The organism is Scytonema sp. PCC 10023 (assembly GCF_963920835.1).
In the GTDB taxonomy this organism is placed as follows: domain Bacteria; phylum Cyanobacteriota; class Cyanobacteriia; order Cyanobacteriales; family Nostocaceae; genus Kalymmatonema.
This window is the reverse complement of record NZ_CAWUDP010000042.1, coordinates 1-57,671: the sequence shown is the minus strand read 5'-3', so window position 1 is coordinate 57,671 and position 57,671 is coordinate 1. Positions and strand designations below refer to the sequence as shown.

Annotated in this window: 51 protein-coding genes; 17 read left to right on the top strand and 34 right to left on the bottom strand. The window is 45.3% G+C overall.

Annotated elements, in window-relative coordinates:
* Window positions 1-18: 18 nt before the first annotated feature.
* Window positions 19-1,179 carry an AIPR family protein gene (locus ACM0OZ_RS24260; RefSeq protein ID WP_414585377.1) on the bottom strand — a complete coding sequence of 387 codons (1,161 nt, stop codon included), beginning with the start codon at window positions 1,177-1,179 and terminating at the stop codon, window positions 19-21.
* 293 nt (window positions 1,180-1,472) lie between these two features.
* A complete protein-coding gene (gene mobV / locus ACM0OZ_RS24255) occupies window positions 1,473-3,245 on the bottom strand; it encodes a MobV family relaxase (protein ID WP_414585376.1) in 1,773 nt (590 codons plus the stop codon).
* 611 nt (window positions 3,246-3,856) lie between these two features.
* On the opposite strand from mobV, the gene ACM0OZ_RS24250 reads away from it, so the two are divergent.
* Genes ACM0OZ_RS24250 through ACM0OZ_RS24230 form a run of 5 tightly spaced genes read left to right on the top strand, consistent with a single transcriptional unit; the run spans window position 3,857 to window position 8,239 of the window.
* Window positions 3,857-4,981, top strand: a complete 1,125-nt coding sequence (locus ACM0OZ_RS24250; RefSeq protein WP_414585375.1) for a ParM/StbA family protein — start codon at window positions 3,857-3,859, stop codon at window positions 4,979-4,981.
* Entirely contained in the window at window positions 4,978-5,427 is a 450-nt protein-coding gene (locus tag ACM0OZ_RS24245) for a hypothetical protein (protein ID WP_414585374.1), read from the top strand. The genes ACM0OZ_RS24250 and ACM0OZ_RS24245 overlap by 4 nt, the downstream gene beginning before the upstream one ends.
* Window positions 5,428-5,431: 4 nt before the next feature.
* Window positions 5,432-6,499, top strand: a complete 1,068-nt coding sequence (locus tag ACM0OZ_RS24240; protein WP_414585373.1) for a cobalamin biosynthesis protein CobQ — start codon at window positions 5,432-5,434, stop codon at window positions 6,497-6,499.
* Window positions 6,499-7,194, top strand: coding sequence for a DUF6753 family protein (locus ACM0OZ_RS24235; protein WP_414585405.1), 696 nt, complete (start codon window positions 6,499-6,501; stop codon window positions 7,192-7,194). Before ACM0OZ_RS24240 ends, ACM0OZ_RS24235 begins: the two co-directional genes overlap by 1 nt.
* A gap of 16 nt (window positions 7,195-7,210) precedes the next feature.
* A complete protein-coding gene (locus ACM0OZ_RS24230) occupies window positions 7,211-8,239 on the top strand; it encodes a hypothetical protein (RefSeq protein WP_414585372.1) in 1,029 nt (342 codons plus the stop codon).
* Window positions 8,240-8,331: 92 nt separating this feature from the next.
* Here the strand turns inward: ACM0OZ_RS24230 and ACM0OZ_RS24225 are convergent, their stop codons facing one another.
* On the bottom strand, window positions 8,332-10,914 hold the full coding sequence (locus ACM0OZ_RS24225; RefSeq protein WP_414585371.1) for a tetratricopeptide repeat protein: 2,583 nt from the start codon (window positions 10,912-10,914) through the stop codon (window positions 8,332-8,334).
* A 392-nt stretch (window positions 10,915-11,306) separates the two neighbouring features.
* Between ACM0OZ_RS24225 and ACM0OZ_RS24220 the strand changes: the two genes are divergently transcribed.
* Together ACM0OZ_RS24220 and ACM0OZ_RS24215 are read left to right on the top strand one after the other, a co-directional pair.
* Window positions 11,307-12,512, top strand: coding sequence for a CHAT domain-containing protein (locus ACM0OZ_RS24220; RefSeq protein WP_414585370.1), 1,206 nt, complete (start codon window positions 11,307-11,309; stop codon window positions 12,510-12,512).
* A 2-nt stretch (window positions 12,513-12,514) separates the two neighbouring features.
* Window positions 12,515-15,538 carry an NB-ARC domain-containing protein gene (locus tag ACM0OZ_RS24215; protein ID WP_414585369.1) on the top strand — a complete coding sequence of 1,008 codons (3,024 nt, stop codon included), beginning with the start codon at window positions 12,515-12,517 and terminating at the stop codon, window positions 15,536-15,538.
* A 605-nt stretch (window positions 15,539-16,143) separates the two neighbouring features.
* Here ACM0OZ_RS24215 and ACM0OZ_RS24210 read toward each other — a convergent pair.
* From ACM0OZ_RS24210 to ACM0OZ_RS24180, 7 genes are all read right to left on the bottom strand, one after another.
* Window positions 16,144-16,374, bottom strand: coding sequence for a hypothetical protein (locus ACM0OZ_RS24210; protein ID WP_414585368.1), 231 nt, complete (start codon window positions 16,372-16,374; stop codon window positions 16,144-16,146).
* On the bottom strand, window positions 16,371-17,417 hold the full coding sequence (locus tag ACM0OZ_RS24205) for a hypothetical protein (RefSeq protein ID WP_414585367.1): 1,047 nt from the start codon (window positions 17,415-17,417) through the stop codon (window positions 16,371-16,373). Before ACM0OZ_RS24205 ends, ACM0OZ_RS24210 begins: the two co-directional genes overlap by 4 nt.
* Before the next feature lie 48 nt (window positions 17,418-17,465).
* Window positions 17,466-17,831: a four helix bundle protein gene (locus ACM0OZ_RS24200; protein WP_414585366.1), complete on the bottom strand. Its 366-nt coding sequence runs from the start codon at window positions 17,829-17,831 to the stop codon at window positions 17,466-17,468.
* An 80-nt stretch (window positions 17,832-17,911) separates the two neighbouring features.
* Window positions 17,912-19,621 carry a DEAD/DEAH box helicase gene (locus ACM0OZ_RS24195; RefSeq protein WP_414585365.1) on the bottom strand — a complete coding sequence of 570 codons (1,710 nt, stop codon included), beginning with the start codon at window positions 19,619-19,621 and terminating at the stop codon, window positions 17,912-17,914.
* A 260-nt stretch (window positions 19,622-19,881) separates the two neighbouring features.
* Window positions 19,882-21,015: a ParB/RepB/Spo0J family partition protein gene (locus tag ACM0OZ_RS24190; protein WP_414585363.1), complete on the bottom strand. Its 1,134-nt coding sequence runs from the start codon at window positions 21,013-21,015 to the stop codon at window positions 19,882-19,884.
* 2 nt (window positions 21,016-21,017) lie between these two features.
* Window positions 21,018-21,842, bottom strand: a complete 825-nt coding sequence (locus tag ACM0OZ_RS24185; protein WP_414585362.1) for a ParA family protein — start codon at window positions 21,840-21,842, stop codon at window positions 21,018-21,020.
* A gap of 453 nt (window positions 21,843-22,295) precedes the next feature.
* Window positions 22,296-25,964 (bottom strand): hypothetical protein, encoded by a 3,669-nt coding sequence (locus ACM0OZ_RS24180; protein WP_414585361.1) that lies wholly within the window; start codon window positions 25,962-25,964, stop codon window positions 22,296-22,298.
* Window positions 25,965-26,104: 140 nt separating this feature from the next.
* Here ACM0OZ_RS24180 and ACM0OZ_RS24175 point away from each other — a divergent pair, with 140 nt between their 5' ends.
* Window positions 26,105-26,311 (top strand): hypothetical protein, encoded by a 207-nt coding sequence (locus ACM0OZ_RS24175; protein ID WP_414585360.1) that lies wholly within the window; start codon window positions 26,105-26,107, stop codon window positions 26,309-26,311.
* Window positions 26,312-26,364: 53 nt separating this feature from the next.
* Here the strand turns inward: ACM0OZ_RS24175 and ACM0OZ_RS24170 are convergent, their stop codons facing one another.
* The 8 genes from ACM0OZ_RS24170 to ACM0OZ_RS24135 all read right to left on the bottom strand — a co-directional run bounded on the left by ACM0OZ_RS24170 (window position 26,365) and on the right by ACM0OZ_RS24135 (window position 31,653).
* Window positions 26,365-26,973, bottom strand: a complete 609-nt coding sequence (locus ACM0OZ_RS24170; RefSeq protein ID WP_414585359.1) for a PIN domain-containing protein — start codon at window positions 26,971-26,973, stop codon at window positions 26,365-26,367.
* Window positions 26,970-27,443, bottom strand: coding sequence for a hypothetical protein (locus ACM0OZ_RS24165; RefSeq protein WP_414585358.1), 474 nt, complete (start codon window positions 27,441-27,443; stop codon window positions 26,970-26,972). Before ACM0OZ_RS24165 ends, ACM0OZ_RS24170 begins: the two co-directional genes overlap by 4 nt.
* A 215-nt stretch (window positions 27,444-27,658) precedes the next feature.
* Entirely contained in the window at window positions 27,659-27,895 is a 237-nt protein-coding gene (locus tag ACM0OZ_RS24160; RefSeq protein ID WP_414585357.1) for a hypothetical protein, read from the bottom strand.
* A gap of 113 nt (window positions 27,896-28,008) precedes the next feature.
* Window positions 28,009-28,926, bottom strand: a complete 918-nt coding sequence (locus ACM0OZ_RS24155; RefSeq protein ID WP_414585356.1) for a hypothetical protein — start codon at window positions 28,924-28,926, stop codon at window positions 28,009-28,011.
* Between the two features lie 306 nt (window positions 28,927-29,232).
* Window positions 29,233-29,544: a hypothetical protein gene (locus tag ACM0OZ_RS24150; RefSeq protein ID WP_414585355.1), complete on the bottom strand. Its 312-nt coding sequence runs from the start codon at window positions 29,542-29,544 to the stop codon at window positions 29,233-29,235.
* Between the two features lie 61 nt (window positions 29,545-29,605).
* Window positions 29,606-30,139, bottom strand: coding sequence for a hypothetical protein (locus ACM0OZ_RS24145; RefSeq protein WP_414585354.1), 534 nt, complete (start codon window positions 30,137-30,139; stop codon window positions 29,606-29,608).
* Between the two features lie 66 nt (window positions 30,140-30,205).
* Entirely contained in the window at window positions 30,206-30,400 is a 195-nt protein-coding gene (locus ACM0OZ_RS24140; protein ID WP_414585353.1) for a hypothetical protein, read from the bottom strand.
* Between the two features lie 152 nt (window positions 30,401-30,552).
* Window positions 30,553-31,653, bottom strand: a complete 1,101-nt coding sequence (locus ACM0OZ_RS24135) for a hypothetical protein (protein ID WP_414585352.1) — start codon at window positions 31,651-31,653, stop codon at window positions 30,553-30,555.
* Here ACM0OZ_RS24135 and ACM0OZ_RS24130 point away from each other — a divergent pair.
* A complete protein-coding gene (locus tag ACM0OZ_RS24130) occupies window positions 31,645-32,496 on the top strand; it encodes a DUF3387 domain-containing protein (protein ID WP_414585351.1) in 852 nt (283 codons plus the stop codon). The two genes, ACM0OZ_RS24135 and ACM0OZ_RS24130, sit on opposite strands and share 9 nt — an antisense overlap.
* Before the next feature lie 28 nt (window positions 32,497-32,524).
* Here ACM0OZ_RS24130 and ACM0OZ_RS24125 read toward each other — a convergent pair whose 3' ends face one another.
* Window positions 32,525-33,763 (bottom strand): WD40 repeat domain-containing protein, encoded by a 1,239-nt coding sequence (locus ACM0OZ_RS24125; protein WP_414585350.1) that lies wholly within the window; start codon window positions 33,761-33,763, stop codon window positions 32,525-32,527.
* A gap of 139 nt (window positions 33,764-33,902) precedes the next feature.
* Here ACM0OZ_RS24125 and ACM0OZ_RS24120 point away from each other — a divergent pair.
* Both ACM0OZ_RS24120 and ACM0OZ_RS24115 read left to right on the top strand, forming a co-directional pair.
* A protein-coding gene (locus tag ACM0OZ_RS24120; protein ID WP_414585349.1) for an ISKra4 family transposase occupies window positions 33,903-34,984 on the top strand; the annotation gives its coding sequence in 2 pieces (ribosomal slippage) (window positions 33,903-34,076 and window positions 34,079-34,984; 1,080 coding nt in all).
* 79 nt (window positions 34,985-35,063) lie between these two features.
* Entirely contained in the window at window positions 35,064-35,477 is a 414-nt protein-coding gene (locus ACM0OZ_RS24115; protein WP_414585348.1) for a transposase, read from the top strand.
* A 43-nt stretch (window positions 35,478-35,520) separates the two neighbouring features.
* On the opposite strand, the gene ACM0OZ_RS24110 is transcribed toward ACM0OZ_RS24115, so the two are convergent.
* From ACM0OZ_RS24110 to ACM0OZ_RS24045, 14 genes are all read right to left on the bottom strand, one after another.
* The gene (locus ACM0OZ_RS24110) at window positions 35,521-37,878 is read right to left on the bottom strand and encodes a WD40 repeat domain-containing protein (protein ID WP_414585347.1); all 2,358 of its coding nucleotides are present in this window, start codon (window positions 37,876-37,878) and stop codon (window positions 35,521-35,523) included.
* The gene (locus tag ACM0OZ_RS24105; protein WP_414585404.1) at window positions 37,827-38,714 is read right to left on the bottom strand and encodes a bifunctional DNA primase/polymerase; all 888 of its coding nucleotides are present in this window, start codon (window positions 38,712-38,714) and stop codon (window positions 37,827-37,829) included. The genes ACM0OZ_RS24110 and ACM0OZ_RS24105 overlap by 52 nt, the downstream gene beginning before the upstream one ends.
* Before the next feature lie 74 nt (window positions 38,715-38,788).
* A complete protein-coding gene (locus ACM0OZ_RS24100; protein WP_414585346.1) occupies window positions 38,789-39,145 on the bottom strand; it encodes a DUF6876 family protein in 357 nt (118 codons plus the stop codon).
* 109 nt (window positions 39,146-39,254) lie between these two features.
* The gene (locus ACM0OZ_RS24095; protein WP_414585345.1) at window positions 39,255-39,644 is read right to left on the bottom strand and encodes a hypothetical protein; all 390 of its coding nucleotides are present in this window, start codon (window positions 39,642-39,644) and stop codon (window positions 39,255-39,257) included.
* Window positions 39,645-39,820: 176 nt separating this feature from the next.
* Entirely contained in the window at window positions 39,821-42,289 is a 2,469-nt protein-coding gene (locus tag ACM0OZ_RS24090) for a DEAD/DEAH box helicase (RefSeq protein WP_414585344.1), read from the bottom strand.
* Between the two features lie 272 nt (window positions 42,290-42,561).
* Window positions 42,562-43,533, bottom strand: coding sequence for an AAA family ATPase (locus ACM0OZ_RS24085; protein ID WP_414585343.1), 972 nt, complete (start codon window positions 43,531-43,533; stop codon window positions 42,562-42,564).
* Window positions 43,523-45,157 carry an IS481 family transposase gene (locus ACM0OZ_RS24080; RefSeq protein ID WP_414585403.1) on the bottom strand — a complete coding sequence of 545 codons (1,635 nt, stop codon included), beginning with the start codon at window positions 45,155-45,157 and terminating at the stop codon, window positions 43,523-43,525. The genes ACM0OZ_RS24085 and ACM0OZ_RS24080 overlap by 11 nt, the downstream gene beginning before the upstream one ends.
* A gap of 23 nt (window positions 45,158-45,180) precedes the next feature.
* Window positions 45,181-45,801: a recombinase family protein gene (locus tag ACM0OZ_RS24075; RefSeq protein ID WP_414585342.1), complete on the bottom strand. Its 621-nt coding sequence runs from the start codon at window positions 45,799-45,801 to the stop codon at window positions 45,181-45,183.
* A gap of 286 nt (window positions 45,802-46,087) precedes the next feature.
* Window positions 46,088-46,297: a hypothetical protein gene (locus ACM0OZ_RS24070; protein ID WP_414585341.1), complete on the bottom strand. Its 210-nt coding sequence runs from the start codon at window positions 46,295-46,297 to the stop codon at window positions 46,088-46,090.
* A gap of 144 nt (window positions 46,298-46,441) precedes the next feature.
* Window positions 46,442-46,777, bottom strand: coding sequence for a hypothetical protein (locus tag ACM0OZ_RS24065; protein ID WP_414585340.1), 336 nt, complete (start codon window positions 46,775-46,777; stop codon window positions 46,442-46,444).
* 52 nt (window positions 46,778-46,829) lie between these two features.
* A complete protein-coding gene (locus ACM0OZ_RS24060; protein ID WP_414585339.1) occupies window positions 46,830-47,141 on the bottom strand; it encodes a single-stranded DNA-binding protein in 312 nt (103 codons plus the stop codon).
* 9 nt (window positions 47,142-47,150) lie between these two features.
* On the bottom strand, window positions 47,151-47,513 hold the full coding sequence (gene ssb / locus ACM0OZ_RS24055; protein ID WP_041039964.1) for a single-stranded DNA-binding protein: 363 nt from the start codon (window positions 47,511-47,513) through the stop codon (window positions 47,151-47,153).
* Between the two features lie 276 nt (window positions 47,514-47,789).
* Window positions 47,790-48,365: a hypothetical protein gene (locus ACM0OZ_RS24050; RefSeq protein ID WP_414585338.1), complete on the bottom strand. Its 576-nt coding sequence runs from the start codon at window positions 48,363-48,365 to the stop codon at window positions 47,790-47,792.
* A 215-nt stretch (window positions 48,366-48,580) separates the two neighbouring features.
* Window positions 48,581-48,772 carry a hypothetical protein gene (locus ACM0OZ_RS24045; protein WP_414585337.1) on the bottom strand — a complete coding sequence of 64 codons (192 nt, stop codon included), beginning with the start codon at window positions 48,770-48,772 and terminating at the stop codon, window positions 48,581-48,583.
* Between the two features lie 326 nt (window positions 48,773-49,098).
* Between ACM0OZ_RS24045 and ACM0OZ_RS24040 the strand changes: the two genes are divergently transcribed.
* A complete protein-coding gene (locus ACM0OZ_RS24040) occupies window positions 49,099-49,386 on the top strand; it encodes a hypothetical protein (protein ID WP_414585336.1) in 288 nt (95 codons plus the stop codon).
* Between the two features lie 210 nt (window positions 49,387-49,596).
* Complete coding sequence (locus ACM0OZ_RS24035; protein WP_414585335.1) at window positions 49,597-50,040, top strand: hypothetical protein; 444 nt, start codon at window positions 49,597-49,599, stop codon at window positions 50,038-50,040.
* Between the two features lie 139 nt (window positions 50,041-50,179).
* Here the strand turns inward: ACM0OZ_RS24035 and ACM0OZ_RS24030 are convergent, their stop codons facing one another.
* A complete protein-coding gene (locus ACM0OZ_RS24030) occupies window positions 50,180-51,259 on the bottom strand; it encodes a hypothetical protein (RefSeq protein ID WP_414585334.1) in 1,080 nt (359 codons plus the stop codon).
* A 540-nt stretch (window positions 51,260-51,799) separates the two neighbouring features.
* Here ACM0OZ_RS24030 and ACM0OZ_RS24025 point away from each other — a divergent pair.
* From ACM0OZ_RS24025 to ACM0OZ_RS24010, 4 genes are all read left to right on the top strand, one after another.
* Entirely contained in the window at window positions 51,800-51,991 is a 192-nt protein-coding gene (locus ACM0OZ_RS24025; RefSeq protein WP_414585333.1) for a hypothetical protein, read from the top strand.
* 212 nt (window positions 51,992-52,203) lie between these two features.
* Window positions 52,204-52,359, top strand: a complete 156-nt coding sequence (locus ACM0OZ_RS24020; RefSeq protein ID WP_414585332.1) for a hypothetical protein — start codon at window positions 52,204-52,206, stop codon at window positions 52,357-52,359.
* Window positions 52,360-52,361: 2 nt separating this feature from the next.
* The gene (locus ACM0OZ_RS24015; protein WP_414585331.1) at window positions 52,362-55,979 is read left to right on the top strand and encodes a DUF3987 domain-containing protein; all 3,618 of its coding nucleotides are present in this window, start codon (window positions 52,362-52,364) and stop codon (window positions 55,977-55,979) included.
* Between the two features lie 252 nt (window positions 55,980-56,231).
* A complete protein-coding gene (locus ACM0OZ_RS24010; protein ID WP_414585330.1) occupies window positions 56,232-57,236 on the top strand; it encodes a hypothetical protein in 1,005 nt (334 codons plus the stop codon).
* Window positions 57,237-57,671: the final 435 nt, after the last annotated feature.

The following is a 57,671-nucleotide window of genomic DNA, read 5'->3' as shown; positions in this document are numbered from 1 at the left end:
GACGGCTCAAGATTCTCGCTAAGGCACTAAATTCAAAACAGGTGGTGTGGTTTGTTTTCTCATTTCCTTAGTTATCCTTTCTAGAATTCTGTTTTTTTCTTCTAAAGACGTGTTACACAAACTACTCCAGAAGCTTACCTGACGGTACAAAGTAGTGCCAATCGCATTATTTCCTTTGCTTTTCTCATTTTTTAACTCACTTCTCAATCTCTCCCACAATTTATTAAGTACTACGGGCGCAAACTCATTAAATGGAAGTGTCCACTCATAGTTTTCATCTAAAAATACTCTAAAAGCAGCAATGACTGGCAAAGATAGTACTGCTGGAGCTTTGAAGCCAAAGGCACTGCCGTCTGCTAGCAGTGAATTGCCATTTACAGAAATTGATGCTAGGTTGCAGTTTCCTTTCACTGCGGGATTAGTGATGTATTTTTCTATGAATTTATACAGTTGTTTCTCTACCCATAATCCTTGAGGAAGTAAAGGCAATAACTTTTGTAGCTTTTCAATTTCTTTAGGAGAGAGAAATTGCGGGACACAGAGACTGGATGGATGCTGACTCTTGCCAGACTTGCTGTAGTCGTATTTTACCCTGTCTAAACAGATGAGAATTTTACATAAATGCTGCACAGAGCACCGTGGGTCTTTTGGAACTCCACTTTGGTTTTGATAATAGGCTACTTTATATTGAGTTTCTTCTGAATCTTCCAGTTGTTCTAGAAACTTTTTGATGAAATCATAGCCACCTCTAGCATTAATTCGAGAGCGTGTATCTACAGGTGATGATGTATTGGCTGTCAGGGCATTGACTGCGACTTCTTCTTCTGGAAGTCCACAAATTATTTCCACTTTGACTGAAGCTTTTTTTAAGTCTATGCCTAATGTTCTCGCGGTATTAAATGCTGCAATCGTGTGACCGCCATCGTAAATACCAAATTGAGTATATCCTTCTGAGTCTTCTAAACATTCTACGTGCAGTTCTTCTGTTGAAGACGTTTTCTGAATCTTTACCTTATAGGCAGAAATCTTAATCCCATTGTTTCTATCGAAGAATTTTTCGGGAGCAGAATTGAGAGTCTCCAAGATATCTTTGAAGGTCGCAGCCTTTTTGTTAGGCTCTCTGATATTTGGGGTAAGGGGTAGATCTGTGGGGAAGCTATCAACAAGAGCTGCTGCCACAAAAAACTTGTGGCTCCTGTGTGAATGAAGCTGGGCTACTGACTTTACAGGGATGATATATGTTTTGGGCATTGTGAAAAGCTGTTGAACACTAGCTGATGTAAGAAATGGTATCCTATCAATGATTTATCCATTCCTAGCAAAAAGCAGACGCTTTTGGCATTAGGGCAGACAATTTTGGGTTGAGTGGATTTTAACTTCATCAGGGCACGGTGACAATCGCAGTTCAACTCAATTTTCCTCGCTTAGTTAAAAATAAACGATGCAAGAATCTGCGGAAGGAACGCAGAGTGTCAAAGTTCTTGCTGCGGCTGTCGCCTCTGTGTCTCAAAGTAGAGACGCTTATCCAATTCCTCGTTCCAATCCTTGGCTTTTGGTTTGAGCCTGGTAGCTTGCGGCAAAAGCTGCTTGATAAGTCTTGCCGTTTCGTTTCCAGCGGTGTCATTATCGTAAGCAGCAACCACTGTTGGTATCTTTCTCAAAAACTCCACTGGTACGCTTCGAGCGCTATCGACTGCGAGGTACAGAGTTCTTTGGTGTTGCGGCGGCTCTAGCACAGATGCAGACAAAGCATCTATCGGGGATTTGGTTAGCACCGCTCTTTGAATCGCATCATCTTCGGTTCCACCACTGTGCACATAAAACCAACCAGCGTTCCGTTTTGTGCCAGCAGCAAAACCCATAAAGGTGTTATCCTGACCGACTGTTCCTCTCAAGAAAGCTCCTGTCACATCCCCGTCCAGAGAGCGCATGATGAACACAGCATTTTGTTTAGAGTCAGCATAAACCAATCCGCGTTCGTGCAGAGCCTGCACTAAGTTTTCACTTAGTTTGCGCTTCCTTGTCAGGTAGTGTTGCACTGCCTGCCACCCTTTCTCATCTGGCGCTGGGGGAGTAAATGTGGCAACTGGCTCTAGGAGCGCAATTTGTTGGGCTTCATTAAGTGCACGACTCGTTACAGCGCCTATCATCCCCGATTCCCCAAAGCAATCTCGTAGCCACGCCACAGCTTGTCGGAAGCTACATTCCTTAACGTGCATTACCAAGTCAATTGCGCCACCACCACCTTTGTGTTCACCTGAGAAGTCGTAGAACTTGGAGTCGGTAATGCTGATGATGCGACCGTGACCCTTCCACTTATGCTTATTCTTGTAGTCTGGATCTAGTCCCAAGTTGTAAGCAACATCTTCTAGGGGCAAGTCTCGCAGCGCTTGTAGTTCTTTCTTGTACTGAAAAACTTCTGCTTCTAATTCCTGTATGCGCTGCTCCAGCTTCTGCCTTTCTTTTTCAGACGCTCTTGCCTTCTGCTCCATGTCCTGATAACGTTTTAGTGCCGCAGCACGGTCTGAAAGCTGGTGGTTAATGATGTCGAGTGATGGTTGCAAAGTTTCCTTGACGCGCTCTTGGTAGGCGATCGCACTCTCAGTTTCTGTGGCAGTCGGTAGAGTTTGTTCCAAGTCCAAGTTAAGGGATTGGCGATTAACGGAAGCGTAATATTCTTTAACCTTGGTGTGTTTGGCAGTACTACCTTTAATGCCCCGTTCTATCCCCAGATGAGCAACAGCAGCTGCAAAACTATCTTGAAGCTCAGACAGTTTTTTGCGGGTTCCACCGAACAGCGCTCGACAGTTGAGCTTGCCTTTTTCATCCAGTGGCACCAGGTAGGCGTGAATGTGGGGAGTAGCCTCATCTAAGTGCAACTCAGAGCGGACAACGCGATCGCCCCATGATTGTTTAAGCCACTTTGTCGTTGCATCTACAAAGTCGTCCAAACGCTTTTGGTTATACGTTCCGGCGATGGATGGGTCATCGGGACGGAAGTATTCAGCACTGGCACTCAGGACAAATTCAACACCCAGTACTGCATTGGAGCGAATTTTCTGATTGCCAATTTTCGCTTTGAATATCGTCGCTAGGTCTGGATCTGACTTAGACCCAATGAGGCGAATGTTATGTATGGCTGGATCTGCATTGGGCGTATTCCGCTCTCTGGTGGTGTGTAGTTCACTACCAGCCAGAGTTCCCCAATCCTTAATCTTCTGAATGCGACAAACCGTGTAAGCCATAAGATACAGTCGTAGGCAATTCTTTTCTAACCTCTGTGTATCAAAGATGCAAGCCTACACTCCCGTAATAGCTCAAAGAGCGGTTGAATTTTGCGTTTGGTTTTGGGGTGGTTGGAAAGACGAAACGAACGGAACAATTTTAGCGGAGCGATGCCCGTGAGGGCAAAAATTGTGGAGTGAGTCCACAAACCCACAAGTCAGTCTAAGGCTACTCGAAAGCCAATGGCACTTTAGTTGATAATTGAGTGAAAAAAGTGACAAATATGTGTTTGGTAGATATCAAAAAGTCGATGTTGCAGTGTTGGTTAATTATGTGTGAGTGAATGATATGGGAATGAATTATGTACTGTCACAATCAAAGCACAATCAAGCTAATGAAAGGTCAATCTATAGACAGATTAAGAACAATATTATATCAATAATGACACACAATCAAAACACAATAGCAACACATTAAAACAAAAAATAACAACAGTAGCCATTGGACAAAAGTAAATTTAAATACAAAAAAACCTCCGTAGTGTACCTCTAACTTTGTTCTGAGGTAAAAGAAAAGTCATGCAAGTTATCAATGAGTAGTTGAGAATACACATAACAAACATGACAAACGGATGACGGACTTAACAATGAGCTTTGACCCTGGTGCTTCATTAAATAAAGTGGTGTACCAGGTTAGGGACGAAAAAACACCAAATCTGCTGGTGATGCAACCGGAAGTCATCTTAGTGACACATGAGGCAATGAAAAGCTATGTGTCAAACCGCATTGGTCATCCCCGCCCTGAAGCAGAAGCTTGGGGGGTAGTAGATAACAAGTGTTTTGTGGTGGGATGTCTTGCACGGGAGTTTCTGGCAGATGCGGGAATGCGGGAACTGAAGTACGAACGAGCGGTGTACAAGGTGCTGGCAGCAGTTGGAGCAATTAAGCAAATTTTGGGACTGCCAACAAAGTTTTCTGTGTCGTTGGCGGTGTTGTTGCCTTGGAATGAATATCCAGACAGAGAGCGCTTTGAAAGGCTGCTGCGGGCAAGTTTGAAGAATTACACATTTAGGGATGAGCGGTTACGAGTCAAGCTAGAACACTTTGAATGCCGTCCCGAAGGAAGTGGACTAGCGATGAGTCGGCTTAGTACCAAAGGGTTGGACTGGTTTCGTTCCCGGTCAATTGCCACGCTGATGTTTGGGCATCGGAACACAAGTGCTTTGGTATTTATAGAGGGCAAGCTGAACCACATTCATACCACGACAACAGATTTGGGCTTTCACCAAATGGTTGAGATGGTAGTGCGGCGAACAAGTGGACAAAATGCGGACACGCTCACGAAGGCAATTTTTAGTGCAGGTGCTGCGATTAGTGAAACCCAAAGCGCGATTGCAGCATTGGCACAAAGTCGAGATGAGCATCTCAAGGCTGAAGAAGTAAGGGTAATTACCAGTGCGATTGCGTCGTCGCGAACCCAATACTGGCGACGGCTCAGTGCATGGTTGGATACAACATTGCAACCGCAGTTGAATGTGGCAGAGGTCATTTTGTGTGGTGGTGCAGCACATTACTTCAAGAAGGAATTGCAAGAATATTTCTCTGGTACACCGACATATTGGGGGGATGAATTAATGAAGCAGGTACAAACCACAATATTCGCCGATCATCCCAATACAACGGCGCTGGCATTTCGACTGCTCGATGGATTCGGGTTGTTTCTTTATCTCCAAGAACGGGAGGCGGCAATTGTATGAGTGGGCAAACCAGAAAAAGGTTAAACCTGACTCTAAGATATACGCCTTATGCCGATAGTCCTGATGGGGTGGTTCTGAGTTATCTCAATTGTTCTCAAATGCGGGTGCTGAAGAAAACAGTGCTAGAAACTTTGTCAATGTGCTGGTTAGCGCTGGCTTACCAAGAGCGAGGGAATTTACCCCCAGAGGAATTGCGGTTAGTTGCACTCGGCTGTGTGGATGCTTTGGAGAAACACATCAGTTATCTGAGGGCTGCATTTCGGTTAGAGAGTCCAACCGTCCAAAATTCAACTTTTCGAGAAGTGATGGCTCCAGTGGTGTATGCTTCCACGCCACCAACTGTTAAGAATATCTCCACGAATGGTGAGAGTAGGGAAGAATCCGCGAGTTTCGAGGGCGGCTCGAAAAGGAATTTGTATTTAGATAGTCAAGAACTTTTTGGATAAGACGATGCCACGAACAAAAAAGACTGAACCAATAGATAAGCAAGTTGAGCAATTGAAACTAGAAAATCCGAAAACGTCGCAACCTTTAAATGAGAAAGTTGAAGGTAGCGAGCATCAGGAACATCAAGAGTTTAATGCTGCAACGAGCGCTATTCCCACAAGTGAACTGGATGCAGAAAATGGCTTAAACGAGCATCAGGAACATCAAGAGTCTAATGCTGGAACGAGCGTTATTCCTACAAGTGAACTAGATGCAGAAAATGGCTTAAACGAGCATCAGGAACATCAAGAATCTAGGGCTGGAACAAGCGCCATTCCTACAAGTGAACTGGATGCAGAAAATGGCTCAAAAGAAGCTTTGGTAAATCCCAAAACCCCGACTAAAATTCACCTTATCGATGGCGAGAAGGGAGGAGTTGGTAAGTCGTTGTTTGCCAGAACTTTGATGCAGTACGCTATAGATAAGCAAATGAAGCTAACGCTGGTAGATGCCGATCGCACAAATGCCGATGTAAGTGAAGTTTACCCGGATGGAGCCATAACTGCCTCATTTAGTGAAGATGAGAAAAAATCTTATGATGCTGACGAGATTTTTAATTTGGCATTAACTCAATCAGTGGTTGTGAATCTCCCGGCGCAGGTTTATCCCCTCGTCAACGAATGGATTTCACGCAACAGTGTTCTTGAAGTCGGCGCTCAATATGATGTGGCAGTAGTCAAATGGTTCGTCTGTACTGGGGCATATGACAGTGTGAAGTTATTCATTGAATCACTCGACAAGTTTAAGGACACTATTACTCATGTTCTGGTGAAGAACTACGCGATGTGTGATGAGTGGGAGCGGGTATTAGAGAAGCCAGAACTAAAAAGTGCGATCGCTAAGTATAAAGTCAAGCAAGTTATCTTTCCTAAACTGTCGTTTCGAGAGCGGGATATCCTCTTAGAAGAAAAGCTCACTTTTGCTGCTGCAAAGAATTACACCCAGAAGCTGGGGGTATTGGGAACTCAGCGGGTGCATTCATTTTTGAAACAGGCACATGGCGAGTTGGATAAAGTGGGGTTACTGCCGTGATGGGGAGTGAATTTGAGCTATCGGGTGAAAAGTCAGTCAATAAGAGCCGATTAGATGCTGCACTTGAGGGCTACGGCGATGAATTCAAGGGCAAAGTCTTGGACATCGTTCATAAGACTGGGTTAGAACCTGATGACCCCTTATTCCTCGTTCTAGCTGCAACGGGCAGGTTGGAAGTGTTGCTTGAAGATGCCCCGGATACTTTAGAGCAGCTATTTAAGAACTGGAGCCGTGAACTGGCTCGTAACCTCGAATTAGTCGAGTCAGCAACCGTAGAGCGTCAGAAATTAGCGATCGCTAAGGCAGCTGGGGAATTGATTCGTAAAGCTCAGATTTCTGAAGGGCAAAGATTGCTCACTTCCTTGGTTCCCGCTGCTGGCTTACTTTTAGCGATACTGAGTGTCGGGTTCATCATGGGCATGAGCATTCCTCCCTGGTTGGCTGGTGGGTTCGATCCAACTGGACCACGTCACCTGACTTTAAGCCAAGCCGAAACACTGCGCTGGGCTGAGTCAGGGGAAGGGAAGTTTGCCCGTAATCTCATGCAGTGGAATCGGGGATATTTGGATAATAAAGAATGTGTTAAAGATGTGCAAAGGCTGAAAGTGGTGTTGAATTTGGACGGTCGGCGGGCTAAGTCGGGATTTTGTTTGGTGTGGGTAGTGCCAGCGGATAAGCGCGAGTTTGAGAAGTAAGAAATGCATTTGCGTCATGAGCTATCCCGTTGTCCTCTACCCAAAGCTGCTGGTTGACTTCATAGCAGATAATCCAATGCCACCAACTGTGGAACCAGGGGTAGTCGGCGTGGTCAAGGTACGTTCGCGCAGCGTGCGCGCAGCGCAATCGCTACCCCTTGAAACCTCCAAAAAATTGATGGATGCTCGCACTGTCGAGCATCAAAATTATTGGTTTTTCTATCCCTGTATTGTGATGGGATATGCCAGCTTGATGGTGTTAAACATTCTGGGGGTTTTTGGAGATTGGGGGTGGATGGTGTTAGGAGGTGGGGCAATTGGGAGTGGGTTCTTGCTTTATCAACTTTTGAAAGCAGATATAAATCGCTTTTTCTCAAATTCTTCAACTAAGAAGAGTGTTAATGAACATTCAACTAACATTAAAAATGAAAAATTATCTGCTCCCCATGTCGTGAATCGTGGGGACTTAAAGCAAAGGCAGTTCCTACAACAACGACTAAAAAAGCTCAAACTCACTCTCCACAATCGAGTGAGAAAACCGGACGGTGTGAGTGATGCACCAACTGGCGCATCTGAGGTTGTATTCAAACAAGTTCTGGAGCGGCATTTTCCGGGGCGGGTACAAACTCAGCTGAGGTTTCCGATAGACGGGACAGAGTATTCCTATAGCATCGACTTTGCGATTTTATTTGATGAGATTGGACTCGCTATTGATTGTGAAATTGATGAACCTTACGCTTACAATTCAAGAAAGCCGACTCACTGTGTAGACCAGCCCCAAGATTCTCAACGCAATTCTTTCTTTTTGGAGGGCAATTGGATTGTAATTCGGTTTGCAGAAGAACAGGTGGTGCGGTATCCAGAGTCTTGCTGTAAGCAGATTGCCAGCGCGATCGCCTTAATTATGGGGATAGAGCGGTATCAAAAGAAGTTTCAGGATGTGCCTGCTGTACCCCGAATGCGGCAATGGACGAAGCGGCATGCTAAGAAAATGGCAAAGTTAAAATACCGTGAGCGGTATCTCGCAATTAATGGTTTTACTTAAAACGGAGTTATGCGGGAGTTCGTGCAAAACTTACTTTGGCGCACAGCGAGCGGTCTTAACCTGTCACAAACGGTCTCAACCAGATGTACCAATTAGGTAATGCTCATTTCACCCTTACCCGACGGAGGACACGGTGACGTGTTCCTCTCTACCCAGCAATTATTCTGACAATCCGCTTTCATTTCTCGAACTTCTATCAATAGCGGTAGCTGTTGGTCTATACAAATCTGCTCGGCTTGGTTTAGATAATTTTGTAAGTCTTCCTGGGATACAGTATTAGTTTGGCGGCAGGACTTGGTTAGCTCTATTAGCACTCTAGCTTCTTCAGCACGATTACCAATTTGTTGAAAAATATTCAAACTTTCTTTAAGATTTGCAATAGCTTCATTAATAATATTTACAATATTACAATCATTTTGTATCATGTCTCTCTGAGTTATTCCTAACTGATACAAAGCATCTGCTTCATGATAAAGGCTACTAAGTTCACGAGCAATCTTTAAGTATTCTTTAAATGAATTGATAGAATTTTGATATTCACCTAATCCTCTTTGGGCTATAGCCAAATTTCTTATTGACCTACCCTCATATTCTCTATCATTTATCTTGAGGGAAATTTTTCTACTTTCTAGGGTAAAATTTATGGCACTTCGATAATCACCAATATAATTATAAACTATAGAGAAATTATGCAACGCATACTCCTCGCATCTTAAGTTTTTAATTTCTCTAGAAACTTTTAAGTAATTTTCTAAGTATTTAATAGCAAGACCGTATTCACCTTTTTCTATATATGTTCCTCCCAAATTACCGAAAGCAATGCCTTCAGCCTCTTTAGAACTTATTTGACGTGCAATATCTAAGGATTTTTTAAAAAAAATAAGTGCTATATCATATTTTTGTTTTTGATGATATACTACTCCAATATATTCTAAAGCTTTACATTTAATAGTATAATCTTTGATGCTATTAACAATTTTTAAACACTTATGTAAATATTCAAGAGCTATTTCTGAGTTGTATACATCTAAATAATTAAGTCCTACATTTAATAGTGATCTTGCTTCTCTTTGGCGTTCTTTAACTAAACGAGACAAAGACAAACTATGTTGTAAATACTCAAGTGCAATTTTATATTGCCTCAAACAATGATGTAAATAACCCAAATTGCATAAAATATCAATATGACAATAAGGAGAAGTTATTAATTGCTCTCCATCTTTCCAATTATCTGGTATTAGAGTCTCATATAAATTAATCAGTAGCTCAAAATGACTACACTGTCGAAGATACTCATAAGCTTTAAAAACTGCAGATGCGGCTTCATCCCAATCTTGTGCTTGACAAGCATGATAGTGGGCTCTCAGCAGGGGCTTGACATCCTCAAACTCTTTCCACTCAGCCTCTAGTTTAGCAATGCTGAAAAAATAGCCGTATGCTCTACGATGAGCCGTGCGGGAGGATTCATGATTAAGGAGATAAGAGGCTTTCTCTTGTACCAAAGGGTGTATCTGAAAAGATTGATGTTCATGGTTGTAGTTCAACAGTTGTCTACGTTTCAGTGCTAGAATAATGTTCTCCTTCAGGTCACGTTCGCTTGTCTCTGGCATTTGGGCAGCAATTCCATCGTAGAAAAGTGGGTATTCTGGCGTTTGGTATACAGAAATTTGACTTATACAAATAGATTCTTCATCACTAAGGCGATTAATTACTTCATCAATCAAACTATCAAGGTCTCGAATTAGCAACCATTTGCGGTCTCGCAAAAATTTGCCAGCCTGTCCATTAAACTCTTCCTGAATCACTGCTGCCACAATTTCTAGGGCTTTGGGATGTCCTTCATAGCGTTTTGCTAGCTCTGCTAATTCTTCTGAGTTAGCGGTAAAATCAAAAGAGCGCAGCAAGGTGACAGCAGACTGTTGATCTAGTCCACCTAGACTTAAGGTATAGGTTTCTCGTCCTTGCAATTGTGCTAGAGATTCTCGGCTAGTAAAAATTACTTTGCTTTGATGCTCCGTTTCTACTAGCTGCCTAAATAACCAAGTATACTCAGTATACTCATCAGCAAAATAACCTGCCCGCTTTGCTTGTTTAGTTTTTAAAATTGTTTCAACATTATCCAGCACTATGAGGCATGGCTTATCTCTGAGTAACTTCACCAGTCGTTCGGTCTTTTTGAAATAGTCATCCTGAAGCGTCACGGCAGGTGTAATTTCGCCACTGGAAAGAGTCAGTAGCAGAGAATCCATAACTCCATCAAATCGCGGTGGTATACCAGTGACAGAACGCAGGGATTCCCAGGTTGCCGCGACAAAAGAGGCGTTTTCGGAGTATAGTTGGCGAACTAGCTTACTGGCAAGGGTGGTTTTACCAATACCAGCTAAACCAACAACACACATAGCTGTGATAGTAATTGCCCTAGTTTGTGGATTAAGAATCTGAGATTTTAAAGTGTCAAGTTCCCTTGACCTCCCCACCCAATTCCTTACAGGCGCTATTTTTTCAGGCAGTGCAAAGCCTTCATTTTCTAAATGCTCCATCGAAGTAGAGTCTCGCGCAAAAATGTAGTCACCCTCCTCTAGTTCATAAGTACTAAAGGAGACATCAGGTGAATTTCCTTGTTCGAGATGTTGTTGAGTACAGTTGTTTACTTCTTCCCCAGCAGAGGTATCCAAATCTGCTATCTCTTGCGAGTTCAACCCCAATTTTTCGCACAGATCTAAGAAGTATAGACGGTCAACTCGTTTGCCATTGAGGAATTTGCTAACTGTATCTAAACAGTATCCTATACTCTCTGCTAAAGCTTGCTGAGTTACGAATTCTTTCCTTACAGCCGACTTTGCTTTCTTAACACACTCCGGACGCACCCTTAGAGATCGTGACACGATGCCTCTTGAGCAAACTAATTTAGTTTATAGAAGTATATTATACCAGATCAAAGTCAGATAAAAGTCAGTAATTTCTAAGCCTCTTTCTCAGTAATTTCAGGAACAACTCAGTGAGCCATCTGCTTTGATGATTATTAGAGATGCGATCGCAGTAAAAAACCATCATCGTATTAAACATTATGAGCAAGGCACTAAAGCGATTAAATATGTCCCTTAAACAAAGGGCAACAGTACAGTTGGGTATTGGACCAATGAGTATTCATTGCGTGGATGCAGTAATAGAAATGGCAAATGCTGCTCGGCATCCACTTATGCTTGTTGCTAGCCGTCGTCAAATTGAATCTGCTTCAAAAGGAGCTAATAGCGTGCCTCGTATCAAAATTCTTATCCTTACTGCCAATCCCGTCAACACTGCTCACCTTCAATTGGAGCGAGAAGTTAGCGAAATTGAAGATGCATTGCAGGAATCAACCCTTCGCGATCAGTTTGAAATCATTAGTAGAGGTGCTGTAACAGTCGATGACTTAAGTGCCACAATCCAGCGGCACAATCCAGACTTAGCTCATTTCTCTGGTCACGGTACTGGCGAAAATGGTTTAGTTTTTGAAGACAAGAACGGAAAGCTCAAACTTGTTCCTGACGATGCTCTGATTGAGATGTTTAGGCTTGCCAAGAAAAGTGTCAAATGCGTCTTTCTTAACGCCTGTTATTCTGAGAAACAAGCCGAAGCGATTTACCAACAGATTGATTGCGTCATAGGCATGAATCGACCAATTAGTGACCAAACCGCTATACGGTTTGCGCCTAAATTTTACGCTGCTCTTGCCGAGGGTAGCTCCTTTCAGGATGCCTTTGATTGGGCTAAAACCTGTTTGCGCCTTGACAGCAACCTCGAAGCCACTACTCCTGTTCAAAAGATTCGCCAAGGCGCTGCCAACCTCTTCTCCACATCTCAACTCTCCAGTGAAGCAATGACTACACCTAAACAATCACCCCAACCTACTCCACATAAGTCAATGATCGTTGGCGATGTCAAAATTAACGGCAGTAATAATCCTTTCCATGCCATCCAAGGTGACGGCAATACTGTCTCCCAAACCATTAGTCAGTCTGCAAGCACATCATCTGATTTCCAAACTGCGATCGCTGCACTAAAGCAACTCGAAAACGCGATTGTTATCAATGATGCGCTCAATTCAACACAGAAAATGATGACAAATATCCCAATTAGCGTGATTGAAACTGAGTTACAGCAACTAAAACCGAATAAGGGTATTGTTGATGAAGCGATCGTGGCTCTTAAACAAGCCCTAGCAGGTGTTGTCACTTTAGCAGAACCCGTAACGAAAGTTACTGAACTGCTTGCAAAAGCAGGGCTGGTGTAACTATGCCTCAACACAATTCCCAGAATCAACCGACTCGACAACAAATTATTGGTGATATTCAGATTTCAGGCAATAAAAATGTCTTCAATAATGTTCAGGGTGACAACAATATTCTGCATTTCTTCAGCTATGAAATTACACCTTATGGGGGCGTGGTTAATATTCTTCCGCCAGAGCAAGCGCCTCGTGTAACGGCTCTACCAACTCCTATTGAATTGCGTCCTAAGTTTTTCCCAGACTTGCTTGGGCGTAAAACGGAAATGGAGCAGATAATCGCTGCCCTTGAAGCATCTCAAACCATTGAGCTTTATGGAGCAGCAGGAGTCGGTAAATCGGTGCTTTTACGGCATCTTGCTCACCATTCGATTACTAAGTCTCAGCAGCTTTTTCCAGATGGAGTGATCTATTTTCACTTACGTCGGCAAGAGCCTGTTGAAGATATGCAGCAACGGCTCTTTGATGCGTTCTACAAAAGTGAACCCTATTTCAAGCCCTCAACTGTTCGAGTTCGGCAGGATTTGCAGAACAAGCGTGCCCTGGTAATCTTGGACAACTCAAGTTTATCCCGCAAGGATATTGAAAAGCTGTGGGAAATTGCACCAAATTGTGTTTACGTATTCTCATCTGTTGAGCGTCATCTGTGGGAGGGTCAACCCATTCAGGTGGGTGGAATTTCACAGGATGGTGCATTAGCGTTGATAGAACGTGAGTTAGGTCGATCACTCACGGATCGAGAACAAATAGCAGCCGAAGCACTTTGTACGAGTCTTAGCGGATACCCGCTTGAGATTCTTCAACAGCTTGCAGGAGTGCGCGAGAACAAGGAATGCTTGGCGGATGTCGCGGGTCGAGTTCAAAATAATACATCACAAAAAGCTCGAATTGAACAACTGCTCAAACCCCTCAGCCATCGACAGCGTTCAGTTATAGCTGCACTGGCGGCTTTAGGAGGAATTGCACTCACAGCGAATCAAGCATCCGCGATCGCAGAAGTTCAAGGCACAAAAGCAGACCTTGACATATTGGAAAAGATGCACCTTGTGCAGCAGGAAGGCTCTCGCTACAGCTTAAGCACAAATTTGCTGATTTCTGTCCGACAGATGGAGAATCTAACACCTTATTTGGAACGGGCTGTATCCTTTTTCACGAAGTGGGCACAACAGGCAATCCCTGAAGAGTTGAAACAAGAATCTGAAGCAGTTTCCCATTTATTACAGTGGTCAGTTGAGCAGGGTCGATGGAACAATGTGCTGATGCTTGGAAAGCCTTTTGAAAGTGCATTAGCCTTATCAGGACAGTGGGAACTTCAGGATCGGGTACTTCAATGGTATCAGCAAGCAGCGGAAAACTCAGGCAATAAAACTGCGATCGCGTGGGCTGCTCATGAAATGGGAGTTCGTTCTTTTTGCCTGGGTGAAAGTTTTAGGGCAAGGAACTTACTGAGTAAAGCCTTCAAGCTGCGAGAAGAACTGGGAGACTCGCGTGGTGCGGAACTTACTCAACATCATTTGAATTTAAAGATTCCCACTGCTCCCCCAATTCCAGAACCACCTGACCCAAGCCCTCCTCAACCTTCCCCTTGGACAGAAATTTTCAAAAAAGCTCTTGTACCTGCTTTAGTTACAGGTGGCTTGCTCGGCGTAGGTGGAGTTTTATTATCAGTCAAAACAAATCTCTCCCCCAAAACTCCTCCCGAAACGCTACCTTCAACATTAAGTCCTCAACAAACTCCCGATCAAGTCCTTAAACCTGAACCTACTCCAGTTCCAAGTTGTGTTGCTGCTAATGTTGAGAAAGAACTAAGTGTTTACGATCAACCAGATTATAATTCGCAACCAGCCGCATATCTTTCTCCGAGAGAACCAGCAACAACTACCGCAATGCGGCAAGACAATTTCGTAGAAATTAGTGCCCCAGTCAGAGGTTGGATTGATGAAACCAATGTACTTTCTTGTGATTCTTCTGCTGATAAATTTGGCAAAGCACCTAAACTCATAAAAGATCCTTCAATACGCAAATGCGTTGCTGCTGATGTGAAAACTGCTCTGGGTGTACGTTTTGAGCCATATCTAAATGCAAAAATCGTTAGGAAAATCTCTCCGAGAGAGAAAGCAACAACTACTGGAATGAGGCAAGGTACTTTTATAGAAATAAGTGAGCCAGACAAAGGATGGATCAATGAAGCTTATATAGTACGTTGTGATACTGCTCCTGGGGATTACGAACGAGCACCTAAACCCATAAAAGATTCTTCAATACCCAAATGCGTTGCTGCTGATGTGAAAACTCGTCTAAACATACGTTCTGAGCCATATCTCAACGCAAAAATCGTTAGGAAAATCTCTCCGAGAGAGAAAGCAACAACTACTGGAATGAAGCAAGGTACTTTTATAGAAATAAGTGAGCCAGACAAAGGATGGATTAATAAAGCTCATACAGTACGTTGTGACACTACTGCAACTCGAACTCCAAGCTCGAACGATAGCCCAACTCGAACTCCAAGCCCGAACGATAGCCCAACTCCAACTCCAAGCTCGAACGATAGCCCAACTCCAACTCCAAGCCCGAACGATAGCCCAACTCCAACTCCAAGCTCGAACGATAGCCCAACTCCAACTCCAAGCTCGAACGATAGCCCAACTCCTAAAAAACAAACTGGAAGATTTGAGGGCACTTGGGTTGGCAAAACTGAACAAGGATACGATATTTCTTTTCAAGTAGTACCTTCTCCTAATGGTGAATCAGTCATTAATCTTTTGGTATCATTCAATTTTGAGAATTCATGTCCTATAGGTAGAATTACCTTCAGTTCGCTACAGGATGCCTACATATGGGAGCCAGCTAACTCTTTTAAGCTTCTTAGTTTAACAGAGAGGAGTGCAACTGCGTCTGTAAAAGGTGCATTTACATCACATCTAACTGCATCTGGCAAACTAGAAGTTGTGGATACTCGCAATCCAAGCGAAAGATTGAATAGTCCATGTTCTTTTAATAATGTCGTCAGTTGGAGTGCAAGTAAGCAGTAGGAGTAAACTGATGCTTCTGACATGGAAGGGCAATTGTGCGTTGGAGTTGTTGAGCGATCCTGTATAAAATCGCGGAGCTATGCAACTGATGCTTTTGTCAAGGTGCAGCACCCCTCTACGAAAAACAGCTTGACGAAGCAGGGGCAATGCTGGTGATATCTGACTTTACTGACTCAAAACTGTGGGCAATGTTGGAATCATCTTAATAGGCTTAATAGTAGCGTAACTGCTACCAAATGCCACGCAAGATCTGAAACCTTTACTATGGGGATCCAGTCACTTAGTACACTATACCAATTAGACACTGTTTTTCGTCTACTTTTTTGGAATGAAGTTTAACAGTTTTTAACCCGTCCGAAAAAGAGTTGGTTAACAGAAACTTTACACAGCACTGCAAAAAAACCCCAGATCTATCTCCCTTAGTCAACCCAACTGCTAAAAAGCACGCGTGGTCGCACTATCACACTACAACCTCACAAGATAGCTGCACAGCATTGGCTTAAGATTTCGCTACATCATCTACTAGGAATACCCATTACCCGGCATAGCCCCAAAACGTCCTCGTTCACATTCACAATAATGCTTTTGGGTCCGTATTGTAGGGTTTAACGTTCCATTTGGGAACGGTTCTTAGCCGTGTTCTTAGCTTCAGCGATTCCAGTCCAATAGGTTTTTTCTGCTTCGGATAGCCGATTAATTTCGGCTGGCTGACCTTTTTGTGCCTTGTATATGGTTTCGCGATCGCTCGCGCGCACATCAATGATCTGCAGTGTGTCGGTTGGGGTGTGGTACATGGCTGTGTAAATCCCTGCAAAGGAGCCAACGGTTCGTTTCACGATTTCTGGTTCCAGGCAGTTGCAGCGATGATTTGAGCATTGGTATCATCCAGGTAAAACTCATAAACTGGCACGCCACTTCGCTCACAGCGCAATGGCTCAATGACTTTGGTGAAGGGGTTCCAAACAGCAGTGACGATGCGTTTGGTTTTCTTGCGAACCAATTCGCACTGAATATGAACTGTGGGCAGGTGAATCACCATCACACTATACAAAGAAGCTTCCACATTCAGAGAATACCGTTCTTCCAAGTCTGCCAATTTGCGTTCTAGCTCCTTGTTAGTAGCTTCCATTCGAGCCAGTTCTCTTTCTTTATCTTCCCCTGACAACTGACGGGATTGAATCCGATTGTGAATTTCCACAGCGATTGTGTCGTAGTATGTTTTCAGTCGGTCTTCATCTCTGGCTTTTGCCCTGGCTAACTTCGCCTGCCAGTTCTTTAGGTCAGATTGCACCAATTGAGCAGAGGTGCGCTCAATTAAACTGGAAATCTCCTCTACTGACTTTTCTGAAATTGCTTCTGGATGCTCTACCACAAGACGGTCAGATTCCCAAAACAATGCATCGCCAATTTCGACGGGAGTAACTTGAGTCAGTTCGTTGATGATGAAGGAAACCATGCCGACTCTTTTTTCATCAGCTTCAGCAGTATACGCTACATGACACCACAGATAACGGGTTGTCTCCGGTTTTGCCTCCAAGAAACGAATTAAGCCGTTCTGGGGCTTTAGCGTTTGCAGGAGTTGTTTCTCGAATCCGGTGGTTTTCAGGTAGCCTAAGTAGTTGATAGCGATCGCACTCACTGAACCCCGATTTCCCATAATGTGCGAGAATCGACTCAACAATTCCGAGTGATAGGTGACAAAAACACTGCCAGGTACATCGGCTTTTGTGGAGAGTGTCACCTCTTCGGACAGGTGCAACTGTTTGGCAATGTTGGCAGTCAGCAGCACCATCATTTGGTTGTCACCTTCAGGTTCGGCGACTCCATCATATAGGGATACTAGTTTTGATAGGGTGGAAAGAATTGGATCGGACATCATCTGGGGCAATGGGCATAGGGCATGGGGCATAGGGCATGGGGCATTGTCTTATGACCTACGCCCTATGGAGTTTAAGTAAGCACCGAGTTTGGGTAATAGATCGTCAATAATTGGCTTGAATTTGCTTACCTGTTCATTTGTCAATAGCTGTCTGGCGTAGGCTAGTCTCAACCAACTTATTGTTTCGTACAAAGACCCTCTAGCAATTTTTACAAACCGTCGATTATCTTGGTCATTATACCGACCTCGTCCTTCTGCTATGTTCGCACAAACACTATCAGCAGCCCGAACAATTTGCTTGCCGATAGTATCCTTGACAAAATAGTCCCATTCCTTAACAATATGCCAAATCTCATTAGCTAGCTTTTCAGCCAATTTATAAACCTCCAATTCCTCAAAATCAGGTCGCGCCATCCAAAACATCCATAACCCATTCATCCATCAACCATAACTCATGCCCTATGCCCCATGCCCTATGCCCTATGCCCCATGCCCTACGCTTCAAAATCCTCGCCAAAAATCTGCTCATCCAGTTCCTGGGTTTGCCGATACTGGTCTTTGGCTTTCAATAAGTTATCCGCCAAAGAGTCAAAAGCTGTATCTAGTTCTGGTTTTGCTTGATGCTTCAGCCAGATATCCATGACGATTTCACTAAAGTCAAATTCATCATCCACATTACCTAAAATCGTTTCAATCTCTCCTACGACTAACTCGAACATATTAATTTTGTCGTGAAGAATACGCAAGATATATTCTTCAATACTGTCTTTGAGACAAAAATTAAAGATGAAGACATCCTGGGTTTGTCCGATGCGGTGGATGCGACCAATGCGCTGCTCAATTTTCATTGGGTTCCAGGGCAGGTCGTAGTTGACAATACAGTTGGCAAACTGAATATTACGCCCCTCTCCACCTGTTTCGGATGCTAGCAGTACAGAAACGGTGTCCCGAAATGCGGCGATCGCTGCATCTTTCTCTTTAAGGGACATCCCGCCCTGAAATTCCGCAAAGGGGATATCTGCTGCCCGCAGAGTATCAGCCAAATACGCACTGGTTGCTTTGTGAGTGGTGAAGACTAGGGTTTTATTTTGAGATTTTAAAAGCATCTCTACCAATGCTTTCGCTTTTTCCACCTGCTTAACCTGAGCAGCTCGTCTTGCCAAAGACTTGAGTTCTTCATCCGGTAGGCGTTTGGTGAGTTGTTTGAGGGAGTCAGCCAAAGCACCAGGGGAAGAACCAGCCCGCATTAGCAGATTGGTGCGAGAGAGTCTGTCTAGCTTGTCCTCTGAAGAACGCAGATACTCACTCAAGTCCTGGTAAAGTTTTTGTTCCCCTGCTGCTGGGGTAACGCTAATCGTGGTAGCGAAGCGTTTGGGCAGTTTAACATCCACCAAGGCGCGGGTATTTCGCACCATGACTTCCCGCATCAGGGAGCGCAGTTTTTCTGGATTTTTAGGGACTCGTCCATTGCGGGAATCGACATATTCTTTTTTGAAAGCAGCTTCTGTTTGTAGCAGTCCTGGTTTGAGGAGAGTCAGGAGATTAAACAGTTCGACGAGGGAGTTCTGCACTGGGGTAGCAGTGAGCATGAGGATAAATCGCTTGTTGAGGGCGTTAACCAGTTTCCAGTTGAGGGTACTGCGATTTTTCAGGTGGTGCGCTTCATCCACGACTACCAAATCCCAAGTGCGGCTGGTGACATGCGGGTAGTGTTTGGCAGATTTCGCTGTGTTGAGTGAGGCGATGATGCGGGGGTTATTTGTCCAGAATTCTTCGATGGGTTGTTGCGGGTCGCGGTTGTCCGTGGTGATGGTGGTGATGTTAAATTTATCACTTAATTCTAGTTGCCATTGGGATACTAGGGATGCGGGAGTCAGCACCAGCAGGGATTTAACCATGCCTCTTGCCAGATACTCGGCAATTATTAGTCCAGCTTCAATGGTTTTACCCAATCCAACTTCATCCGCCAGCAATGCACGTCCGCCCAGTTGCCTAAGTACTTTGCGAGCGGTTTCAATTTGATACCAGTATTTGTCAATAGCGGTGAGAGTGGGAAGGCACACTAGTTGGTCATAGTCTGCCATTATGGATAGGTTAAACAGATCTAGACGCGCCTCGTAGAAGTTGATGGGGTCATAGTCACCAGCTTTGAGCGCTTCTAAGGCAGTGGAGGAGTTGAATTTAAACGTATAGTTTTTATCCATAATTAGACTGCTTGGGACAGGTCTTATACCATTTCACTTTAAGGTTAGAACATGGTGGGCAAGTAGTTGTTGAGCAGGGGAAGTCAGCCCCTTCGGGGAATTCAAAATTCAAAATTCACGCGTTCAAAATTGAAGACCCCATGGATGAATCCAGGGGCTTGAATAAAGTTGCTCCGCATTTTTTATTTTCCAGAACCGAAGTTGGGGGCTTGTATCCTTTTCTTTTTTGGTCAAATGTATCAGGATTTTCGTCAAAGGTATTACTTTTGTTTCAAGACTTCTTCAATTTCTGCTAGCTTTTGACGCAGGACTTCCTGAAACTCCATTAGTTGATTTCGTTCTGCTTTCTTCAACGACTCTAGGGAGAGTTTTTGGAGGCGACGAGCCTCTTGTGATACAGGTTTAGTTTTGGTCGTAGAGGTTGATGATGGCTTTTCGTGCGAAGCTATCACTTCACCCACTAATTTTCGGGTAGCGCTGGCAGATAATGTCTCTGTCATGACTTTCTGCGTCGTCTTAACCCTAATTGACTGCGCTGAGGATTCCGTGACTCCCAAATTTTTTGCCGAAAGTTTTTGTAGCGCCATTGCATGAACGCCTTTTAGTCCGCTTCTGATGGCAACTTTGAGGTCTTCTGCCAGGGACAGCATCGGAAAAACGTTGGCATCGATGGAGGCGGGATTGAGTTGTAAATCTAACAATAACCCCAACACTGCCTGCTCTTTTTCACTTAAATCCAAAGCCGCTAGACCTTGCTGTTGTTCATCTGCTGTTACCGTCATCAGCTCTACAACAGAGTTCATTCGTTTCTGTGCGTTCAACCGTCGCACCACTGTTGAGAGAACGCGGGGAATGTCCACTTGTGACAAGTCAGTATTGATAGCTAATTCCCGCACAATTGCCTCAGCTTTATCGAGGGGATTGAGGTCTTCCCGATGCAGCGAGGTCAGTAGCGCTTTTCGGTGCAAGCTAACAGGTTCTGGAATGATGACAGCTTGAAGGTTCTGCCAACCCAAGGCTAGAGCACTGCGCCAGCGCCGCTCCCCATCGAATAGCACTAGGTTCTCACGTTGAATCAGGATAATTGGCTGTAGCTGTCCATCCGCTGCCAAGGAACGTGACATGGATTCGATACTTTCGGGCAAAAATGTCTGTCTGGGTTGCTCTGGGTTCGGTTCAACTTGGTCAACTGGTATCGAAAGGATACCTGTTTGTGATTGGAGTTGCGATCGCAGCGCTTGTAGTTGCGCTTCCAATTCGGTCGAACCGGAGGAACGAAGTTCTTCAATTTCTGCTTTTAATCGCTGGATCTCTTCCTCAGCTTCAGATAACTGCTGAGACTGCTTAGCAGCTGAAAAATAATTGGTGAGGTCAGGAGCTTTACGTGCAGTCATAACTATTTTGATTTTGATTTTGTCTTCTTCGTCTGATTCTGATGTCCAATCAACCCTGTTAGATGTGATGCAATGTCTTTAAAATCACCTTTAGCGGCATGGCTGGGGCGATAAATATGTAAAGGCAACCCTTGACCACTGGCGTTAACAAATTCAGCACTATCGCGAATGGCATCAAACGCACGGATATTCATTTGCTCCAACTGAGATGGCAACGCAGAGAGCATTTGTCGATGCGCCGCTCGTCGGGAATCATATTGGTTTGGTACAAATCCGATAATTTCTGGAGTCGGTTTTAAGCGTAAGTGCTTGCAATGGTAGTAATACCATTCCAGTAAATGAGCCGCTCCTTGAATTGACTTCGGTTCCAGTTGCACGGGAATAACAATGTGAGTGCTAGCCGCTAATGCCATCAATGGCAATGGACCAAGGGTAGCTGGGCAGTCAAAGATAATCAGGTCATGCTCCAAGGGATAGTCAGTTAAGCGGTCTCCCAAAAGGTAAGCTCCTCGTTTGTGCAGTACTAGTTCATCCGCCGTTTGCGTCAACACCATCCCACCTTGACAAATAACCACTTTATTCGTGTGTTCGCTCCAGCAGGGAGTTAGGGGCCAGGAACCGTCAAAGTTATCTCGCAGCACAGCGGCTAGTGTATGTTCTGGCTCTGGTGGACTCAATCCACAAAAGAGTGTTAGCGACCCTTGGGGGTCGAGATCCATGAGGGCCACATTAAGTCCGCGTTTTGCCAGTTCGTAGGCTAAATGAACTGAAAGTGTAGTTTTACCACTGCCACCGGCATTGCTGATTACAGCTAGGCGAATTTGCATGGTTTTTCTTTGAGTGCTATTTCAGCATCATATATCGAGAGGGGAACATCATATATCGATATATGATGAATTGAAATATAAAGTAAGAGTGTAAAGGGGATTGGGGATTGGGGATTGGTTTCTTCCCCAGTACCGGAGCGCCCATTCATGAGGGCAGTGCGGTGGTGAACCAGCGCTATGCAGGAGGGTTAGCCCGAACTCACAGCGACTGCCGTTCACCGTTCGGCGTATCCCTTACGGGACGCTCTGCGCTCAGCCGTGGCGTCAGCCATAGGTGTGCCGTAAGTCCTGCGGACAGGCTGCGCCAACGCGTAGCGTCTCCGCTACTGAGAAGGCATAAGGGTTCCCCGGCATAAAGCAACTGCCCGTCCCACCACTAACCGAGCGCGGTATGGTGGGGGCATTCTGGGCGCGACCAGGTAAAGTCCATAATCTGCGAGTGCAGCCAAAAGATTAGCGTTCGGATTGAGACTGTTGGTTTTTAGTTGTCATAGATTGCCAATAAGATTTTTGCTTTTCTGTAAGGAGGTTAATCGTGGCTCTTTGATCCCTTGTAGCTTGGTAAACGACTTGGTGTTTGTCATTAATGATTTGCAATGTGTCGTTTGATGTCGAATAAATAGCGGTGTGTTTACTGCCGACGGTCGCCGTTTGAATAATGGCATTTTGATTATGCGCCAGGGCGCGAATCGCTTTGAGGCTGGCGGTGATTAAATTCTGCTCCCATTTTTCACGGATTGTAGTTGGAGTAGGGGTAGGTTCTGTGGGTTCATTGGGCGTTGGTGTGATATCAGTTATGGGTTCAGTTTTAATGATTTCGCTCTCTTGCATCGCATCTTTATTTTTTGTCCACTCTTCGGGATATCTGACAGTGGTTGGATCAATAACCAGGTTGGCGGTTGTTGCGCTTTCAGATTGGATGGTGGCACTGAATTTAAAGCTTTCTATAGATTGATCAGCGGCTTGCACCTTTTCACTCAGTGCTGCAAACGAATCCTTATCAATAACCCCCAACACTTTGCCATTAACTAGGGCAAGGGGCGTAGGCGGTTTACGAGGGTCAGAGTTGGATTTGAACACAATGGAGACGGTGCATGATTCTCCTTGAAACGAGTGCTCGGCAAAGGCGTACTTTTTAATCTGCCCCACCTTTAACTGATTGCCTTTGCTTGAAGTGATAATGATTGAGGCGCTTGGGGGAGAAGTGATTGTTGCCACCGCTTGTGTACCAATGGGCAATTGGGGTGATTCACTATTAAAGATAGCCAGCTTTTTGCCTTCTGCTACCACCCACCGTTGGGAGCGGCTGGGGTCGCGGGGGTCGGTATCCAGTTCAATTTTGATGGGGACTTTCTCACCGTGCCAATTGCGTCCATTGTGTTCGCTGCTGGGTCGGTGTGTGCCAACTACAGAAAAGTTGGTGAATTGTAATTCCTTCAGTTGTCCGATGATTTGCTCAGGGAAAGCAGCAAACGCTACACTGGCTTTCTTACGCCCCTGGTATTTCAGCTTTTCTTCAGTGTGGGTAATATTGTGGAGAGCGGCTGCCAGTGGAAGTTTTTCGGATTGGGCTGTAGAGTTCCTGACCGTTTCCAGGTATTCACTGGCTTTTGAAAAGGCAGCTTCTACTATACTCTTGCTAACACCTGGTTGGAAGGTGACTTTTCCTTGTTTGATTGTCATGCCAGCCTTGAGATTATGTTCACGAGCTGAGGCTTCTGAAACAGTGCCAATCGGTCTAGGAGGAATGTCGGCTTGAGTGATTGGATCTTTGAGCAAAACAGCAACAAAGGACTGTGGTGTTTTCTGGTTTTGTTTGGGATTGGGTTCTATTCTAATATCTAATTTTTGCTGACCCCAAATTGGTGAAGGTTGGTCACTTACATTGCTATTAATCAGGTTAGTCACTTCGATTTTCCGACCACTTGTTGCGGATGTAATTATTAAACTTGGACCTGGTTCTAATTTTCTTTTTTCTTCTAATCTAATGGCTTCTTTAATCAAGTCGTTATAGGTATTTTTAATAGTGGTAGCTTGGTCTTTATGGTCTTGGGTAAACTCAACTCCAGGATATAAAGCTTTAAATTGCTCTAATTGGCGGGCGATGAGTTTGTTTGACTCAAAGTGCTGATTAGTCTGCTTTACCATCAAGTCAATAGGACTGTGGTTCGTGGTTTTCATTCCCCGATTCAAAAAAGCCTCTGGGTTTTTCTTATCAGTCAACCATCCAACAGAGGCGTAATTGCATATTTCCTGGCAGTATTTGAGGATAGATTCATCAGGGCGGAGTGCGCTTTTAGGACCATCTACGGCTACCTGTAACTCGTTTGAGAGTTGTCCGACAAGTGAACGCAATAGGTTTTTTACCTGGCGAAATCCTTGTTCTACTTGTTGTGTTGTTAGACTTGCTGGTAGTTTAGCAATGGGAGCCATTTGTTTTAAGATTTCTTCTGGGATATTAATCTCGCCGTTTTTGTGTTTAGCTCCGATTTTACTTAAGTGAGCAGATATGCGTCTAAGATACCCATATTGTTCTTCTTTGGGCATTAGCTGAGTTTCCCATTGCAACGCTACGTTCTTTTGAATTTCGTTTGCAATGAGTCCAATTTTATTTTCCATCGCGCTGATGGCGATTTCTGCAAAAGTTCCTTGATAAGGGACTTTGGCTTTTTTGACTACATCGGGATAGCGGTTGGCTGGTAGATTGTACTCCTTGACTTCAGCAGCTAGAGTAGGAAAATCACGCTTATGAGCAAATGCCAAGCGATCGCCATCGAAATCTGCTTGCAAGTGGTCAGCTGCGGTTTGGGGATGGATGTGTACTGTCCCAGAAAGCTTCATCGCTTCGGGTAAATGACGATTGGTCAGTACAATTACCCCGTTTGAGTTGACCAAGGGAGAGCGAGTGACAATGATTTCTTCTCCTTCAGGGATGTAGGGAACACAAATTTCATCTTCCGCAAGTTGCCAACTTGGTTGAGCTAACCCAGCATCGAATTTAATCGCCCGTCCAGTAGCAATATCCACCCAGGAAGCGCGAACAAATTCTTGTAACTCGGCAATAATTTTGGGGTGTTCCAGTATTTGAAAGTGACCTTCTAAATCGGCTTTGAGCAGGCGATAAACTAATTGGTCTTGTTGTTGCTGTTCTGGATTAAGTTCACTGCTTTCCTCTAAGTTGCTGAAAACTGATTCAACTGATAAAGCTAAGTCGCCTTCAAAGTCTGAAATTTCGGACTCAGAGGAGTTGACGAGTGCTTTACGCCGTTCGTAAGTTTCAACGTAAAGCTGAGCAATTTTGTGGGGTTCTGATTGGGTGTTTGCCAAAATCATCGCATCCATGGACAGCCGGGGTAGCATATCAGCTTCAACTGCACGAGGGTAATTGACCAGTATTTGCGTGCCAAGGCTGTGTTCGCCATACTCAGCCAGAGTTTTGATTCCTAAGCCGACTGTTAAGTTGTATTCACCTGGTGCAATCGCATCTTCCCCTTTCCTACCTTTGAACGAAGATGTCGCCAGCACCATGTCGTAACCAGTTTTGCCGTTATCCCTAATTAACGCTTCTCCTACTTGCTCAAGCCTAAAGGGAGCTAGTGTTCCCTTAGCAATCCGGGCTACAGAGTTTTCCTCTTGCTCCTTGATGCCTAATCGAAACTGGAATGGAGTGTTGCTGCTGCCTGTAAATTCTTCTGCCAAGTCCAGGCTGATTAAGCCTTTGCAGTCACCTACCAGGTTTTTTGCCACATCTAATGGTACAAAGCCGCCGTTTTCCCCAGTTGCGTCGTCTATCACCAAAATGCGTAGGTTGTTAAGTTCCTTAAAGTCCCGACAAGGAGTGAACAGCAGTGAGCCGTAGGCTGCTCCGTCTGAAGCATTAGGGTAAATGCGCTCTCTCACTTTGTCGTCACTAGCAAAATACATCCGTTCTTCAGCGGCGAACTGTAGTGTCTTGCCCTCATGTTCCCCCAAGTCTTGTGCTGTTGTAGAACCAGGATAAACCGTGCCGATGGCAAATTCGACATCGGGATATAAGTATTCAGCTAAAGAATTTTCTATCTTCTCTTCTACCCCAGTATCAAGTTTTAGCTTTGTATCAAAGTGTTTGAGGGTTAGAGTCATGGTTTAGCTGGAAGTGTGAGTGCATTTATAATATCTAGATTGGACTACACTTTTTGCTATTGATATCTGGTTTTTTACGTAAATCAGATTGTTTGATTGTTGACAAAAGTTAAAATAAAATTGCGGAGTAGTGTAAATTTATGACCAGCAAAAAACTACCATTATTGACCCGCGAAGAGTCTATGCGCGGTTTGATGCCTGAAGAACTCATGAGTGAGGGGTATATCGAGGCGGATGAGTTTTATAACCCAGCCCAAGACGAAGATGAGGAGGAAGGTCTAACAATTGCCGAATTGTATAGAAACAGTACTCCTTATGTGGTGACTGGTGAAGAAGAGGAGTTTTAAGATATGTTTGACTGTGATGCACATCTACTTGACAAATCAACCATTTTTTGCATTCAAGACGACAGTTGTGATTGGATGAACTCGTAACCACGATCAAATCGTGGTATCATCCTACAATTAAATTTGTTCAGTTCATTTACAATATCAGGACTGTCAAAATCTCTCGAGTTACGATTGAGGAAACACGCAACTGTTGGTTGATTCTGACGAAGGTGGGAAATGACTGATGCATAAACAAGAGCATCTTGTGGTTTCAAATCAAACGGATCTTCGTATGTTGCTGCTTCAGTAAGAATATCGCCAGTCAGTGCAATGACTTCCATACTCTTTAAAAGCCGAACTCTATACTGCACAAAACGTTGACGTTCATCCTTATTGCTTTGAACCAACAAACTTGCAATATCTTGAATGCTATTGATGCGAGTTGTGTAGGATGCAGTACGTGCAAGCTGCCGTAGTTCTGTGTCAAGTACTTGTTGAAGATCCCTACGACTCTTTGCTTGACGGCTCAATTTCTCGTGGGGTTCAGCTAGACTATATGCAGGCACGACTAACTTTATACGTCCAGTTTCACAAAGTTGCAGAATTTGCTCACAACTGACAAACTGTTCTTGCTGGAAAACGAGTTCCAAAACAAAGTTGGTTTCAATGTAGACGTTCACGCAATAGCCTCGCAATCGAAACTGCCTCCGGCGACAGCAGCATAAAGACCTGAGTCAACCAGCCATCGCTCTTGTTCATCCGTCTCTCCAAGAGGCAGCTCATTATAAATGATTTTCGATAGCCAAGCTGCTACTATTAGTACAAGGCTCTGACTACTTATTGTTTGCCCTTGCGTTATTCCAGCTTTATCAAGATAAGGCTGAATAATAGGACGCGCATCAACAGCATAAGTTGGTTCGCTAATGTCAAGTTGTGCATCTTCATTAGCCCACAGGTAAAACTTGTCAGGGAAAACCATGAGGAAGTAAGGGGCTTTTGGGTAGATGCCGTGGGCGAGGATATTGCTTCGCAGTTGGGAAGCCCACTGTGCCGAGGCATTGAGTTTACCCTTGACCTGAACGACAAGCACCAGTTGACCGTCTTTGTTGTAAACTGCTAAATCCCAGCCAGTGTCCCGTTGAGCAAACATGATCAAAGACTTTTTTGTATGACTTACTATTTACCATTCTGACGCAGGACGATATATTCGTCGCCAAATTCCATGGGTCGGTTGAGGGTGACGCTCGGTCTAACGAGTTAGTTCATAGCGCGATCGTATTTGGCAAATGGTCAAATAATTTGGGAAAGGACAGTGTCAGTTGTAAAAAATTAACCAGCCCTTAGTAGTAGGGGCTGGTTAAAGTATTAGTGTTGTTGGTATTTGTCAAACCCTTTGGCATACCCTAGAAGGTAAAAAGGATTTTGACATTGTTGGGGTATGCCAAAGTCCCCATGACGTCTTCCCTGGTCATAGCAGCACCAATCGCAGCTTTGCCAAAGGTTTTGGTCTTTCAACCTTTCTTCGAGAGGGGGAATCTCACGTTCAACTAATTCCCAGTCCTGCACAACGTAGTGGAATTCTTCAAAATATTCTGGATACATGGGGTCATAGGTGAAACTTCATCTCCGTGCAAGCGTGAGCTTGAGTAAAAGAAAAACCCACTGGTGTTTAATCAGTGGGCTATGTGTGATGGGTGAAGTTACTGTTGAGAGCGTTAGTAGGGAATCTCGTCCTCCAAAAAGTCGTTTACCCCTACAGTCACCAGTTCTGGCTCAGGTACAGTTTGGGACTGCGCGTCTACTGTGACTACTGGGCGCGTTGTGGCTCCTAGCATTGGCAAGCGCTCCCGCAATGCACAGTCCACGGTGAACTTGTTTTCACCCAGCTTCTCAATCCTGCTGATGACGAGCATTAGTGGCTTTTCAGGATTGGGTCGCCAGCCAGATTCCAACAAAACGGTGACATTGCCCCGCGACAGCACTGTTCGTCCATCCAGAAGGTGCAACTTGTACACCGTTCCGTATTCTCCATCAGAAGATGAGATATAAGGGTGAAGCTGGTACTCTCCAACGCCAAGCTCGTGCATCTTGAAGGAGTTACCAGGAACTTGCCGCAACAGAGGTAGGATAGGTTCTTCGTTGATCACTGTGGCTTCTACGTCTGCCACGGTAAGATTCAAATCGCGACTAGCTAGCTGGATAGGAACCCGGAACACATCCCGACTCTTGGACACGAATGAGCAGGTAGCCTTGGGGTACTTATTGCCGCTCAGGTCTTCTTCCTCAGTGACAACTACCTTACCCTTCAGTTTGCCGCAGTGCAACAAGTCACCCTTTTGAGTAATGGGAAATTGGTTATCTCCTAGCTTCAAAACTATGCTTTCACCATCACGGAAGATGGCGGCGGCGTATACTGCCTGCATCACACCCCCGTTCGCTTTAACCAGGAGGACACTATCGGGGTTGAAGTTCTCAAGTTTCTCGTACTCAATAAGTTCCAGAAACTTGAGCAATGGTTCGGACTCTGCAGATGGTAGAGAATCCAGCCCGATGTTGTTCCACGTTTGTGTCAAATCGTCTCTTAAAATGAGGGACGGAAATGCAGAACCATTGAATTCAATTGTTGTCGCCATGCATTTGTGTAAAAAACATCACCACTAGACGGCGCGTGAGCGCGAGGGTCAGCCCCTTCGGGGAAGTCAAAAGTCAAAAGTCAAAAGTCAAAAGTAAGAACCCCATACCATAAGTTGGGGGCTTGAGTCAGCGGACGCCGTATTTCTTGCGCCTACTCGATGAAATACATTTTTTCTTTTTCCATAACGAAGTTGGGGGCTTGTACCTTTTTCTTTCTGGTCAGGTGATGGTAAGTCTGTAAGTCTGTAAGTGGAACCATAACGTTGTATGCTACAAACCTGGGCGCGTTATGGTTCCAATGGTGTTTAGAAGGAATCACCAGCAGATACAATTGCTGTGCAGTTGCCGTTAACAACGGTATTGTTAAGCGACAGATTAAGCTCAGAGATTTGATGCTGCAAATCTTGCAGTTTCAATTGCTGGGACTGTACTTCTAGCTTTCGTAGCTCTGATATCAGCGTTTCCAACATTGGCAGATTATCTGGGCTGAATTGAATGGCGATTGACTCGCTTGAACCACTCAGGTACAGGGTTGCTGTTCCCAAGTTTTCATTAATGAAACAACTGAGATAGCTGCTAGCAGTGATTGTGATATTTGTGCTTCTGCTGATGTTCATTTCTTACTCCGTTGTGACTTAGACTGTTTCATGTGTCGGAAGCGGACGTGCTTAGGAGTGACTATCTCTGCGATCGCCTATGGCGGGCGCTCCGCGCCATCGCACTCACGTCCTCGCCGCGTTTGTGTGCTGCTAGGATGTCCTTAGCTTTAGCACTGACCTTGACCTCCTGAAATTCCGTTGGTAGTTCGTCGGGTTCAACCAGCAGCACAACTGAGGGCGGATTATTCTGGAAGTCAATGCGGCGCTCAACTCCAGCTACCTGCTCACTCAGTACTCCCGCCGAGTGCAACTTAAGGAGATACCCCTTAATTTGGGCTATCTGGTTGCGACGCCGTTGGATGACCATAGAATGCAGTTCTACAATCTTTTCTAGCCGCGCCTCCCAGGTTTCCAGGTCTAGCTTCAACTGGTCAGCAACGTAGGCGATCGCATCTACTTTGGCTTCTGTTGCTTGCTGCACGTTAAGTTGGTCGTGCAGCAACTCTTGCAACTCTAATTCGTCCTCACAGTTGTCAATCTCCTCCCACAGTTGAGCGGCGGTGATTGATAGCACTGCAAGGCTGGCATGATTGATATCGGTGGTTGTTGTCATTGATACAGTTGTTGAGTAGGCTTCCACAGCCCTAATGGCTATGAAAGCAACAGTTTTGATGATGATTTAGTAGCGGTCAGAATACAGGTAAGCATCGTGGTAATACTGACGTTCTTGCTCCCAAGCAGCCTCAGCCTCGGCTAAAGCAATAGCTTCGGCTGATTCAGGTTGCTGGATGGCAGCAAGCCATTGTTGTTCCAGTTGGTCGAACCAACTGGAAAGTTCAGCTTTTTGGAGCGGCGTAAGTGTGGGATTGCTCATGATAGGATTTCCTCATACATCACCCCTAAGAGCGCGTGAGCGCTTTTAGCGTTACGCTGTTTGCCCTGACGGACACTTTTGGCATATTGCTTACGCCATTAGAAGTCATTCCAAAGCTTCTGCAACTTCGCTGCTGTTTTCACTAAGCGATATCAAAGGTTTCCTTTGTCGTGAGTAGGTTTATCAATCACAAGCATTCTGGTGTTCACATTTGTCCGCCGATCTGATTGGAGGAAGGAGCCTGCTGGGTTGTCGAACTCCGTTGCTCCCAAACAACGCAACCAAGAGCGGAAGTGCTGGTATTTGTGCTTTGTTCCAAAGGTGTAGGAACAGCTAACGATGCTCACCAGCCGTCCGCCGGGGACTAGCCACTTGAACGCTTGCTGGATGTGGTAAATGTCGTTGCCGAGACTGAACGGCGGGTTCATAATGACGCGGTGATATATTGGGTGCGGAGTAGCTTCCATAAAGTCGTCACCAATCAGGTTGAATCCCTGGCGAGTGAGGATTTCTTGGAGGGTAGGCGACACCTCGAAACAATCAGGTTCAATGCCTGCTGCCCTCAGTTCAAGGCAGATCGACCCCGAACCTGCACTCGGTTCCAGCACTCGTATCTGCGGTTTGAGTTCAGCGAGTTGAATCATTTGATCCAACAGGTGCTGCGGCGTGGGAAAGTAATCGGGTATTTTCTGCCACACTGCTTCTCGCTTGAGTTGGCAGATTTCTAAAGCTTCGACTTCCGAGGTACTTTTGGGACGTTCTGTAGCCAACTCCTTGAGAGCTGCGATCGCACGTTTACACTGTTGAGGAGTGCGGATGCCAGCACTTTTCAGCTTTTTCACCCACTCCTTGTACCAACCGTCCGAGGCGAATACGTCTTCTATATCTTTGTCAGTCCAGCTATCCTTGCTCATGGATGCCAGGACTTCCAGTTGAGTTTTGGCGCTGATTCCTTCTAGAATAGGAGGCAAGTTTCCTTGTTCGGCACAAGCAGCCATAGCGTAAAGCCAGGACTGAATGCGCTCCAACCTCAACGCTTCTTGGTAAAGGGAGTCGGCAATTCCGGCGCGGCGGCGGGTGGGGTTGAGTTGAGCGATAGGCGGATTTTTCTTTGCTGCTATTGCATCGGTCATACCGTTTGCTAATGAGCGCAGCTTCTCGGCTTTGCGGGGATTGGGGAACAGCAGCGGCTTTATGTTTTGAAAGCCGTTTTCTACAGAGGGAAGCAAGTCCCAGAGTTCTAGTTGTTGCATAGATGGAAGATAGGAAAAACCTCTCCCTCTTCCAGCCGTGAGGCTGCAACCTTTATTAAGGAACTGGCTAAAGCTTTCGCGTTATGTAGTTCCAGCGATGAAGCCATTAGTATCCGTGATGAAGTTGGTTTCTTCCAAGCAATTCGCGCTACGTTTGCTAAACATACCAACATAGGCGGTAAGAGTAGAGAAGACTTAGACACCGCAATCCGTCAAATTGTCTCCAAGGCGGTATCATCTGATGAGGTGGTGGATATTTTTAACGCTGCTGGTTTAAAAAACCCTGATATCTCTATCTTATCTGATCAGTTCTTAGAAGAAGTGCGGGGTTTACCGACTCGTAATCTAGCGCTGGAGTTGTTACAAAAGTTAATCAACGATGAGATAAAAACCCGTTCTCGTCGCAACTTAGTACAATCGCGCTCTTTCTCAGAAATGTTAGAACAGACACTAAGGCGGTATCAAAACCGTGCGATTGAAGCAGCGCAAGTCATCACAGAACTTATTAAACTAGCGTGCCAGATGCGAGAAGCTTATAAACGCGGTGATGATTTAGGTTTAACTGAAGATGAACTGGCTTTCTATGATGCTTTGGAAGTTAATGATAGTGCGGTTGCGGTTCTAGGCGATGAAATACTACAGGCGATTGCTCGGGAACTAGTCCAAACCGTCCGCCGGAGTGTCACCATTGATTGGACAGTCAAAGAAAGCGTGCGCGCTAAGTTAAGAACAACAGTCAAGCGATTGTTCAGAAAATACGGTTATCCACCAGATAAGCAGGAGAAAGCAACGTTAACTGTATTGCAACAGGCGGAGTTGTTGTGTAAGGATTGGGCTGCTTGAGGAAGGCGCTGGCTTACCTCAAACCATTTTAATTTTTAATTGGTTTGACTCCATCACATAAATGCCTATCCTCATCATTTTGCGGCTTACTTTTCAAATAGTGACGCACCCAGTCACAGCTAATCGCCAACATATCTTCAATATCTCCCACTTGCCACACCCGCGCCGTTTTGTCAGATGATGCAGTAGCCAAGCGCTTACCATCGAGGCTAAGTACCACGCCATTCACCGAATTTTCATGTCCGGTGAGTGTGTATAACTCCTTACCAATGTTAGCATCCCACACCCGCGCCGTTTTGTCAGATGATGCAGTCGCCAAGCGCTGACCATCCGGGCTAAATACCGCGCTATTTACCCAACCTTTATGTCCGGCAAAAGTCTGCAACAGATCACCAGTGTTAGCATCCCACATCCGTGCCGTTTTGTCAGATGATGCAGTAGCCAAGCGCTCACCATTCGGGCTAAATACCACGCTATTCACCGCATCTTGATGTCCAGTGAAAGTCTGCAACAGCTTACCTGTTTTTGCATCCCACACCCGCGCCGTTTTGTCAATTGATGCAGTCGCCAAGCGCTCACCATCCGGGCTAAATACCACGCCATTCACCGAATTTTCATGTCCAGTGGGTGTGTATAACTCCTTACCAGTGTTAGCATCCCACACCCGCGCCGTACCATCAAGTGATGCAGTCGCCAAGCGCTGACCATCCGGGCTAAATACCACGCTCCACACCATTTTTTCATGTCCGGTGAGAGTGTGCAACAGCTTACCAGTTTTAGCATTCCACACCCGCGCCGTACCATCAAGTGATGCAGTCGCCAAGCGCTGACTATCCGGGCTAAATACCACGCTCCATACCCAACCTTCATGTCCGGTGAGAGTTTGCAACACCTTACCTGTTTTTGCATCCCACACTCGCGCCGTTTTGTCCCATGATGCAGTCGCCAAGCGCTGACCATCCGGGCTAAATACCACGCTATTGACAAAATCTTCATGTCCGGTGAGAGTGCGCAACAGCTTACCAGTTTTACCATCCCACACCCGTGCCGTTTCGTCACTAGATGCAGTTGCCAAGCGCTCACCATCCGAGCTAGATACTATGCTATTTACCGAATCTTGATGTCCAGTGAAAGTCTGCAAAATCGTCTTAACAAGATTTGCAGGCACCCGCACCGTTTCCCGCGTCGTTTTGTCAATGTCAATACGTCCGATGAGAATCTGCGCACTAAGGATAAAGAAAAAATCACGAGTATTTGCATCCTGCACCTGCGTTGTGTGGGAGCATCCCAATTTTGCAAGAAGACAAGAGAAAGGAGAATTAATTCGCGAGTGATACTCGCGAATAAAGGAAGACTATACGGATGTTGCCATAACTGCGAAAATGATCGTGTCAAAGAGCATCTTTATGACAATGACACCATCGGACAAAAAACTTTTAGCAGAGCATATTCAGGCGATCGCCAAAATCCTTTATAAAAATACTCCACCTGAGAAAATTGAGACGTTTGAGGGTATTGAAACAACGGTGCGCGACCAAGTTCTACAACATATCAGCCCCCAAATCACCTTTTTTTTGTCAGAGAAAAGACGGGAACAGAATCTGGGCGCATCCGAACGATAAGAAGTTGTGTTGGAAGGATAAAAGTTACTCAAAAACAAGCGTCACGTTTAGGAATTGAGCCATATCGACGGTTAAGTCCGATGCTTGAGAAGTGCTGTTTGTTACTTGCAGCCAACGAGTCATTTCAAGACGCAGAGAATGACCTGAAAGTTTTGACTGGCATTGAAGTTGGTCACAGCACTCATCATCGCCAAGTCCAGAAAGTAGACCTATCCCCACCCAACATTAAACAAAAGCTGACAGAAGTTTGTCTAGATGGTGGGAAAGTGCGTTTACGTTCAGAGGAAAAAGGTAATCCCGCGTACTGCAAGGAGTATAAAACAGGGCGATTACAGGGAATATATTACGGAGCTTTTTTTCAAGATAATCTCTCTCTAATTAATTGGGTGAACAGCCAAAACCTTGCTCGAACCATTTACTGCTTGGGAGATGGACATGATGGAGTTTGGAACGTGTTTGCACAAATAGCAGACGACCATACCCGACAAGAAATTCTAGATTGGTATCATTTGAAAGAGAACCTCTATAAAATTCAGGCATCAAAAAAGTTTTTAGAACAAATCGAAGCAGATTTGTGGCAAGGATTCGTAGAATTCGCGATGAATAAACTGAAGAAAACCAAGTATGTTGGTGTGACTAACTTTATAAATTATCTACGTAAACATAGGCATCGTCTAGTCAATTATATGTACTTTCAAGCAGAGCAGTTAAGCTCGATTGGTTCAGGTGCGGTTGAGTCGGCAGTCAAGCAAATCGACAAGCGGCTACAAATAGTTGGTGCACAATGGAAGTATGAAAATTTACCACAAATGCTCCAGCTACGCTGTGCTTATCTAAATCAACAACTAGCTCCCAAGGCATCTTGAAAATAAAATAAACCCTGTGAAAAGATACAGGTTCTTTAATTCGCGAGTTATCATCGCGAATAAATTTGATGTACTTAAAATGCCAAGACCAACTGATAACGAGCGTAATCAAGATAAATTAGCTCGTTTTGACCGGATTAAAAAAGTGATAACAGCCTTAGAAAAACAACAAAAACAAATTGTTAAACACGGAGAGCTTACCCCGTCAGGGGCGTGGGTGGCGCGTTATCAAGTACGGCAAAACAATAAGAAATATTGGTACTACAAATTACAAGTTACTGAACCATACTTTCAATGTGCGACATCAGAAAAGTTAAGTAAATACAAGCACTTAGGCAAGGCTGGTACTCAAGACCATATTCATGCTGTCATGTCTGTTTTTAGACGTACTGTTTGGGATGAGATCCAGAAAATTATTCACACCCTTGATGATTGCTTGCTCGATATAAATTCTGGTTCTGGGCAAGAGTCAGAACAATCGCAGGATGATTAACTCAATTTATTCGCGAGTAACAATCGCGGATTCTTTTTTTCTTTTATTTTTGCAAAATTGGGATGCTCCCCGTTGTGTCAGAAGATGCAGTCGCCAAGCGCTGACCATCCGGACTATATTCCACGCTTTTCACCGAATCTTCATTTCCGGTGAGAGTCAGTAACGCCTTACCAGTATTTGCTGCATCCCACACCCGTGCCGTTCTGTCAGTTGATGCAGTTGCTAAGCGCTTACCATCATGGCTAAATACCACGCTCTCCACCGAATCTTCGTGTCCAGTGAGAGTGTGCAATTCCTTACCAGTTTTCGCATCCCACACCCGTGCCGTTCTGTCAGTTGATGCAGTCACCAAGCGCTTACCATCATGGCTAAATACCACGCTCTCCACCGAATCTTCATGTCCAGTGAGAGTGTGCAACAGCTTACCTGTTTTTGCATCCCACACCCGCGCCGTTTCGGCATATAATGCAGTCGTTGCCAAGCGCTTACCATCCGGGCTAAATTCCACGCTCTGAACCTTACTTTCATGTTCGGTGAGAGTGTGCAACAGCTTACCACCTTTAGCATCCCACACTCGCGCCGTTGTGTCATTTGATGCAGTCGCCAAGCGCTCACCATCCGGGCTAAATTCCACGCTATTCACCGAATCTTTATGTCCGGTGAGAGTCTGCAACAGCTTACCATTTTTAGCATCCCACACCCGGGCCGTTCCGTCACCAGATGCAGTTGCCAAACGCTGACTATCTGGGCTAAATTCCACGCGATACACACCATCTTTATGTCCGGTGAGAGTTTTGCATGAATGTGGGAGGAATTTGCAGTTGAAACCGTTGGAGAAAAATCGTTCCAAATTGGACAAAATCACCCCTTCTGGATTCTGCAACGCCTCGGTGGGAGTGTGCAACAGCTTACCTATTTTAACATTCCACACCTGCACCGTTTTGTCATCTGATGCAGTCGCCAAGCGCTCACCATCCGGGCTAAATACCACCCTATTCACCGAATCTTCATGTCCGGTAAGAATTTGCAACAGCTTACCTGTTTTAGCATCCCACACCCGCACAGTTTTTCCATTTATAGTAGCCAGTTGTTTACCGGTGGGGTTAAATACAGCATCTGTACCCTGCAACCGCAAGCGCTCCTGAAATCCATCTTGATTGTGGTGAACTGCTTGGACTAAGTTACCTTGAACCTGCATAGAAACACTATCTTTTCCAAGCCAAAGCTTTTTTAATTCTTTCTTAGCTTTGATTGCTTCCACCATCGCATCAAGTTGATTGTTATTAAGAAGAAGAGACTCAACAGTTTTAGTCATACTAATAATGCTTTGCTTTTGGACTGCTTGCTGTTGCTTTTGGGCTTCTTGTTGTTGAAAAACAGCAAACACGCTGATTACAGTTGTCAACCCTACTAGAGTAAAACCAACACCAGCGAAGATTCTAATTCTTCTTAATTTATGATCGCGCACCCCCACACTAGCATCAATAAACTGATTCGCATCATCATTAAACCCGCCCAAAACTTGATGAAAATTGTTATCCTTCCTCAGTTCTAAAATCTGCTCTAACTTTGAACCACTCCAAAGTTCTTCTTCTGGTTTCTTAATTTTCCATCGCTTAACATCTTCGTAAAGACGGTTACGCAAAGCAATACCTTGACGATTTTTCTGAATCCAGTGACGTAACTCATCCCAACAATTCAGTAAAATTTCGTGGGTAATTTCAATTGTAGAATCAGATTTTTCCGATTTTCCTGACAAGTCAGCATTACTCACCAACAAATTCGCATTCACCAATTTTAACAATACAGCACGCTCATTATCGCCAAACTCAGATAAAAGCGCCCTTCTGCGAACAGGTTTCCACTCTATACCAGATTCAGTATTTTCACCAATTCCTACCAACTTGAGAAATATTCGCTGTACCGCCTGCTTTTCTGATGACGACAACTCTTTATAAAGACTATCTACGTGTTTTTGCAGCGCACCCCTAACATGGCCGATGTTTTGGTATGTACTAATATTCAAAGTCCGGTCATTGATACTACCAGTTTTGACTTTCTCTGACCATAATAAATTTAAAGTATACTGCAACAAAGGTAAACAACCTGCTTGTCCCTGAATCGAAGCAATAATTGTATCTACCAATCCTGCTTCAAAAACGACTCCATGATGCGCTGCTGGTTGTTCAATTGCTAAACGCAACTCGCTTGGCTGCATTTCGACAATCATTGGGCGATGCTTTTGTGTTACTTCCACAAGTTGAGGAAATTCCCTTAATCTTTCAAAAAAATCAGCGCGCATCGCCGCTATAATTTTCACATTAGGTAATTTAGCTTGACTCAGTTTTATCAAGCCCTTGACAAATTCGCCACGCTTGTTTTCATCGCTAATAATAAACAATTCTTCAAAAGGGTGCTAATGCTAATCCTGGTGGGGTTGAAAGTTGACCACTTATAAGCGCACTCTCCTGGCTTATACTTGCTCGACTGTCGGCTCCAGTCTTCCCACAAAGGCAACAGCGCACTTGAGTGCGAGTACAGCGCCATTCCGACTCTGATCCAATCTTGATAATCGTCGGCGCGGTGGGGATGAAGCCGCGACAGTAGTGCAGCAATGTGACGGTACGTAGCGTCCCCTGCTGGCTGAGTCACATGAGCGGGATATCTGCTCACTGTGATTGGCGCACGGCATTTGGGTTGCTTTTTGACCATCAACTGTATCAGCCAATCTGGAGCAAAGGCGATCGCTCTAGAACTGGGACTGCAATTCTTTAGCCAGCGGTAAGGTTTGTGGGTGATCGGGTGAATTGATGGTGGTAGGACGGACATCAATCCTTTAAACCGCAATTCCAGCCCGTGATCCAGCTTACGAGAGTGAAGTGAGGTGGCAATATCGGCTGACACCTTGAATAACCGCTGACAACGCCCCGGTCGCCCAGACGTGAAGGCGACTGTATCGGGCAGAGGATTTTCTTGTGCCAGTTGGAGCAGCACTTTAGCTGCGGCTGCACCGTCTTGGTCAAGTGCCAGCAGATAGTTGCACCCTGACTCGATTGCCGTGCCAGTCAGCAAGCCAAATCCGGTGCAGTGATGACCATTGGCAAGCCACTGGATGAGCTGCGCCGGAGTATAAGGACGCTTATTCCAGCCCTTTCCTCCAAGGGGTTGTTTCCCTGAGACAGGAACTAACCCCCAGTCGGTCGGAAGTGAGCTTAGTTCTTTATGAAGTTGTTGCATCACTGCTCAAATTCTTCAGCTTCTTTGAATAGTTTGAGAAACCGTTTTACTATGTCTTTCATCCAACACAAAAGCTAATATTCCGAGGGCAGCATTAACACCTTTTCAACAACATAAAGTTTGATGCAAGGCAATGGAAAATCGGTGTACTCAATCTCCTGCCGTAAGATTTCCAAATCTGTATCCCGTTCACAAATTAATGTGGCAGATTTGTTATCATTAACGACCAATCGCCAAATTTGGAAGTCCCGCAAGTCGGGCAGCGCAAGCAGCTTGTTGGTTTGATGGGAAGCAATGGCATCAATTAGCCAGTAGGCGTTGCCAGCAGTGGCTAGATATCTTACTCCGCAGGTGTAAAGCAACCCCAGTGAATGTTTGTACAGTGATTCTGAACTTGTAAACTGGTCAAGGTCTGTTTGCTTTAGTGTCATTTTCAGTGTTAAATAAAGTTGGTATGAAATGCCATGAGCCATGACAAAAAACAGCTCTCCCGCCAAAACGCGGAAAAGTTGTTTTTAGGAGTTGGGGGAAGTAAAAGGTTTATTTAGACTTACTACCGATTGCGGTTTTTGCTTTGGTTCCGTTAGCACCTCCAGCGCCTTCTACATTGGAATCTGCTGGTGATGTTGGTAATGAGCCAGTATCGGGAGAGTTATTTTCTACCTCCGTTAAAAGCGTGTTAGTAGATGTTAAGAAAGCTGACACAATACAATCAGCGCCTAACTCTTTAGCCTGAGTTTCTACCAAGCTTTGCACCTGCTCCGAAGTCAGTCCGGGAATGCGCCTTAACTGTTGAGTTTTGATGAATTTCCAAATTGCCAGTGCCTCAACTGGCGTTGCTGATTGAACAGCTTTGCGTGAAGCTGCAATCAACTTTTCTGTCACTATATTGACCCTATTTTCTGGAGACATATCTTTTGTCTTAGCCATTGAACCTCTGGGGTAATTGATACATTTCATTTGCCTTAAGGCGTGAGCCTAATCCCAAAAAAACAACATGAGCCAAAATTTCGGCTCATGTCGTTATGGGGAGAAACAGGTGATGCGAAAATACTCACACTTGGTTTTTTGGTTTAGTCGGTTGCAATCTGCCTTTGGCAGCAGCGCTACGCTATCGCTTCCAGCAGCGTCAGCCCGACTGTTTTATTGAGCGCCGTGTTGCCTTGCGGACATCCGTGCAATTGCAAGCACTTGGGACAGCCAGCTTCACAGCTACAAGCTTTTGAGAGCAATGCAGCGCTATGAGCAAACTTCTGAAACTGATGGAATATCGCTTCGCTACAGCCATTTCCTCCATCTACCGCATCGTAGAAGTAGCCCACAGTTTCGCTTTCATCAACAACAATGTAGTTCAAATCGAGGCTGGAACTGAGGATGACGAGCGGCACAGCAAATATCATTTGATGACCCATGCTGTGGAGGGCGATAGAGTCAGCAGCAGCTTCCCATAATGCAGCGTAGGCGGACGGAATGCTTTGGCAGTTAGAACAAAGAACTTGTTCCTTGATCTGTCGGACTTGGGTTGAAATTACCTGTTTAGTCTCGTCGTTGATTTCCACCTTTACGATGGGTGTTTTGTACTGGGTGCAGTAGGGCTTCTCAAACGCTATTTCGTCGATGACGGTCACGAGTTCGACGTTCTTGAGGCGAGTACCGCAATACATACAGGACTTGCCAGAGACGAGACGGTGATAATTGCGACATCCCGAAGAAGTGCAAGTTAGTTCGTACTGTTTGACGCATAGTTTGTAGCCAGTCACCGATGATGTAATTTCACCCCAGCCCAAAATTAGTTTTAATTCACCTTTGGGGATAGAAAGCGCGACTGTTTTGGGATCCGCCAGCGGTTCGAGCATCTCAATATCCAGCTCAGTCTCAGCTATGGTGAAAGTGTTGCTTTTGGAATCGATTCGGTTGAGGATGGCTATTCGTTGGCTGACATCCAGCGCGGTCGATTTGTATTTGATAATCTCACCATCGCCGTCCTGAGCGCTGTAGATAGCGCCGGGAAATACCTCTCGGAAAGCCATATCCAGTGACATTTCCTCAAAGTCCTCGCCGATGCCGTTGTCAATCAACTTAACACTGGCGGCTGCGTTCCCGCGCAAATTGATTTCCTTATGGGGATAGCCCCGTCCCCAAAGTTGTCCGTTTCGGCTGAGAAACAGTTGATTCTGGTTCATGAGGGCATCAGCTACAGCAGCCGCTCGTTCCCCAAAGTAATGAGTTAGCATAGCGATGGGAATGCCGCTTTCCACAGCAGCTGCCATCAGGTGCTTGCCCAGCAGTATGGGATAATCGGGATTGAAACTAGCGCTCTCAGCTATTGAGTGCAGGAGTACATCGGGGTTGGTGCTGTAATAGTTATCCAGAGGGCTTTGAGCTACTGGCAGGAAGATGACTAGCCCAGGATTTCGCCGACCAGCGCGACCGATTCGCTGCCTGAACGACATTAAACTTCCGGGCCAGCCGCGCACCAAGCAGCAATCCAACTCTGGCAAGTCCAGCCCAGCTTCAAGAGCAGACGTACTCAGAAGCCACCGAATCTTACCTGACTGCAACTGCCCTATGATGTCACTGCGGCGATCGCTTCGGAGTGAACCGTAGAAGATAGCCACTCCTTCGGCAAGGTGCGAACACCCCTCTTTGCGAGCTTCTTGCTTGACTATGCTCAACAGACTCTTAACCGCAGAGCGATTGTTACAGAAACAAATCCCCGTGAGTTCCTTTTGCAGCATTCCGAGGATAATTTTGGCAGCATCGGGATTGGCAGTGCTGCTGGGCTTCAGACACAGAGTTGTCCGTCCTGCAATGAAAGCCCCGCTGCGCTCAATCAACTGCAACCGCTCTGGTGTCGTCTCCCGCCCGGAAAAGCGCAGTGCCATTTCAGCCGGATTGCCAATTGTGGCACTGCTGAAAACCCATTGCAAACAATTTGAGTCCCCACCAACAGTATCAACTGCAACCCGTAGCCGTCGCATGAGGTTGGTGAAATTGGCACCAAACGTCGCCACATAAGTATGAGATTCGTCGATGACTACGTAGCGCAAGCGCCGCAAGAACTCCCGAAACAACTCTCCTTCGTCTTTCTTCCGCACATTGTAAAGCTGGTAGTGCAGCAGGTCGGGGCTGACTCCCAAAATCTGGGGCGGTACAGGACTAAACAGCCGCTGCCGTTCTGCTATTGAGGTATCGCCTGTCATCAAGCCTACCTTAATTTGTGCGTCTTGGGGTAGTTGGGAAACAAGCGATCGCAGTTTGCCAACTTGGTCAACTGCCAGTGCCTTAAGCGGGTACAGGTACAATGCAGTTGCATTGCTGGTAAGGCATGATTCCAGCACAGCTATGTTGAAGCACCAGGTCTTGCCGCTGGCGGTTGGAGTCAGGATGGAGATATCCTTGCCAGAACGCAGTGCTGTCAAAGATTCTAGTTGATGCGAGTAAATCTGGCTGATACCAATGCGCGAGAGTGCAGTTCTGAGTGCAGTAGGCAGGTCGTCGGGCAGCGGGTACATGTAGCGAACTGCAAACATCCAGCGATAAAACTGCAAACAAGGCGATGAGCGAAACCACATTCTCTGCAAATAAGAGGGGTCTCAAAACCACATTCTGTGCAAATGAAACTGCAAACATAATTTTCAAACCGCAAACAAGGGTTTTCAAACCACATTAACTGCAAATAAGCCGTAACCCATGCTGTGATTGGGGTACAGAATTTATCGCCTCAAAAATGTCCAATTTATACGAACTTTTTCACCAGACATATACGTATATTTCTTTATATATAAATTGGACACTGATAAAACAAGAAAATACTGTACAAGATATTTCCCGTTTTTTTGCTTCTTTAACAAGGAATTCCCATTTTGAGCATTTGGTCTCTCAAATCTTGAGTTCGACCGGGAGGCAATTGACCGTGTAAAAAAGAGTTCACCTCTGCCATACGTACATTCAACAATTCAGCTAATACCTTGGCGTTATAACCATGCCGAATTAAGCGAGGTTCCAAATCATTGATGGAATGAGCTAAAACGGATTCAATCACTCCCAAAGTAATTGGTTTTGTCCCAACCTTGTAACCTTCTTCAAATGCCAGCTTTAAGTAATGTTCGATTTGTAACGGAGTTGTCAATCGCTCCGCCAAAAATGCAATTGCCTCATCAGTCACCAAATCAGATACCAAATAGTCGTCGTGAATACATTCACCTAAAAGCCACTTAATAAACTCTGACTGGTGTCCTCGGATACCTTCTAGGCTAAACACAGTTGTCCTTGCACCAATTTCTTCCAAAGATGGTCGGCGCAAATCATTTTTCAGCTTGGGATGCCCCACCAGCAATATCGATAAAGTACTACCTTGAAGGCGTACCAATTCAATCAACCGTTTAATTTTTATTAACGTACTGTTGTGAAGGTCGTGGGCTTCATCCACTAGCAATACAACTGGTTTACGGCATTTCTGAATCAATGCCAACAGCTTGCGTTCGCGTTGTTCGGGTTGAGTTGGTGGTTTGGCATCTTTTTCTGTAGCTAAATCGCAGAACAATGCAGCCATTAAAGTTCCCAAGTTAACCTTATCTTCGTCAACTGCAAGGCTCTTGGAAATAATAATGTCTTTTTCAGAGGCTAATTCTAATTGCAACCGCTGCAAAGTAGTCGTTTTACCACAGCCAACAACCCCTGATATAGCAATTAACCGACCTTGCCGAATTTGGGGTTTAAGTTCTTTGAACAGATGCGTTTGTTCTTCAGTCTCAAAATACCCCACATATTCCAAGGTACGTTTGAGACCAAAATAATTCATCACATCACTCAGCATGGTGACTTCCTGGTAAGGGATTAAAGAAATCTCGAATTTTTTCCATCACCACTTGTTTATTTAGAGTGCTGTCTAAAGTCGCGTTAATATAAGACATCTGTACTTCAGTAAGTTTAGCTAACGGTCGTGCCAAATACTCGGCAATTGCCTGTTTTGCAGCAATAACTGTGGGATAAGTCAGTTCTTGAAACGGGTCAGGGTCAACAAAAGATTGCACCTTAAATTCAACAATACTCGGTTCAGGATCAGCCAGATTTATCTTACCAATGGCGGAGAGTGGCAAAGACAGCTGTTTAGCTAAAGACTCAATTTGGTCAGCCCGCTTCTGGGTTCGTGTTTTTTTGAAACTTCGGTAGCGATGCAACGGTATTGGTCCACCAACAGGAATGTAAGGACCGTAACGCTTTTCTAGATGTTCTACGTATAGTTCGTTATCGAACAAACCCCACCAGAGAACTACTGTCTCTCCTGCTAAATCCGGTTCAACCTCATAAGCAACCCCTTCAACAGTAACGCGAGCATCAATTCCTACTTTCCTTCGTTCTGGTTCCCGCGCAAAAGTACAGAAACGTTCCCAATTACACATCTCCCTAATTCCATTGTCGGGCAAGCTTGCTACCCAATCTTCAATCCGGGAATGGGGTTCGCTGCGATGTGGTCGGCTATTGTAATGGAGCAAAAAGCGCATCAACCATGCGTTAGCTTCGGCTTCTGTCTCCGGTTCATGCAAGTGGTAGAGAGTTTCGTGCATTTCTTTGACAGTACGAAATGGTCGTTCCACCTTACCTTTGGAACGAGCCGTTACCCTTCGTCCATCTTTGCCGTTCGGCAGGTGAGTACGTACTTCAATTCCCAAGTAGCCCATAACTTTTTGAAACACTAAGCTTTTGGCAATGGGTCCATTGTCCATGTACAGCATTTTTGGAATGCCTTGAAAGGGAAAGTCGATTTCCGACTTGGGCGACATGGCTGCAAACAGAAACCGTAGTGCTGCTTCTACGTCTTCGCCATAGACTCCGTGGTACTCTTGGTATGCAACACCACTACGGTCATCGACGACACTATAAAGCATCAACAAGGGATGTCCGCGTCCTGGTTCTATCCAGACTGGTGATTTTACGTGCTTGAGGTCTGATGGGCTAAGGTCAAAGTGCCAACATTGGTTGCTGCACTCGGCTTGAAAGCGAACAGCAGGTGGCTGTCGTATGAGGGTATCGCGGTCATAGCCCCATTTTTTGAGATAACGATTGACGGTAGTTGCTTTCAATAACCCTGCTGGAGCTTGGACTTGACCATCTGGAGTGTTGATGCCGTGTTCTTCTAACAGGCGAATAGCTTCCACCGTCGATAAGTGACGACCTTTGCGGTTAGAGGTACGTATTTTAATGGCAGCAATCAAAGTACAATAGTGCTCTAGAGATGTTTTGGGGATGACACGCGGTACACCACAATCAACTCGTCGTACTGACCTTACTTGTTGACGCTCTCGTAACGCTCGATACACAGTATCGGACGAGATGCCATATAATCGGGCTATTTCTTCAACTAGTAACCGACGTTCAGCACTACGCGGTGGCAGTTGGTCTAGACGGCGACGCAGGTCTACAATTGCTTCTGATGGTATTTGTTTCTTGGACAAAATCCACCTCACCCAGTATGGTACGGATGAAGGTGTCGTTTCTCTAACCAGTCATAGAGGGTGGAAGGGGAACAATCGACGAGTTTGGCAATTGAGCGTTTGCTAATACCTTTGTTCAGGTAGCTGCGAATCTTTGCTTCATGAGCATCCAACTTTAAATGTGCAGATTTTCGTCCTTTCGGTCGCCCCAACACTTTCCCCTCAGCTTTGCGTTTGGCTAGTGCTTCGGTTGTTCTGAGTACAATTAACTCCCGTTCGATTTCTGCCGCCAAGCCCAAAACTGTTGCTGTGATTCGGCTTTGCATTGAGCCATCCAGTACCATACCTTGTTTGGCAATATGGACATTAATTCCTCTACGCACACAACATTCCAGCATTTCCAACACTTGTAATGTGGAGCGTGCCATACGGCTGACTTCTGAAAAAATTACTACGTCAGTTGCTTGCGCTGTTTCTGTCAGTAGCAGTCCTATGCCTCGCGACTCCCATTTCTCCCGTCCGGAAACAGTATCCTCTACAAATTGGATGGGACTCAAAGCGTGTATGTTGGCATATTCCAAAATGCCATGTCGCTGGTTATGTAGGTCTTGATGGTCGGTGGATACTCTTAGGTAAGCGTAAATAACCATAGACATACTCGCTGTCGGTTGAAACAGCGATTCGTATTTAATCGAACGGATATAATTCAAATTAAACCACGAAAAGCGTACATATATGTTTGGTGAAAAAGTTCGTATAAATTGGACATTTTTGAGGCGATAAATTCTGTACCTCAATCACAGCATGGGTTACGGCTTATTTGCAGTTAATGTGGTTTGAAAACCCTTGTTTGCGGTTTGAAAATTATGTTTGCAGTTTCATTTGCACAGAATGTGGTTTTGAGACCCCTCTTATTTGCAGAGAATGTGGTTTCGCTCATCGCCTTGTTTGCAGTTTTATCGCTGGATGTTTGCAGTTCGCTACAACTAGCCGAGAACCCAACACCCCAATCACTTGACCAAAGCCATAACTGGGAGAGTAAATTTGCTGTCCAACTGCAAGCCAGTCTGGTGGCGTGGGTGAGGAATGAGACACCGCTTTAACGAGAGCAGCGTAGTCGGGTTTGGAGAATTCTGATTGACTCATGACAATCTGCGTAAACCTAAATTTCCTCCCCTCCCTGCTGTGAGGCAGCAATATCAAAAAAACCGACAGCGTTAGGAGCATGTATAGCCACCCAACACCGTCAATTTCACAAAACACCGCTACACTAATTGCACACCATCTTCATCAAACGGCATCGCAGGATCTGGTTTGTTCCCACTCCTGCTGTCGCGCGGGAACTTCATTTTCTGCGACCAAATCCTCTTCAGCCCATTCTTCGCAGTATCCTTGTGGAGAATCTAGATTGACCGTGTAATTCCAGGTACTTGCAGAATACTCATCGAGTCGCAAACCGGTAATTTTGCCCGTTGCCCATTCTTTTGGTTGGCAGTAGCTGGTAATTGCAACCCGCGAGCCGAAAGTGTATTTGGGCAGTTCGGCTTCGGCGTGATTGAATTTGATTGTGATAGTTTTCAAAACAGTAGTAAAGATAAATTTCACTATCTCCGTGGCGTGAGCCATCAAAAAAGAACGACCTTTCCGCTCAGGTGCGGAAAGGCGTTATTCCACAAACCTACAACGGGATGATTCTCTGCGCTATCAACTCGGCTATCTTTTCTTTGAACCCTTCTGGACGTTCTATGGTGTTCATAGAAAGCCGTCCCTGGATTACGCATTGCTGTGCGGAGCGCAAACTACTTAGCTGCGTAGCGAGGTTTTCACCCCACGCCACCACTTTGATGGTTGAGGGAGGGGGTGGTACTTCCTTCTCATGGTGGTGAGGACTGTAGAATTCCCCCAAGCACTGAGCGATGTGGTCGCCGTCGCGGGTGTGTCGGTATTCAGGAGTAGCAACTACCGTGATTGCTATTGTGCAGTCATTCATAGATGATTCCTAAAAAGTGTCAAGATTAGTGTTATCTTCTACTTGGAGTCTGTCTTGTTTAGACCCTAGCAGGTGTAACTGATTGGCATTAACAATAGGTTTGGAACGTAGAGCGTCTGTAGTGCAGTCATTCCAGGTTTCAATCTTTAGGTAGCCACTTACACCAATTTGGTCGCCTTTACGGACGTAGTTGGCGGCAATTTCTGCTGTCTTTCCCCACAATTCGATATTGAACCAATCTGGGGGCGCGTCCTTAGCCCGCCGTCGCACCGCCAGTGATAAAGTTGCTTTGGCGCTCCCCGACTCAAAGAAGCGAATTTCTATGTTTGCACCAACCCGACCAATCAAGTTGACACAGTTGAGGGTGAGGATTTGAGGTGTAGGTGCGATTATCTCCTCAACTGCTGGCTCTGTTGCCTCTACTGCCTTTGTATCCGATATTGGCAGCGAGTCATCGGTGGGTGCCGGGTTAGTAGTAGTGGATGTTTTTCCCATGTCACTAAAATGAAATATCAATAATGCTTTGGCGTGAGCCAAAATAATTGACACGGTGTTTTTATTAAAAACAAATAACTAGATGCGCCAGTTGTAACCCTCAAAATCAAACTCCCCATAAAGGGGAGTGATTGGTTATTTTGGTTTACATGGCTATCTCAGTAACTGCTGGATTTTTGGATGTAATGCAAAGGCTGGGTATTTATCTAAGTCCTTTCGCACAGTCCAGATATTAAGGCTGAACCGTTCAGCAGAATGTTCCAAAACTCCATGCTGATGTTTGCAATTGAAGCTATAGATATCGCCATCATTAAGCTGCAATTTTTGAATGCTTGAAGCGTTTGGATTGTTACTTTTCCTATCAGTGTTGTAGATAAAGGTAGCAGTACCTAGATTGACACCACAGGCGCGTTCTATTGCATAAGTATCATCTCTATGCAAAGCTATAGTTCCTTTACTGCTAATGCCTTGCGTTTCTCCGCCGAAGGTGAGTAAGGCAATGTTAGAACCAGGATAGATGCGCTGGCAAAAATCCCACAAGCGCTGGTCAAAATGCGCGGCGATAATGCGATGTCGAGATAGCAAAGCTTCGTGGAATAGCCAGAGGCGATAGCGACCAGGAGCGTATTTACTAACGTCTCGTGTCATTTTTGGTATTAAACTTTGGCAGTGCGAACGCAGTGCTTCAAGTGTACTGGCTCTAACTTGGCTAAATTTATTGAAGGTCATATTTGTGTTCCTCAATTATTGCAATCATCGTTGTGTGTGAACACATCTTTGATTTCTGTCGCCTTGTAGGCATGGGGAGTGTCAATACTACAGGATTAGTAGAGGGTGAAAGTAGTCTTAGTTCAGGAATGGGTAAACTTAATTGTCCTTCCTGTTCAACTTGCGTTTTCTCAATTGAACAGTGTGGATAGGTAATGCGAGTTGTGTAATCACCGCTATAGCGGCGGTCGCCAAATACTCGTAGCTTCACAACGCGCTTTGTGAGCTATCCACCCCCGTTCGCTTTCTTTTCCTTGCAAAAGCGGTGGAATAATATTTGTTTGCCGCTCAATGATGACAATGCGATCGCCTCCGGCACTGTTGCCACTCAATGATGACAATGCGATCGCCTCCGGCACTGTTGCCACTCAATGATGACAATGCGATCGCCTCCAGCACTGGGCTCCGCGCAATCGCCTGATAAATCTTTCCACATCAGTCAAAGATGCTTTCGTCATTGCACACCACGCCATACACACCACGCTTTGTACATTGAGGGTGGGGACTTGCGCGAACCCGTTAACGGCTTGGGGGTTCCTGAAAACCACGCTGACGCTGATTGATAAATCATGGTTATTGCTTGTTAACTTGCACTAGGGCTGTTATTCTTACTATACCCTAAATATTAGGGTATTTTATCCGAAAAGCTCGAACTAGGAGAGAGGCAAAGGAGGCAAACTTGAGTAAGATTGCAATGCTAAATCTATTGTTTGTAAATCCCAAAGCCTTGAACCCCGAAAAGTTTTGCGAGAAGTACGCTAAGAAGCAAAAAGGTGAGTGGGGCTATAGAGCCAACTGGAATAAGCTCTTAGCCTACGTGCTTGACGTGAGTGAGAAGACTGTGGAATCCTGGGGACCTGACTTTGAAAACTGCCCAGAAAAGTACCAAAAGCGACTCGCTGAGATTGATGCCCTCAAGATTGCAGAGGCAATTCTCAAGAAGCATGGGCTAAGTCAAGAGTTTTTGGATGCCCTTGAATAAATACCCTAAAAATTTCTCCTAAAAATTTACCCTATTTTTTAGGCTAAAGTATTGCCCTTCACCTGGAAGGGCTTTATTGTTAAAGGCAAGATTCGTGCAATTGCTCAAATCTTGCCTGTAAAGTCTTGTCCACTTTGATATTCCTTAGTAAGCTCCAATCCACGAGAGCACTGCCAAGGGTCGATTAACAAAACATAATGGGGATGTAATATGTCTTCTGACACCTTTGTACCGCCTATTTGGGTCGTATGTACTCAGGAGGGGCTAAGGATGAGAATTGCCCTTAAGCCTGAATTATTTGGAACTGTCACCAATGGTGAGCAACTACAAAGCATTAGGCGATTCCAAAGATTCGGAAGTAGCCCTACCAATGGTGACTACATTGAGGGCGTTGTCGCCGTAACCAGCCAAGTTGGTCTGGTCATTGGGATTCATCGCAGATTGTATGTTACCTGGATGTCTCCAGCGGTTGATCCTGTGCTGAACTTTAGTCGGTACTTCGCCACAGTCTTAGCACTGCCGATTGCTATGACTAAGCCATATCCAAAGATACACAGCCGTTCCACTCGTGCTGTGTCCCTCTTAGAAACGCAACGCTTTGCAAGTCCATCAAATCTTCCAGAAAATACTCACTCTGAACCACCAAATTTCTAGCGCTGGTTGAGAATCCTCGGATCAGATTTCCAAGCGCATCCACACAAACTTTTCACACCATTTGTAAGATCAACAGCAGTTCCCGACATTTATCTATGCAATTGCTGGGATGCGTCAGTCTTTACGGAAAGCGCACTTTTCAGTTACAGTGTAGTTTCTCTGGATTGATTTGAAACTGTATACTGGTCATCTTTCGCTTTCCGGGTAGCTCTTGGGCATCTAAGATATAGCCCTCAGCTTGCAGTTCCTCTATTGTCCGCCACAAAATTTGATTGTTCCTAGATAAGTTACTGCCCAACAAATCTAGATTCTTGAATAGATATTGCTTAGAAACCAGCAGATATTGCCCATCAATCAGCGTATCCCATTTCATTCGACTACCAAGATAAACCAACAGTTTCATCTTGTAGTCATGCTTGGCATTACTCCCCAGCTTCTGCTTGGTGTCTACGCTGTTTGAAAACAACACATAGTCTCCTGTTCGCTCTGGTCCATCAAAAAATTCCAGCGCCACCGTGTAAGCATCTGCTAATTCATAGGTGTAATCGGCAGCCTTTGCTAAATCGAAGTCTCGTGGCAAATTATCAATTTCGTAATCTCGGATGCGGAGGATACTCTTGACAATGACCTTCGCTCCGATTGTGTTGCCTTTTTTCAGAGACTTGGCGAACACTAGTTCAGTTCTGTGGAGAGCAACCAAATCTTGGTTAAGCTGCGATCGCAATCTGGTTGTGAAACTACCATCCTGACCACGGGTATAACCCAAACTCTCCAACAAATCATTAGAACGAAAAGAAACTAAACGACTGTTACCCTGCTCTCGCGCTTCCTTGTACAGGAATAATACAATGGCAACCTGCCTCGTATTTAAAAAGGTCAACAATGCCATAAATAAGCGCTGAACTCGGCGGTCTTGAATCTTCTCCAAACCTTTGCTAATTCCTTGATCTGTACACGCTGTTAAGTCTAGATTGGCATATTGAGAAATCAGATCTTCCCACTCCTGTGCAGAAATATTATCTAGTGAGACGCGACGGGTAACAGCAACTTCGGACTTGTCTTTGGGATCAGCAGCAACCCGCATCTCCAGGTAATAACCATCTGCATCAGCACGGAAAATTGGTAGTCGCACATCAGGGTTTTTAATAGATGCTCCCGCTCTAGGTAATATCATCAGCAGCTGTCCGTCCACTGGAAAAGCAGTGTCTTCTTTGTTCACACTTACTCCTCACTATTTTGAACAAATTTTATCAAGGGTATGCTGTCTTGGGGCAGTTACTTCAGTATTTTAGAAACGGGCAGACGCCAAATGTAACAAATCTCAACATTATCCGTGAGTCCGGCGTATGATTTTGAGCCTTTTAACCGTGAGCTCGGTTACAGTTTTATCCGTGAGTCCGGCGTATATCATTCCTTTTTATCCGTGAGTCCGGCGTATGATTTTATCCGTGAGTCCGGCGTACAGTTTTTTATGGTTGATTTTTTTAGGACTTACACAGCATGGCTTGTAAAACTTTATCCGTGAGTCCGGCGTACAGTTTTATCCGTGAGTCCGGCGTATATCGTCCCTTTTTATCCGTGAGTCCGGCGTACAATTTTATCCGTGAGTCCGGCGTACAATTTTATCCGTAAGTCCGACGTATACGAGATTTTACCCCCTTGATATCCTAATCTTTCAATGCTAAGTTCTAATTTTGACAAGCTCAGTTGTTCATGACTGTCAGTTTGTTACTTTAGCCAAGTACTACATAGGGCTGCTATGTTTACAACTAAAAGCGAGATGCCTACAGCGGGCTACGCCTACGCTCTTTACCGCCGGACTTATATAAAGCAACATCTCGGCGGCAATTCCCCACCCGTTATAGCCGCAAGGCTTAACGCGGGAAAACATTACAAGGGACAGAAATATCTATCTCCAGATTCAGCAACTCCAAACTGTCCTGGCATTTAAAGTAGAAAGCCGAGGAGAACAGCGAAGGTTCTCTCCCGACTTACCTAAAAAGGAACTTTGTTAAAGTCAACGCAGTTGGCGCTGCGTCCAAAAAGTCCAAACAACATAGACTTTACTTTAGCAAACTTCTCGTTAAAAGGTAAGCGCAGAGAGTTGTACTTTTGCTGCTGTCCCGGCTCCGTAAACTAAGAAATTCACGGAGTTCGTGTTCTATGGAAGTGACATCCGCAAACTTTGCTTTTTCTGACTGGCTAAGCCTTGATACTGGCATGAGACACGGATTTCGTGCCAGTTCCTCTAAATATCGTAATCGTGCATTAGCTGTCTTCTCTGCGCTCATGCCTGCTTTGAACGAGGAGGGCGCTTAGTGATGACTATACAATTTTCATCGTTTGAAATTGATACCTCACAAGCAATTAGGCAGCTAGAGCTTTTGGGATACCACCGGGGCGATGCTGTTTATGTCCGGGCTTTCTTGCCCAAAGAAGACCTGCGTTATGCTCCTAACACTGGACGCAAAGCTGATAAGCTCAAGTTCAAACAAATTTTGCACTGGCAGCAGCAGGGTTATGGCATATATTTTGTGATCAACGGCGGTGGTCACAAAGATGAAGATGTTCAACTCTGCCGTGCGGTTTTCATTGAGCATGACGACTTGGAAATAGCATTACAGCGGGATTTGTGGCAAACGCTCTCACTACCAGAACCAACCTTTCAAGTCCAAACACGAAAATCTGTCCATTCTTACTGGGTGTTTGAAAAACCTATCCCAGTTCAAGAGTGGAAGCAGTTGCAAACTGATTTGCTGACTTACACTGGCGCTGACGGAGCCATCAAAAATCCTAGTCGGGTGATGCGATTGGCTGGTGCATGGCATATCAAGCCCGGGGAAAAGCCGCTACGTTGCAATATTATCTCCCAGTCTGGTCTTCGGTACACCTATGAGGAATTGCGCTCGTGTGTTCCAGTGCAGCAGCATCCCAAGTTAATCGAATCACAGGTTGAAGCAGTCCAATTACTAGCTCAAGTGTCACCACAAGAGCAACAGTACACTCGCTATCAAGATATTTCTGTGCCAGTGCCAGTTGCGGTACCGCTCGAAGTCTGTCTTTCCAAAGAGTCTCGCGCTTTGCTTAACTTTGGGGTGAACAAGGGGGTCCGCAATACCAATGGGGCAAAACTAGCACGAGACTTAATTGGTACTGCCAATCACCTTACTACTATCGGTCAGCGGTTTGACGGTGATTCACAGCAACTTTTGCAGGACTACGCTAATCGTTGCACTCCACCACTGCCAGTCAAAGAAGTTGATGCCATCTGGAAGTCAGCCGAGAAAGACCGCCCTGGTCCCAGCTGCACACCTTCAGGTGTGGAAACTTGTATTAGGGCTTGGTACTGGAATACTTATATCAAGTTCAATCAAAATTCATTGGCTAGTTCTGGTAATCCGTCTGGAAGTCCTGGTTTTAGTAATGTTTCCAGTGTTGGGAAGAAGCCGCCTGTTTCAGATGTTGCACTACCCGAATCTCCTACGAAGACGCTACGCGAACGCATTCTACAAATTTTGGGCAGTTATAATTCCCAGTCAATGCGAGCGATCGCATTGATGGATTTGGCAGCTTTGGTAGGACTTCCATATCGGCAAATTGAGCAGCTCGCCAAGCTACTTACAGATGAAGTAGATTTGCAGACTGATACTTTAGTTGCCACCCAGAAACTTTCATCTCTGCTGAAAACTTGCCCTCAGCAACTTGACCTTACCCGATTGCTCGAACCTCAGTTCGCCCGACGGTTGATTGATACTGCTAACGCCATGCCGACGGCTCCTGAATTTTTATTCACGACGCTCCTGGCAACTGCGGCCTCTGTTGTTGGGTCAGCTGCACGGGTCATTGTGAAACCGTCCGGTAAGTACACCCAACCACTGGTGATGTGGACGAGCATTGTAGCTGAATCTGGGTCCGTAAAAACTCCGGCACAACGGGTAATTATTGACCCCTTGGTGCAACTGGAAGCTGAGGCATATGATCGCTATCAGATAGAAGCGGCTGAATACAATAAGCTACAAACAAGGCGTAAAGGCAAAAAGCAGGATGAAGACTCACAAGAGGAGCCGCCAACTTCCCCCGTCCGCCAGCGCTACCTAACTAAGGACAGCACACTGGAGACGTTGCAGCGGATTCATAGCGAAAATCCACGGGGGCTGCTGTACTACCGAGATGAACTAGCAGGACTATTCAAAGCCCGTAATCAGTATCGTGGTGGTTTAGGAGCTGATGAAGAGCAGGAACTCGACCAATTCAACGGGTCTGCAATTATTTACGACCGCTCAGAAAAATCTGTGTGTTTACCCAAGAGTGCCATTTCACGCACGGGTAGCATCCAGTGGGAAGTCTTAGCTGCTATGATGGGGGATCATAACGACTACAACGGCAATTTTGCCCGGTGGCTGTTCTGTGCTGCTAAGTCTCCCAAACGTTACCTACGGTTAGTTGGAGAAAATACTGCTCCCGATACTGGTATTTCCGAAGCGCTGCGTCAGCTTTACATAAAACTTGCCTCTGTGCCAGAACAAGATTACTTTTTAGACACAGAGGCGGCTGTGTTTTTCGAGGCGTGGCAACATTCTCTTGTAGATGCCCAAGCTGGTGAGGAATCCTATGGACTTAGGGTAGTCTACGCCAAGATTGAAGCTTACACAGCGCGGTTGGCTCTGTGGTTACACATTGTCAATACTGTCTTAAGGGGTGAAACTCCAAGCCAGGTTATTTCTGGTGACACGATGGAAAAAGCAATTGAGCTAGCTGCTTATTTCCTTTGGCAGCATAAATTGATTCATGCTCAAAATTCCCCGGAATCTGGGCTGATGTCTTGGGGTCTGAAAATCCAGAAGGTGGCTGAACGCCTGGGAGGAGCTACAGCTTCCATGCTTAAAAGTGGCATCCGCGCTTTCCGAAAGAAACCGACTTTTGAAATCCGGCGGCTGATGGAAATGATGGCAGCTGCAGGTTGGGGTCGGATTGAGGATAAAGGATCTAATTTAGTCTATGTGCCAAATGGTGCGCCACCAAGCGGGATTGACAAATTTGACAGAGATTTGACACTTGTGTCAATTGCTCAAACATCCACCAATACTGCTTTTGACAACAGAATTGACTCAGTTGACACAATTATGGCGGCATCTCTTTCTTCAGAGCAACTCACTAGCTGCCACTTAAATTCCTCATTGGGAGCGGAAGATGTAGAGTCATGTCAATTTGTCAATTCAACTCCTCAAATGCCTACCGCTACTGGCACTGATTCGATTGACACTTTTGTTCAATCGGGATGTCAATTGTCAACTGATGAATTGTCAAATATAGAATTAACAGGCGATCGCCTGAGCGAACGGCACTGCGCTCCGCGCGCTCACGACGAAGCTGACCGCTCTAATGATAATGCGCCTCATCTCGTTGAGTCCGGCAGTGTACCAACGCTCTTGCCATTAGATGGTGACTCAGCACTGTTAGCGGAGGGTCTCCCCCAGGAGAAGACGGGTTTCTCCGAAGTTTGCCAAGAGGGAGGCTCTCCTGGCAAGTTCTCTCCATTGCACGTGACTGACGCTCGCGCTGGCGCAGCCTCTTCATTAGGAGAAGCGTATCCGAAGGATTCATCTCGAAGAGGTGATGGTGAGTCAGCACCAGAGTACTTCTTACAAGCATCTACTCAAACAGTAGCCGCTATGACCGCTGACTCAGCTTTGCCGGACGCGACACCCCAGACAGAACAAGATGTGAATGCAACGGCTATAGCTAGCAACTTAAACAACCGCAAGCTCCAGCCAGTCGAGGTGTTAACAGCGGCTGGAGAGTGGATTCGTGGATATTTCATTGATGCTTGCGTGAGGATTGCCAATTTAGTCGGCGTTAGTCAACAATTCACTTTATTTAATACAGATGGAACTCGGTACACATTTGTTGGACAAATCCGACCAGCACCATCGAGCTAAGTCGGAGCGTATTGAAAACTCCGACTTTTGTTGCTTTAGAGCATCTTGTGTTCAATTCTCACCTTTTGTGACACTCTTAGGGTGCGCTTACGTTCACGTTCACAAGTAGTAACCACACATCAGCTACGGAACCTAGCTGATGGACCCAAGAGTTAGGAAGTACGCTCAGACCGTGAAAACGGACAATAACCGCACCCTAAGAGTGAAGTTTCTCCGTACAAAAGTTTCAGCAGTTTTGAAGAGGTATCAATTATGACTGCAGAACTGGAATTCAAGCCTGGTAAAGAAGTTCATGCAAAAAAAGCGAAGAAGCAGCAAAAAAGAAGTGGTAGCAAAATTTTAGTCCCCACGTCCTCTAATCCTTTAGAGTGTGAACTGGTAGAAGGCGAACCCAAGCTAAGGGAAGAATTTTCAACCCTGTCTGAATTATCAGCAGTTGATACCGCAGTAGTTGCAGTTGAGGTGCTAGAGGAGCTAACCGAGGAGGAAGTAGCTGACCGCCACAGGTTGGAGCTAAAAATAGAACGGGCATTTTATGAGGCGGGTTGTGCTTTGAGGGAACTGAGGGAACGGCGCTTATACCGGAGTACTCACAAGACTTTTGAGGAATACTGCCGCGCTCGCTTCAATTATAGTCGCGACACTGCTTACCTGAAGATTGCGGCTGCTGTTGTCTGTGACAACATTCAGAAATTTTTGCCGACCAATGGTCGGCAAATTCCTATGCCGACCAATGAGCGTCAGTTGCGCGATTTAGCTAAAGCGAATTTTGAACCAGAGATTCAAGCGGCTGCATGGTTGCAGGGTGTAGAAGAAGCAGGCGGTAAAGTACCAAGTGGACGTATTGTCAAGGGCATTGTGGAACGACTGAAGGAAAAACCTTTATCTCTTGCCACTGATTTTTGCCAAATAGGTGACGTGTTTACCTTAACTAGGTTAGAGGGTAGTGAACGTAAATATAATGGCTGTTGGGCGATCGCATCTGTACTCAATGACTTTACTGTAGAGGTTGACGTTCATGATACTACCCTAAACGTGAAACCTGAAAACCTCAACAAAATTGACTCACCAGAAGTACATCGTCAACTGCCACAAATCCTCAAACGCATTAAGCGTTTACGATCTGGTGGAATGCTAGACCGCTGTGCTTATACGGTGTTGGAGTCTTTGGGACGACAGACTTACTTGACCCCTGTTGAGGAAGGCTTGTTGCAATGGTTGGAGAAGTATTATGGACTTGGTGACAAAGAAAATTAGAAAGAGCGCGAAAAACCTAGGGTTGTGTTGCAAAAACTGGCATCTCTGACGGGGAGCGATCGCCCCCTCCGCAACACCCTCAAGAAACACCTGCATTGTTGATTTGATGAAAACCTTGCTGGTCATCGGTTCCATCCATGTGTTTCTTCTGTGGTTTACAAAAACGCTCAAAGCGTAAACATCATGTTCTGGCACGAGGGTTGGCATTGCCTCTGAAGTTGATTAATTAGCTTTACTTATAGAACCCATTTGATATCTTTTTTCTAGATAGTAGCTAGTCGTTTGAGCATCAATCGAATAAAACAAAGCTTGAGCTTGGCATTGGCACGAGCGAGTGTCCGGTCAAAATTTTTGACTAAACTTTTACATCGCTCTACCCGGAGAGCGATTTTTTTCGGGGGAGGTGGGGGACAATTAGCCAGGGTTTTAAACATC

Excerpts from the sequence above, each read along its gene's own strand:
- ACM0OZ_RS24090 (WP_414585344.1), bottom strand. The coding sequence starts at position 42,289 with ATGTGGTTTCGCTCATCGCCTTGTTTGCAGTTTTATCGCTGGATGTTT.
- ACM0OZ_RS24085 (WP_414585343.1), bottom strand. The coding sequence starts at position 43,533 with ATGCTGAGTGATGTGATGAATTATTTTGGTCTCAAACGTACCTTGGAA.
- ACM0OZ_RS24150 (WP_414585355.1), bottom strand. The coding sequence starts at position 29,544 with ATGAACATCAGCAGAAGCACAAATATCACAATCACTGCTAGCAGCTAT.
- ACM0OZ_RS24020 (WP_414585332.1), top strand. The coding sequence starts at position 52,204 with ATGGAAGTGACATCCGCAAACTTTGCTTTTTCTGACTGGCTAAGCCTT.
- ACM0OZ_RS24215 (WP_414585369.1), top strand. The coding sequence starts at position 12,515 with ATGCCTCAACACAATTCCCAGAATCAACCGACTCGACAACAAATTATT.
- ACM0OZ_RS24140 (WP_414585353.1), bottom strand. The coding sequence starts at position 30,400 with ATGAGCAATCCCACACTTACGCCGCTCCAAAAAGCTGAACTTTCCAGT.
- ACM0OZ_RS24100 (WP_414585346.1), bottom strand. The coding sequence starts at position 39,145 with ATGACACTAAAGCAAACAGACCTTGACCAGTTTACAAGTTCAGAATCA.
- ACM0OZ_RS24105 (WP_414585404.1), bottom strand. The coding sequence starts at position 38,714 with ATGCAACAACTTCATAAAGAACTAAGCTCACTTCCGACCGACTGGGGG.
- ACM0OZ_RS24035 (WP_414585335.1), top strand. The coding sequence starts at position 49,597 with ATGTCTTCTGACACCTTTGTACCGCCTATTTGGGTCGTATGTACTCAG.
- ACM0OZ_RS24220 (WP_414585370.1), top strand. The coding sequence starts at position 11,307 with ATGAGCAAGGCACTAAAGCGATTAAATATGTCCCTTAAACAAAGGGCA.
- ACM0OZ_RS24175 (WP_414585360.1), top strand. The coding sequence starts at position 26,105 with ATGACCAGCAAAAAACTACCATTATTGACCCGCGAAGAGTCTATGCGC.
- ACM0OZ_RS24240 (WP_414585373.1), top strand. The coding sequence starts at position 5,432 with ATGCCACGAACAAAAAAGACTGAACCAATAGATAAGCAAGTTGAGCAA.
- ACM0OZ_RS24205 (WP_414585367.1), bottom strand. The coding sequence starts at position 17,417 with ATGATGTCCGATCCAATTCTTTCCACCCTATCAAAACTAGTATCCCTA.
- ACM0OZ_RS24145 (WP_414585354.1), bottom strand. The coding sequence starts at position 30,139 with ATGACAACAACCACCGATATCAATCATGCCAGCCTTGCAGTGCTATCA.
- ACM0OZ_RS24050 (WP_414585338.1), bottom strand. The coding sequence starts at position 48,365 with ATGACCTTCAATAAATTTAGCCAAGTTAGAGCCAGTACACTTGAAGCA.
- ACM0OZ_RS24115 (WP_414585348.1), top strand. The coding sequence starts at position 35,064 with ATGCCAAGACCAACTGATAACGAGCGTAATCAAGATAAATTAGCTCGT.
- ACM0OZ_RS24250 (WP_414585375.1), top strand. The coding sequence starts at position 3,857 with ATGACGGACTTAACAATGAGCTTTGACCCTGGTGCTTCATTAAATAAA.
- ACM0OZ_RS24195 (WP_414585365.1), bottom strand. The coding sequence starts at position 19,621 with ATGGATAAAAACTATACGTTTAAATTCAACTCCTCCACTGCCTTAGAA.
- ACM0OZ_RS24155 (WP_414585356.1), bottom strand. The coding sequence starts at position 28,926 with ATGGCGACAACAATTGAATTCAATGGTTCTGCATTTCCGTCCCTCATT.
- ACM0OZ_RS24025 (WP_414585333.1), top strand. The coding sequence starts at position 51,800 with ATGTTTACAACTAAAAGCGAGATGCCTACAGCGGGCTACGCCTACGCT.
- mobV (WP_414585376.1), bottom strand. The coding sequence starts at position 3,245 with ATGGCTTACACGGTTTGTCGCATTCAGAAGATTAAGGATTGGGGAACT.
- ACM0OZ_RS24180 (WP_414585361.1), bottom strand. The coding sequence starts at position 25,964 with ATGACTCTAACCCTCAAACACTTTGATACAAAGCTAAAACTTGATACT.
- ACM0OZ_RS24075 (WP_414585342.1), bottom strand. The coding sequence starts at position 45,801 with ATGGTTATTTACGCTTACCTAAGAGTATCCACCGACCATCAAGACCTA.
- ACM0OZ_RS24060 (WP_414585339.1), bottom strand. The coding sequence starts at position 47,141 with ATGAATGACTGCACAATAGCAATCACGGTAGTTGCTACTCCTGAATAC.
- ACM0OZ_RS24230 (WP_414585372.1), top strand. The coding sequence starts at position 7,211 with ATGAGCTATCCCGTTGTCCTCTACCCAAAGCTGCTGGTTGACTTCATA.
- ACM0OZ_RS24200 (WP_414585366.1), bottom strand. The coding sequence starts at position 17,831 with ATGGCGCGACCTGATTTTGAGGAATTGGAGGTTTATAAATTGGCTGAA.
- ACM0OZ_RS24010 (WP_414585330.1), top strand. The coding sequence starts at position 56,232 with ATGACTGCAGAACTGGAATTCAAGCCTGGTAAAGAAGTTCATGCAAAA.
- ACM0OZ_RS24160 (WP_414585357.1), bottom strand. The coding sequence starts at position 27,895 with ATGTATCCAGAATATTTTGAAGAATTCCACTACGTTGTGCAGGACTGG.
- ACM0OZ_RS24070 (WP_414585341.1), bottom strand. The coding sequence starts at position 46,297 with ATGAGTCAATCAGAATTCTCCAAACCCGACTACGCTGCTCTCGTTAAA.
- ACM0OZ_RS24015 (WP_414585331.1), top strand. The coding sequence starts at position 52,362 with ATGACTATACAATTTTCATCGTTTGAAATTGATACCTCACAAGCAATT.
- ACM0OZ_RS24235 (WP_414585405.1), top strand. The coding sequence starts at position 6,499 with ATGGGGAGTGAATTTGAGCTATCGGGTGAAAAGTCAGTCAATAAGAGC.
- ACM0OZ_RS24245 (WP_414585374.1), top strand. The coding sequence starts at position 4,978 with ATGAGTGGGCAAACCAGAAAAAGGTTAAACCTGACTCTAAGATATACG.
- ACM0OZ_RS24185 (WP_414585362.1), bottom strand. The coding sequence starts at position 21,842 with ATGCAAATTCGCCTAGCTGTAATCAGCAATGCCGGTGGCAGTGGTAAA.
- ACM0OZ_RS24095 (WP_414585345.1), bottom strand. The coding sequence starts at position 39,644 with ATGGCTAAGACAAAAGATATGTCTCCAGAAAATAGGGTCAATATAGTG.
- ACM0OZ_RS24135 (WP_414585352.1), bottom strand. The coding sequence starts at position 31,653 with ATGCAACAACTAGAACTCTGGGACTTGCTTCCCTCTGTAGAAAACGGC.
- ACM0OZ_RS24190 (WP_414585363.1), bottom strand. The coding sequence starts at position 21,015 with ATGACTGCACGTAAAGCTCCTGACCTCACCAATTATTTTTCAGCTGCT.
- ACM0OZ_RS24165 (WP_414585358.1), bottom strand. The coding sequence starts at position 27,443 with ATGTTTGCTCAACGGGACACTGGCTGGGATTTAGCAGTTTACAACAAA.
- ACM0OZ_RS24065 (WP_414585340.1), bottom strand. The coding sequence starts at position 46,777 with ATGGCTCACGCCACGGAGATAGTGAAATTTATCTTTACTACTGTTTTG.
- ACM0OZ_RS24040 (WP_414585336.1), top strand. The coding sequence starts at position 49,099 with ATGCTAAATCTATTGTTTGTAAATCCCAAAGCCTTGAACCCCGAAAAG.